The 57,671-nt window shown below is 69.7% G+C and carries 50 protein-coding genes and 2 pseudogenes (1 of these 52 running past the window's edge); 33 read left to right on the top strand and 19 right to left on the bottom strand.

Translation table 11 applies throughout. The features are described 5' to 3' along the window. The 3 genes from DMB66_RS21605 to DMB66_RS21595 all read left to right on the top strand — a co-directional run. Positions 1–390: the 3' portion of an NADP-dependent oxidoreductase gene (locus DMB66_RS21605; protein ID WP_125805925.1), read on the top strand. The gene continues 567 nt to the left of window position 1, outside the view; only the last 390 of its 957 coding nucleotides appear in the window; the start codon falls outside the window, past its left edge; it ends in the stop codon at positions 388–390. Between the two features lie 54 nt (positions 391–444). Next, positions 445–1,413: an aldo/keto reductase gene (locus tag DMB66_RS21600; RefSeq protein WP_125805924.1), complete on the top strand. Its 969-nt coding sequence runs from the start codon at positions 445–447 to the stop codon at positions 1,411–1,413. A 159-nt stretch (positions 1,414–1,572) separates the two neighbouring features. Next, on the top strand, positions 1,573–6,402 hold the full coding sequence (locus DMB66_RS21595; protein ID WP_125805923.1) for a diguanylate cyclase: 4,830 nt from the start codon (positions 1,573–1,575) through the stop codon (positions 6,400–6,402). Between the two features lie 97 nt (positions 6,403–6,499). Here the strand turns inward: DMB66_RS21595 and DMB66_RS21590 are convergent, their stop codons facing one another. Together DMB66_RS21590 and DMB66_RS21585 are read right to left on the bottom strand one after the other, a co-directional pair. Beyond that, on the bottom strand, positions 6,500–6,958 hold the full coding sequence (locus DMB66_RS21590) for a MarR family winged helix-turn-helix transcriptional regulator (RefSeq protein ID WP_125805922.1): 459 nt from the start codon (positions 6,956–6,958) through the stop codon (positions 6,500–6,502). Between the two features lie 130 nt (positions 6,959–7,088). After that, positions 7,089–7,550 (bottom strand): MarR family winged helix-turn-helix transcriptional regulator, encoded by a 462-nt coding sequence (locus tag DMB66_RS21585; RefSeq protein WP_125805921.1) that lies wholly within the window; start codon positions 7,548–7,550, stop codon positions 7,089–7,091. 74 nt (positions 7,551–7,624) lie between these two features. Between DMB66_RS21585 and DMB66_RS21580 the strand changes: the two genes are divergently transcribed. The 11 genes and pseudogenes from DMB66_RS21580 to DMB66_RS21535 all read left to right on the top strand — a co-directional run bounded on the left by DMB66_RS21580 (position 7,625) and on the right by DMB66_RS21535 (position 17,432). Next, complete coding sequence (locus DMB66_RS21580; protein ID WP_125805920.1) at positions 7,625–8,662, top strand: ABC transporter permease; 1,038 nt, start codon at positions 7,625–7,627, stop codon at positions 8,660–8,662. 162 nt (positions 8,663–8,824) lie between these two features. Next, entirely contained in the window at positions 8,825–10,348 is a 1,524-nt protein-coding gene (locus DMB66_RS21575; protein ID WP_125805919.1) for an aldehyde dehydrogenase family protein, read from the top strand. Positions 10,349–10,429: 81 nt separating this feature from the next. After that, a complete protein-coding gene (locus DMB66_RS65965; protein WP_199752557.1) occupies positions 10,430–10,783 on the top strand; it encodes an aldo/keto reductase in 354 nt (117 codons plus the stop codon). Further along, a complete protein-coding gene (locus DMB66_RS21565; RefSeq protein WP_125805918.1) occupies positions 10,671–11,003 on the top strand; it encodes a hypothetical protein in 333 nt (110 codons plus the stop codon). Before DMB66_RS65965 ends, DMB66_RS21565 begins: the two co-directional genes overlap by 113 nt. Positions 11,004–11,263: 260 nt before the next feature. After that, positions 11,264–11,392 (top strand): annotated as a pseudogene (locus tag DMB66_RS65960) (twin-arginine translocation signal domain-containing protein); the annotation flags it as partial. 72 nt (positions 11,393–11,464) lie between these two features. Continuing rightward, positions 11,465–11,917, top strand: a complete 453-nt coding sequence (locus DMB66_RS21560) for a (2Fe-2S)-binding protein (protein WP_233624751.1) — start codon at positions 11,465–11,467, stop codon at positions 11,915–11,917. Beyond that, positions 11,917–12,888: a xanthine dehydrogenase family protein subunit M gene (locus tag DMB66_RS21555; protein ID WP_125805917.1), complete on the top strand. Its 972-nt coding sequence runs from the start codon at positions 11,917–11,919 to the stop codon at positions 12,886–12,888. The genes DMB66_RS21560 and DMB66_RS21555 overlap by 1 nt, the downstream gene beginning before the upstream one ends. Before the next feature lies 1 nt (position 12,889). After that, positions 12,890–15,106, top strand: coding sequence for a xanthine dehydrogenase family protein molybdopterin-binding subunit (locus DMB66_RS21550; RefSeq protein ID WP_125805916.1), 2,217 nt, complete (start codon positions 12,890–12,892; stop codon positions 15,104–15,106). A gap of 84 nt (positions 15,107–15,190) precedes the next feature. Further along, a complete protein-coding gene (locus DMB66_RS21545) occupies positions 15,191–15,907 on the top strand; it encodes an alpha/beta fold hydrolase (protein WP_125805915.1) in 717 nt (238 codons plus the stop codon). 137 nt (positions 15,908–16,044) lie between these two features. After that, a complete protein-coding gene (locus tag DMB66_RS21540) occupies positions 16,045–16,608 on the top strand; it encodes a MarR family winged helix-turn-helix transcriptional regulator (RefSeq protein WP_125805914.1) in 564 nt (187 codons plus the stop codon). A 278-nt stretch (positions 16,609–16,886) separates the two neighbouring features. Next, on the top strand, positions 16,887–17,432 hold the full coding sequence (locus tag DMB66_RS21535) for a heme-binding protein (RefSeq protein WP_158647312.1): 546 nt from the start codon (positions 16,887–16,889) through the stop codon (positions 17,430–17,432). A gap of 85 nt (positions 17,433–17,517) precedes the next feature. Here the strand turns inward: DMB66_RS21535 and DMB66_RS65570 are convergent, their stop codons facing one another. Next, the gene (locus DMB66_RS65570; protein ID WP_125805912.1) at positions 17,518–18,792 is read right to left on the bottom strand and encodes a LuxR C-terminal-related transcriptional regulator; all 1,275 of its coding nucleotides are present in this window, start codon (positions 18,790–18,792) and stop codon (positions 17,518–17,520) included. A gap of 130 nt (positions 18,793–18,922) precedes the next feature. Here DMB66_RS65570 and DMB66_RS21525 point away from each other — a divergent pair, with 130 nt between their 5' ends. The 3 genes from DMB66_RS21525 (at position 18,923) to DMB66_RS21515 (ending at position 21,000) form a co-directional block, all read left to right on the top strand. Beyond that, a complete protein-coding gene (locus tag DMB66_RS21525; protein ID WP_125805911.1) occupies positions 18,923–19,825 on the top strand; it encodes an NADP-dependent oxidoreductase in 903 nt (300 codons plus the stop codon). A gap of 112 nt (positions 19,826–19,937) precedes the next feature. Continuing rightward, on the top strand, positions 19,938–20,312 hold the full coding sequence (locus DMB66_RS21520) for an antibiotic biosynthesis monooxygenase (RefSeq protein ID WP_199752550.1): 375 nt from the start codon (positions 19,938–19,940) through the stop codon (positions 20,310–20,312). Positions 20,313–20,427: 115 nt separating this feature from the next. Beyond that, entirely contained in the window at positions 20,428–21,000 is a 573-nt protein-coding gene (locus DMB66_RS21515) for a TetR/AcrR family transcriptional regulator (protein ID WP_125805910.1), read from the top strand. A 47-nt stretch (positions 21,001–21,047) separates the two neighbouring features. Here the strand turns inward: DMB66_RS21515 and DMB66_RS21510 are convergent, their stop codons facing one another. Continuing rightward, positions 21,048–21,914, bottom strand: coding sequence for an alpha/beta fold hydrolase (locus tag DMB66_RS21510; protein WP_125805909.1), 867 nt, complete (start codon positions 21,912–21,914; stop codon positions 21,048–21,050). A 94-nt stretch (positions 21,915–22,008) separates the two neighbouring features. Further along, positions 22,009–22,839 (bottom strand): enoyl-CoA hydratase/isomerase family protein, encoded by an 831-nt coding sequence (locus tag DMB66_RS21505; RefSeq protein WP_125805908.1) that lies wholly within the window; start codon positions 22,837–22,839, stop codon positions 22,009–22,011. A 503-nt stretch (positions 22,840–23,342) separates the two neighbouring features. On the opposite strand from DMB66_RS21505, the gene DMB66_RS21500 reads away from it, so the two are divergent. Next, positions 23,343–24,047, top strand: a complete 705-nt coding sequence (locus DMB66_RS21500; RefSeq protein ID WP_125805907.1) for an SDR family oxidoreductase — start codon at positions 23,343–23,345, stop codon at positions 24,045–24,047. Positions 24,048–24,102: 55 nt separating this feature from the next. Beyond that, positions 24,103–25,086: an enoyl-CoA hydratase/isomerase family protein gene (locus DMB66_RS21495; RefSeq protein WP_125805906.1), complete on the top strand. Its 984-nt coding sequence runs from the start codon at positions 24,103–24,105 to the stop codon at positions 25,084–25,086. A gap of 78 nt (positions 25,087–25,164) precedes the next feature. Here the strand turns inward: DMB66_RS21495 and DMB66_RS21490 are convergent, their stop codons facing one another. The 7 genes from DMB66_RS21490 to DMB66_RS21460 all read right to left on the bottom strand — a co-directional run bounded on the left by DMB66_RS21490 (position 25,165) and on the right by DMB66_RS21460 (position 31,164). Beyond that, positions 25,165–25,833 carry an SDR family NAD(P)-dependent oxidoreductase gene (locus DMB66_RS21490; protein WP_125805905.1) on the bottom strand — a complete coding sequence of 223 codons (669 nt, stop codon included), beginning with the start codon at positions 25,831–25,833 and terminating at the stop codon, positions 25,165–25,167. Between the two features lie 31 nt (positions 25,834–25,864). Then, positions 25,865–26,713, bottom strand: a complete 849-nt coding sequence (locus DMB66_RS21485) for an intradiol ring-cleavage dioxygenase (protein ID WP_125805904.1) — start codon at positions 26,711–26,713, stop codon at positions 25,865–25,867. 154 nt (positions 26,714–26,867) lie between these two features. Beyond that, entirely contained in the window at positions 26,868–27,812 is a 945-nt protein-coding gene (locus DMB66_RS21480; protein ID WP_233624749.1) for a sugar kinase, read from the bottom strand. Next, positions 27,809–28,432: a bifunctional 4-hydroxy-2-oxoglutarate aldolase/2-dehydro-3-deoxy-phosphogluconate aldolase gene (locus DMB66_RS21475; protein WP_125805903.1), complete on the bottom strand. Its 624-nt coding sequence runs from the start codon at positions 28,430–28,432 to the stop codon at positions 27,809–27,811. The genes DMB66_RS21480 and DMB66_RS21475 overlap by 4 nt, the downstream gene beginning before the upstream one ends. 19 nt (positions 28,433–28,451) lie before the next feature. Continuing rightward, complete coding sequence (gene dgoD, locus DMB66_RS21470) at positions 28,452–29,600, bottom strand: galactonate dehydratase (RefSeq protein ID WP_125805902.1); 1,149 nt, start codon at positions 29,598–29,600, stop codon at positions 28,452–28,454. Continuing rightward, positions 29,597–30,337, bottom strand: a complete 741-nt coding sequence (locus DMB66_RS21465) for a FadR/GntR family transcriptional regulator (protein ID WP_233624748.1) — start codon at positions 30,335–30,337, stop codon at positions 29,597–29,599. Before DMB66_RS21465 ends, dgoD begins: the two co-directional genes overlap by 4 nt. A 17-nt stretch (positions 30,338–30,354) precedes the next feature. Next, positions 30,355–31,164: an SDR family NAD(P)-dependent oxidoreductase gene (locus tag DMB66_RS21460; protein ID WP_233624747.1), complete on the bottom strand. Its 810-nt coding sequence runs from the start codon at positions 31,162–31,164 to the stop codon at positions 30,355–30,357. Between the two features lie 348 nt (positions 31,165–31,512). Between DMB66_RS21460 and DMB66_RS21455 the strand changes: the two genes are divergently transcribed. The 7 genes from DMB66_RS21455 to DMB66_RS21425 all read left to right on the top strand — a co-directional run bounded on the left by DMB66_RS21455 (position 31,513) and on the right by DMB66_RS21425 (position 42,054). Next, positions 31,513–33,558, top strand: coding sequence for a glycoside hydrolase family 2 protein (locus DMB66_RS21455; protein WP_125805900.1), 2,046 nt, complete (start codon positions 31,513–31,515; stop codon positions 33,556–33,558). Beyond that, positions 33,555–34,832, top strand: a complete 1,278-nt coding sequence (locus DMB66_RS21450; RefSeq protein WP_125805899.1) for a cellulase-like family protein — start codon at positions 33,555–33,557, stop codon at positions 34,830–34,832. The genes DMB66_RS21455 and DMB66_RS21450 overlap by 4 nt, the downstream gene beginning before the upstream one ends. 331 nt (positions 34,833–35,163) lie before the next feature. Next, positions 35,164–36,117, top strand: a complete 954-nt coding sequence (locus tag DMB66_RS21445) for a sugar ABC transporter permease (RefSeq protein ID WP_125805959.1) — start codon at positions 35,164–35,166, stop codon at positions 36,115–36,117. Then, positions 36,104–37,099 (top strand): carbohydrate ABC transporter permease, encoded by a 996-nt coding sequence (locus tag DMB66_RS21440; protein WP_125805898.1) that lies wholly within the window; start codon positions 36,104–36,106, stop codon positions 37,097–37,099. Before DMB66_RS21445 ends, DMB66_RS21440 begins: the two co-directional genes overlap by 14 nt. A gap of 104 nt (positions 37,100–37,203) precedes the next feature. Beyond that, positions 37,204–38,760 carry an ABC transporter substrate-binding protein gene (locus DMB66_RS21435; RefSeq protein WP_125805897.1) on the top strand — a complete coding sequence of 519 codons (1,557 nt, stop codon included), beginning with the start codon at positions 37,204–37,206 and terminating at the stop codon, positions 38,758–38,760. Positions 38,761–38,855: 95 nt separating this feature from the next. Beyond that, positions 38,856–39,560, top strand: a complete 705-nt coding sequence (locus tag DMB66_RS21430) for a YesL family protein (RefSeq protein ID WP_125805896.1) — start codon at positions 38,856–38,858, stop codon at positions 39,558–39,560. A 55-nt stretch (positions 39,561–39,615) separates the two neighbouring features. Continuing rightward, positions 39,616–42,054, top strand: a complete 2,439-nt coding sequence (locus DMB66_RS21425; protein ID WP_125805895.1) for a glycoside hydrolase family 2 TIM barrel-domain containing protein — start codon at positions 39,616–39,618, stop codon at positions 42,052–42,054. A 102-nt stretch (positions 42,055–42,156) separates the two neighbouring features. Here DMB66_RS21425 and DMB66_RS21420 read toward each other — a convergent pair whose 3' ends face one another. The 3 genes from DMB66_RS21420 to DMB66_RS21410 are packed head-to-tail and all read right to left on the bottom strand — an operon-like array spanning position 42,157 to position 44,617. Continuing rightward, the gene (locus tag DMB66_RS21420; RefSeq protein ID WP_125805894.1) at positions 42,157–43,149 is read right to left on the bottom strand and encodes an aldo/keto reductase; all 993 of its coding nucleotides are present in this window, start codon (positions 43,147–43,149) and stop codon (positions 42,157–42,159) included. Next, on the bottom strand, positions 43,146–43,286 hold the full coding sequence (locus tag DMB66_RS21415) for an SDR family NAD(P)-dependent oxidoreductase (RefSeq protein WP_305025697.1): 141 nt from the start codon (positions 43,284–43,286) through the stop codon (positions 43,146–43,148). Before DMB66_RS21415 ends, DMB66_RS21420 begins: the two co-directional genes overlap by 4 nt. Continuing rightward, positions 43,283–44,617 (bottom strand): L-fuconate dehydratase, encoded by a 1,335-nt coding sequence (locus tag DMB66_RS21410; RefSeq protein ID WP_125805893.1) that lies wholly within the window; start codon positions 44,615–44,617, stop codon positions 43,283–43,285. The genes DMB66_RS21415 and DMB66_RS21410 overlap by 4 nt, the downstream gene beginning before the upstream one ends. A gap of 509 nt (positions 44,618–45,126) precedes the next feature. On the opposite strand from DMB66_RS21410, the gene DMB66_RS21405 reads away from it, so the two are divergent. The 5 genes and pseudogenes from DMB66_RS21405 to DMB66_RS21390 all read left to right on the top strand — a co-directional run bounded on the left by DMB66_RS21405 (position 45,127) and on the right by DMB66_RS21390 (position 49,651). After that, positions 45,127–46,179: a sugar ABC transporter substrate-binding protein gene (locus DMB66_RS21405; RefSeq protein WP_125805892.1), complete on the top strand. Its 1,053-nt coding sequence runs from the start codon at positions 45,127–45,129 to the stop codon at positions 46,177–46,179. Positions 46,180–46,277: 98 nt separating this feature from the next. Further along, positions 46,278–46,652, top strand: a pseudogene (locus tag DMB66_RS63885) (ATP-binding cassette domain-containing protein); the annotation flags it as partial. A gap of 280 nt (positions 46,653–46,932) precedes the next feature. Continuing rightward, entirely contained in the window at positions 46,933–47,865 is a 933-nt protein-coding gene (locus DMB66_RS63880; protein ID WP_233624746.1) for an ATP-binding cassette domain-containing protein, read from the top strand. Positions 47,866–47,867: 2 nt separating this feature from the next. Further along, positions 47,868–48,911 (top strand): ABC transporter permease, encoded by a 1,044-nt coding sequence (locus DMB66_RS21395; RefSeq protein ID WP_125805891.1) that lies wholly within the window; start codon positions 47,868–47,870, stop codon positions 48,909–48,911. Between the two features lie 38 nt (positions 48,912–48,949). Then, positions 48,950–49,651: a FadR/GntR family transcriptional regulator gene (locus tag DMB66_RS21390; protein ID WP_125805890.1), complete on the top strand. Its 702-nt coding sequence runs from the start codon at positions 48,950–48,952 to the stop codon at positions 49,649–49,651. 55 nt (positions 49,652–49,706) lie between these two features. Here the strand turns inward: DMB66_RS21390 and DMB66_RS21385 are convergent, their stop codons facing one another. Both DMB66_RS21385 and DMB66_RS21380 read right to left on the bottom strand, forming a co-directional pair. Further along, positions 49,707–50,039 carry an L-rhamnose mutarotase gene (locus tag DMB66_RS21385; protein WP_125805889.1) on the bottom strand — a complete coding sequence of 111 codons (333 nt, stop codon included), beginning with the start codon at positions 50,037–50,039 and terminating at the stop codon, positions 49,707–49,709. 120 nt (positions 50,040–50,159) lie between these two features. Then, positions 50,160–53,093, bottom strand: coding sequence for a right-handed parallel beta-helix repeat-containing protein (locus DMB66_RS21380; RefSeq protein ID WP_125805888.1), 2,934 nt, complete (start codon positions 53,091–53,093; stop codon positions 50,160–50,162). Positions 53,094–53,339: 246 nt separating this feature from the next. On the opposite strand from DMB66_RS21380, the gene DMB66_RS21375 reads away from it, so the two are divergent. Continuing rightward, positions 53,340–54,107: a FadR/GntR family transcriptional regulator gene (locus DMB66_RS21375; RefSeq protein WP_125805887.1), complete on the top strand. Its 768-nt coding sequence runs from the start codon at positions 53,340–53,342 to the stop codon at positions 54,105–54,107. Positions 54,108–54,324: 217 nt separating this feature from the next. Beyond that, a complete protein-coding gene (locus DMB66_RS21370) occupies positions 54,325–56,889 on the top strand; it encodes an excinuclease ABC subunit UvrA (RefSeq protein ID WP_125805886.1) in 2,565 nt (854 codons plus the stop codon). Here DMB66_RS21370 and DMB66_RS21365 read toward each other — a convergent pair. Then, the gene (locus DMB66_RS21365) at positions 56,846–57,241 is read right to left on the bottom strand and encodes a helix-turn-helix domain-containing protein (RefSeq protein ID WP_125805885.1); all 396 of its coding nucleotides are present in this window, start codon (positions 57,239–57,241) and stop codon (positions 56,846–56,848) included. The genes DMB66_RS21370 and DMB66_RS21365 overlap by 44 nt on opposite strands. A gap of 123 nt (positions 57,242–57,364) precedes the next feature. After that, positions 57,365–57,671: nuclear transport factor 2 family protein (locus tag DMB66_RS61285; protein WP_158647311.1), on the bottom strand; the 307-nt coding region annotated here is incomplete at its 5' end.

Raw genomic sequence — 57,671 nt, 5'->3', positions numbered from 1 at the left:
CTCCGCGGGCTCGGCGCCGACCGTACGGTCGACTACACCGACCCGGCCGCCCTCGCCGCCCTCGCCGACCAGCCGGTCGACGTCGCCTTGAACCTCGTCGGCGGCGACACCGGGCGCCACGCGCTGGCCGCTGTCCGACCGGGCGGTATCCTGATCTCCCTCGTCGGTGCGGGCGACGACCTGCGAGGGGCAGCCGACCTTACCGGTGTCCGCCTCGCCACGACCTCCGTGCGCACCGAGCGAGCCTGGCTCGCCCAGATCACCCACCTCGCCGCGACGAAGGCCCTCGTACCGGAAGTGGCCCGGGTCTTCGACCTCGCCGACGCGGCCCAGGCTCACCGGCTCGTCGAAGCCGGCCACGTCCAGGGCAAGGTCGTCCTGCGGGCCTGAGCCCGCCGCCGCGTCGGATCCGTCGAGCGATCATCCGCAGGAAGGGGCATCGAGGTGGAATACACGAGGCTGGGCCGGACCGGCTTGAGGGTGAGCCGGATCGGGCTGGGCTGCATGAGCTACGGCAACGCCGGCGCCGGCATGCACCAATGGACGCTGGACGAGGAGGCCGCGGCGCCGTTCTTCCGGCAGGCCGTCGAACTGGGCGTCACGTTCTGGGACACCGCGAACGTCTATCAGAGCGGCACGTCGGAGGAGTTTGTCGGCCGGGCGATCAGCAGGTTCTCCCGCCGCGAGGACATCGTGCTCGCCACCAAGGTCAGCGGGAAGATGCACGATGGTCCCGGCGGCAGCGGCCTGTCCCGCAAGGCCATCCTCGAACAGGTGGACGCCTCGCTGCGGCGGCTGAGCACCGACTACATCGACGTGTACTACATCCATCGCTTCGACCCGAACACGCCCGTCGAGGAGACCATGGCAACCCTCGACGACCTGGTCCGGACCGGCAAGGTGCGCTACCTCGGCGCGTCGTCGATGTGGGCCTGGCAGTTCGCGAAGATGCAGCACGCCGCCGTGCTCAACGGGTGGACCGCGTTCTCGGCCATGCAGGACCAGTACAACGTGCTCAAGCGGGAAGAGGAGCGAGACATGATCCCGATGTGCCTCGACCAGGGTGTCGGCCTGACCCCGTACTCCCCGCTGGCCAAAGGCCGCGCGACCCGGCCCTGGGGTGAACAGACCGCACGCTCGTCGTCGGACACCGTCGCCAAGGCATTCGACCGGGACGCCGACAAGCCGGTCGTCGACACCATCCACAAGATCGCCCAAGCCCGCGAGGTCCCGATGGCTCAGGTGGCCCTGGCCTGGGTGCTGGCCAGGCCGGTCGTGTCCTGCCCGATCGTCGGCGCCACCAAGCCGAACCACCTGGCGGACGCCGTCGCAGCCCTGAAACTCCCACTCACCGACGCTGAGGTCACCGAACTGGAGGCGCCCTACACGCCACAGGACAACTACTGGTGGTGAGACGACGGGGCCGTGGCGGTCGCGGTCCAGGAGGAGAGGATCTGCAGGCCTTCCCACCTGCAGCGCCGGCGCACAGCCGAATCGCCGGAGCCGAAGTCCTCACCCCGCGCGCCGCACCGCCGAACTAAGAACTGAGGGTTCGCAGGCGAGAGGCGCTCGATGACATCCATCATTGGTCACTCCCTGGACCTGCCGGTGGCTGACGAGGGCCTCGTCTACCAGAGTGACCGGACCATCGTGCGCCGCGTGGCTCTCGGCGGCGCCGCCGGCACGGTGATCCACAAGGAGCCGATCGGCGCCGACTCCGACCAGCGGCGACGCCACGAGACCGCCATCCTGCGCCGCCTCGCCGGCGTACCCGGTGTGGCTCAGCTCGGCACCGCTGTCGCCGCGCCCGAGGTGATCGTGCTGGAGGATCTCGGCGGCAGCCCGCTGCGCGACCTCTCGCCGGTCGCCGGACCGGCCCTGGTCGACCTCGCGCTGCGCGTGGCCACCGTGGTGGCAGCCGTGCACCGGCGCGGCGTCGTGCACAAGGACATCAGCCCGGCCAACGTGGTGCTCACCGCCGACGGCAGGGCCGCGCTCATCGACTTCGAGCTGGCCACCACGTTCGCCGAGGAGCGGCCCAGCTTCATCCACCAGAGCCAGATCGCCGGCACTCTCGCCTACATCGCGCCCGAACAGACCGGCCGCACCGGCGGGTCCGTCGACCAGCGCGCGGACCTGTACTCGCTCGGCGCCACCCTCTACGAGCTGGCCACCGGACGGCCACCGTTCGGCGAAGACGACCCTCTGCAGCTCATCCACTGCCACCTCGCGGAGCTGCCCACCGCACCCGCCGCACTCAACCCGGAGGTGCCGGCGCAGCTGTCCGAGATCATCATGCGCCTGCTGGAAAAGGAGCCGGACCGGCGCTACCAGAGCGCCGAGGGTCTCGTGCACGACCTCGGCCGGCTGGCGACCGGCAACTTGGCACCGTTCACCCTCGGCGAACGAGACTTCCCACTGCGGCTGTCCCCGCCGTCGCGGCTGGTCGGCCGGGACGACGAGATCGCGGCGCTGCGCTCAGCGCTGGCCGGCACCGGGCGGACGCTGCTGGTCAGCGGCGCGCCCGGGGTCGGCAAGACCGCGCTGATCGACGAACTGCGGTCGCTGGTCACAGCTCGTGGTGGCTGGTTCGTGTCCGGCAAGTTCGACCAGAACCGGGCCGACCTCACCTCCGATGCCATCGCCCAGGCCATGCGCGGGGTCTGCCGGCTGCTGCTGGCAGAGCCCGAGGCCAGCCTGACCGAGCTGCGGTCGAGGATCGTCGCGTCGCTGGGCGGCAACGCGGGCATGGTGGCGTCGATGCTGCCCGAACTGGCCGTGCTGCTCGATGTCACACCGGAGGACATCGGCGGCGACCAGGCGCGTCTCATCCAGGGCGGCCTGCAACTGCTGCGCGCGGTGGTGTCGCCCGACCGGCCGCTGGTCATGGTCGTCGACGACCTCCAGTGGGCACCTGCCAATCCGATCGCCTTCCTCGACGCCGTGGTCTGCGACGACCAGCTGACCGGGCTGCTGGTCGTCGGGGCGTACCGGGACGCCGAGGTCGACGCCGCCCACCCGTGGTCGGTCATGCTGGCCCGCTGGGATCGGCTCGACTGCGCGCCGCTCCGGTTGCACCTGCACAACCTGCCCCCGGCCGACCTCAGCGAACTGCTCGCCGAGATGCTGAGACTGCCCGCCGCCGAGGCCGCTCGGCTCAGCGAGCAGGTCGTGGCCCGCACCGGCGGCAACCCGTACGACAGCGTGGAACTGGTCAACGCGCTTCGCCGCGACGGCGTGCTGACCGCCGGCGAGTCCGGCTGGAGCTGGGACGACGCGGCCCTGCGGGCCTTCGTCGGCGACGGCAACGTGCTCGACCTGCTCACCGACCGGATGCGGCAGCTGCCGGCCGGCACTCAGGCACTGCTGGCCGTCATGGCCTGCCTGGCCTGCGAGGTCGAGGTGAAGCTGCTGCGGCTCGCGGCCGGCTTGCCGGAGGCGGTTGCCGCTGAGCTTCTCGGTGCGGCTCTCGAGGATGGGCTGCTCGTGCTGGAGCGTGGAGCCGGCGAGGACACCGTCCGGTTCCGGCACGACCGGGTGCAGCAGGCCGCGTACGGCCGACTGGGCCCGGACCGGCGCCGGGAGCTGCAGCTGGCCTCGGCCCGGCGACTCGCCGACCACCCGGCGTTCGGCGTGGTCGCCGCCCAGCAGTACCTGGCGGCTGCCGGCGACGTCACCGAGACCGCCGAGCGGTGCCGTGTCGTCGGCCTGTTCCGGACCGCCGCAGCCGGTGTCCGCCTGGTCAACTACGTGGCTGCCGAGCAGTTCCTGGCTGCGGCCGTGGCCCTGGTCGACGCGGACGACCCGCTGCGGACGGCCGTAGAGACCGAGTGGCACGCCGCGCTGTGCGTGCTGGGCCGGCTGGCCGAGGCCGACGAGGTGTATCGGGCTATCGCCCGGCGAGATCCTGACCCGCTCGACCTTCTCCCGGCCGTCTGTATGCAGATCACCAGCCTCACCGTTCGCCGTCAGACCCGTGCGGCCCTCACCATCGGCCTCGACCTGCTGCCTCAGCTCGGCGTGCACGTGCCCCCGGCCGGTGACCTGCCGGCAGCCGTCGAGCGCGGCTTGGCGCCGCTACTCGCCTTCGCCGCCGTGACGGACCCGGACGTCGACCGCGGGCGCCCGGACATCGACGATCCTCGGATGGTGGCCGCCGCCACGCTGCTGAACAAGATGATGTCGCCGGCCTTCTTCGGTGCCAAGGCGATGATGGGCTGGCTGGTCACCGAGGCCCGCCGGCTGTGGGACGAACACGGCCCGCTCGCCGCCCTGGTCGGCCCGATCGCGCACGCCGGCTCGATCATGGCGGCCCGGGAGGACTACTTCACCGGATACGGCGCCATCCGCCGAGTGCTGGCCGCCGGGGAGGAGCGCGGCTACGAGCCGGAGACCGCACAGGCCCGATTCCTGTTCTCGATCACCGCCGGTCACTGGTTCGAACCCCTCGAGGACACCATCCAGCAGGCCCGGCAGGCACACGAAGGGCTGGTACGCGCCGGCGAGGTACTGTTCGCCTGCTCCACCTTCAACGCCACGACGCCGCCCGGGCTGGACACCGCGGCCACCCTGGACAGCTACGCCGCGGAGGTCCAAGCCGGGCTGAGGTTCGCGGCGCGGACCGGCAATGAGCATGTCAGGGCCATCTCTCTGCTGTTCCGGCAGCTGGTCGACGTGCTGCGCGACGACTCTGACGATCCGACGGCCGCCTTCGACAGTCCCGGATACCTGGCCACCGTCGAGGGCCACCCGATCGCCACCGTCTACCACCACATCAACCGGGCCCTGGCGGCGGCGATACTCGGCGAGCCGGAAGCCCTCGACCGGCACTCGGCCGCCGCGATGCCGATGCTGCATCTCATCCAGGCGTCCTACACGAGGTCCCGCGCGTACCTGCTGCGCGCCCTCGCCCTCGCCGACCAGGTCCGCGGCGGCCGTGCCGAAGCAGCGGTCGAGCTCGACGCCTGCCGGGAATGGCTGGCCCGGCGAGCCGCCGACAACCCGGCCACCTTCGGCCACCAGGTGCGCCTCATCGACGCTGAACGGGCCTGGGCGGCCGGCGCCCCGCATGAGGCCACGGCGGCCTTCGACACCGCGCTCGGCGAGGTCGCCAACCGCCGCCGCCCCGGGCATCAGGCCCTGATCGCCGAGCGGGCCGCCACCTTCCACCTGGCATCGGGCAGCAAGTACATCGGCAGGCACCTGCTCACCGAGGCCCTGCGCGGCTACCAGGGTTGGGGCGCCACCGCGAAGGTGCGCCAGCTCGAAGCGGCGTACCCGTTCCTGCGCGGCGCCGCCGACAACCCGGGCCGCCGGATCTCGACTGCCACCGCCCGCGTTTCGGCGGAATCCATCGACCTGCTCGCCGTGCTGAAGGCGTCCCAGGCGCTCAGCTCGGAAACCAACCTCGACCGGTTGCGCGAACGGGTCGGCGAGGTGCTGCGCACCCTCACCGGCGCCAGCATCGTGCGCGTGCTGCTGCGCGGCGATGCCGGGTGGTACCTGTCCGACGACGCAGGCGTGGGCATCCCGCTGGCCGAGGCCGGGGACCGCGGGCTGTTGCCGCTGACCGCTTTTCGGTACGCCGAGCGCACCCGGACCCCGCTGCTGGTGGAGGACGCCACTCAGGACGACCGATTCGCCCGCGACCCGTACGTGCGGGCGCTGGACTGCTGCTCGCTGCTGGCCGTGCCGATCCTCAGCCAGGGCGACCCCCGCGCCATGGTGTTGCTGGAGAACCGGCTCAGCCGCAACGCGTTCACCGTCGACCGGCTCGACGCGGTGTTGCTGATCGCCGGCCAGCTCTCGGTGTCGATGGACAACGCCCGGCTGTACGCGTCGCTCGAGCGCAAGGTGGCCGAGCGCACCGAGGAACTGGAGGTCGCCAACCGCCGGCTCCAGCAGCTGAGCATCACCGACCCGCTGACCGGCCTGGCCAACCGCCGCCAACTCGATGACAGGCTCGCCGCCGAATGGCAACGCGACCCGCACACCGGCGGTCAGGTAGCCATCGCCATGATCGACGTGGACCACTTCAAGCTGTACAACGACCACTACGGCCACCCCGCCGGCGACGCCTGCCTGCGCCAGGTCGCCGCAGCCGCAGCCGCGGCCGCGGCCGTCCGTGGCGACGACCTGGTGGCCCGCTACGGCGGCGAGGAATTCGCGATCGTCCTGCACTGCGACGATCTCGAGGCCGCGCACAAGGCCGCCGAACGGGTACGGGCCGCCGTCGAGGCCCTCGAAGAGCCGCACGAGAAGTCGTCCACCGGCCGCCTGACCGTCAGCATCGGCGTGGCCTGCGTGCTACCCGGCCCCGACAACAGTCCCGAGCAGCTGATCGAGGCCGCCGACGCCCAGCTCTACCAGGCCAAACGCGGTGGCCGCAACCGGGTGTCCTGACCACATTTCACCGGCCGCGGCGGTCGGTACCCTTCCGCCAGGTTCTCTGCGGCCATCGCCATGGGCGCTATGGGCCGGGTCGGGAGTAGGTGCCAGGTCACGTTTCCTGGGCTATGGCGGCGACCTTTTCGAGCAAGGCCCGGAGCCGGACGGTGTCGGTGCGTCCCAGTCGCGTGGTGATCTTCTTTTCGACCTCCTCGACCAGGATGTCGGCCTGGCGAAGAAGGTCGCGGCCGGCATCCGTGAGGTGGAGTTCCTGCACGTGGCGATGGCGGGGATGCGGCCTGCGTTCCAGCTGGCCCCGGCTCTCCAGGCGGTCCGCCAGCGAGGCCACGGCTTGCGGTGTGACATTCAGCCGGCGCGCCAGCTCCGCGCCGGCCAGGCCGGGTTCGGCATGGATGGAGATCAGCAGCGTGTAGTGCGCCACCGGCAGGCCCAGCGCCGACCGCAGCCGCTGCTCCTTCAGGGTCTGCACGGCGAGCTCGGCCCGCCGCAACGCCCAGGTCACCCGCTCCAGCGCCGCTGCGGATACCGGCCCCCCGTCAAGCTGCTCCATCCCGCGAGCGTACGACACGGTCGTCAAGCCTTTGCCGGGAGGCAAGCCTTTGGCGCACAGACCTCAAGTGGGCGGGCAGCCGGCGCGGAGCACGACGCACGCTGAGGTCGGCGAGCCTCTCCAGGGCTCGCTACGGCTGCGTATCGCGGACTGCGTCGACCACTTCGCCGAGCGTGGCGGTGAATCGTGCGGTGTCGTCGGGCCCCAGCCGGGTGGTGATGCGGTGTTCGATCGCGGCGATCACCGCGTCGGACGCGTGCAGTGCCTGGCGGCCGGCATCGGTGAGGTGCAGTTCCTGGACGTGCCGGTGTCGGGGGTGGCTGCGTCGTTCCAGTTGGCCCTTGTCGGCCAGCCGCGCCACCAGCGACGCCACCGACTGTGGTGTGACGGTGAGCCGGCGGGCCAGTTCGGCGCCGGTGATGCCGGGGTGGGTGTGGATCGAGATGAGCAGGGAGTAGTGCGCGGGTGCCATGCCCAGTGGCCGCAGCCGTTGTTCCTTGAGGGTTTGCAGCGTCTGCTCGGCCTGGCGTAGCGCCCAGATCACCCGGTTCATGGCACCGGTGCCGACCGGCTCGGTGTTCTCCTGCGTCATGCGACACAGCTTACAAGTTATTCACACGTATCAGCTACTTGATACATGCCAGGCGTGTGACTTATGGTCGCCGGGTGACTCAAACTCGCGAGAACCACGCGGCCGGGGACGGCCTCCTGGACGCCATCCCGGCCCCGAACGGGCCGAGCCCGCTGCGAGGCGTGCTCGTTCCCGCGATGGTGGGGCTGGTCATCGGCACGATCTTCGTGTCGATCTTCCTTGCCGCTTTCCACGCTCCTCGACCGCGCGACCTCCCGGTGGGGGTCGTCGGCACGCCGGCTCGGGTCGCTGCGATCTCGACCGGTCTCACCTCGCGTGCCGGGGGGTCGGTCAAGCTGGTCCCGTTCGGTTCGGCCGACGCGGCCCGGCGCGGGATCGAGGATCGGTCCGTCTATGGCGCTGTCGTCGTCGATGCCGACGGCAGGACGGTGGACCTGTTGTACGCGGGGGCCAACGGCCCGGCCGTGCAGGCCACCCTGGAGGGCATCTTCCAGGGTGTCGCCCAGGGGTCAGGGGCGACGCTGCGGCCCGTCGACGTGGTGCCGACCTCGTCCGGTGACACCCGCAGCCTGTCCATCTTCTATACCGGTTTCGGGCTGGTGCTGGCCGGATTCCTCTTCGGGCTGATCTCCTACCAGATGGCGCCCCGGCTGCGGTTGCGGTTGCGGCTGCTCAGCCTCACCGCGTTCGCCGCCACCGCGGGCACCGTCACGACGCTGGTCGCCGGGCCCACCGGCTTCAACGCGTTGCCCGGCGCGTTCGCCTCGCTCGCGGTCGTCGCGATCCTGCTCGCCGGGTCGGTCGCCGCGGCGACTGTGCTCATCATGCGGGTCGCCGGCGCCATCGGCACGATGGTCGCCACCGTGTTGTTGCTGATCCTCGGCAACGCGACCGGCGGCGGGACGCTGCCCGTCGCGTACCTTCCCGACTGGCTCCGGCCGCTGGCCGACGTCCTGCCGGTCGGGCTCGGAATCCGTGCCCTGCAGGGCATCTCGTACTTCGACAACGACGGATTCGCCGGCGGCGTGGCTCTGCTCGCCGTCTGGATCATCGGCAGCACCACGATCCTGTACGCGGTGGACCGCGTCGCCGTGAGGCGGATGGAACGGTGACGACCTCGCCGAACGCCGCGCCGTCAAGGTGCCGCTACCGCAATGAAGCATTTTAGCGACATCAAACACTTGATAGAACGCAGCCGCTTGCGTACTTTGGTGATGGCAGCTTGACGCCCGTCCGGGCACTACCGGTCGGCAGTAGAAGAATCAGGTGGGATCATGACGAACAGCACCCCAACGGTGACGCGCGACGGCGTTGTCGGCTTCGACGACAGCGAGGTCGTCACCATCGACCAGGCCACCGGCGCCGAGCTGGCCCGGTATCCGGTGGACGGCAGCGAGCAGGCGGCCGCTGCCGTCGCCGCCGCCCGGCAGGTTGCCGGCGCCTGGTGGGACCTCGGATTCGACGGCCGCGCGCAGCGGCTGCGCGCGTGGCAGCGCGAGATCGCCCGAGCTGGTGAGGACGTGGCCGCGCTCATCCACGCGGAGAACGGCAAGCCGGTCGACGACGCCCGCAGCGAGGTCCTCGGCACCATCGGGCACCTGCAGTACGCCCTCGACAACGCCGAGGGGGTCCTGGGCCGCCGGGACGTACCGGCCGTCCAGGCCGCACCCAACCAGCAAGCGTGGATCGAATACCAGCCGTACGGCGTCGTCGGCGTCATCGGCCCGTGGAACTTCCCGCTGATTACCCCCGGCGCCATCGTCATCAACGCCCTCGCCGCCGGCAACGCCGTCATCCTCAAGCCCAGCCACCTCACGCCGGGCGTCGGGCAGTGGCTCGTGCGGGCGTGGGAGGCCGCCGTTCCTGACTTCCCGGCCGTCCTGCAAAACCTCATCGGGTACGGCGCCACGGGCCAGGCGCTGATAGCCGCCGGCGTGGACAAGGTCGCTTTCACCGGCAGCGTCGCCACCGGCAAGACGGTGGCCGCCCAGGCCGCGCGGACCGTGACCCCGATGCTGCTCGAACTCGGCGGCAACGACGGTGCCATCGTGGCCGAGGACGCCGACCTGGACGAGGCCGCCGCGCACATCGTCTGGGGCGCCCTGCAGAACACCGGACACGGCTGCGTCAGCCTCGAGGTGGCCTACGTCGTCGAATCGGTGTACGACGCGTTCGTCGAGAAGGTCACCGGCCTGGCTCGCGGCGTCCGGGTCGGCAGCGACGCCGACGCGCAGCTCGGGCCGGTCCCGCTGACCAGCCAGATCCCGGTCATCCGGGAACACATCAGCGATGCCCTCGCCCGCGGTGCGACCGCCGCGGTCGGCGGCCTCGACACGGTGACCGGCGACCGGTACGTCAGGCCGACCATCCTCGTCGACGTGCCCGCCGACGCCCTCGCCGCGACCGAGGAGACCTTCGGCCCGACGCTCGCGGTGGTCAAGGTCGCCGACACCGAGGAGGCCATCGCGCTGATCAACGCCGGCCCGTACGGCCTCGGCAGTGCCGTGTTCAGCCGCGGCCACGGCGAGGCGATCGCCCGTCGCCTACGGGTGGGCATGACCAGCATCAACGACGCCCTCTCCTTCTTGATGAACCCCGCCCTGCCGTTCGGTGGCCGGGGCGACAGCGGATACGGGCGTAAGCACGGCGAAGAGGGACTCCGCGAGTTCGCATACCCGCACTCCTTCTCCGCCAAGACCGGCCCCGCACGATTCTCGGCCTCGACCTTCGACCGGCCCGCCGGCGCGACGGCGCGCGCCCTCGCCGCCACCCGCGACCGCATCCTCGGGAGCGACTGATGCTCAAGCTGTGCGGTTTCGCCGAGCACGACGGCCTTGCCCACAGCGACCCGCCGGGCCGGCACGCCCGCTGCGGCGATCATGTCGGCGGCCGGATCCCACCGTCGCGGACTCCGGATCGACATCTGCCGGCTCGCCCGCCTCGACCCGACCGTGCCGATTGAGGACACCGTCGGCGCCATCGCCGAACTGGTCGAGGAGGGGCACGTGCGCCACATCGGCTTGAGCGAGGTCGACGCGGACACCTTCGCCGGGCCGCGGCGCGGTCCTGGTCGGCGGCTGCTTGGAGAAGCTCTCCGAACCCTCTACCTACAGGAAAACGATGACCAGCGTCCGAGAGATCCACAGCATGTTCATCCAGCACCGCGAGACCGCAGAGGGCACGTATCGCGGCAAGATCCTCACCGTCGACGCATACGCGCTGAGCGCCGGTGAGAGCGTGTACTCCACGCCCATCGTGGTAGCTTCCGATGCCCCAGACGGCGAGAAGCTGGCAATCTTCGTCCTCCCATTCGGCGAACGTAGTCGTGCGTCATTCGCCCACCTGCGGACCGTGCAGCCTGGTCAGCGAATCCGAGTGTCCGGCGAATGCCGGATGTTCAGCGATGACGGCAACGTCCTGGTGTTCAAGGACTGCCGCCTGATCGCCCCCTGATTTCTGCTATCCGCACAAGTGCTCGTGCGTGAGCCGGAGCCGTTTCTTGACAGGCCCATTCCCGTGACCGCGGGATTGGTGCTGCGGCGGGTGGCCGGCGCATCGAGCTGCCGGCGTCCTCGCCGGCGGAGTCCGCGTTGTCGCGCGACTCCGCCGGTTGGTCGCCAACCTGTCGGCCCGCCGGGCGGCTGTGAAGACTCAGCGTTTGTACAGCATCAATGGTGTTTACCGAATCAAGTACTTGATACTACCGTGTGGGGATGGACCTCGATAGCGGTACGCCGGGAAGCCCGGCACGCGAAGAGATGACACGAACCCCGCACGGGGCGCTGTCCCGGCGCGGGTTCCTCGGCCGCGCGGCGGCCGCTTCGGCAGGCGTCGCCGTCCTCGGCCAGCCCGAGGCGACGCCGGTCGCCGCGGCGCGGGCCGATCAGGTCGGCGAGAACCTGGTCGACGTGGTCATGGTGGTCAACGAGAAGACCGAACGCCTGCGGATAGATCCGCGGGTGACACTGCTCGACGCGCTGCGCGAGCGCTTGGCGCTCACCGGCACCAAGAAGGGCTGCGATCATGGTCAGTGCGGCGCGTGCACGGTGCACGTGGACGGGAAGCCGACGCTGTCCTGCCTCACGCTCGCTGCCGCCGCCACCGGCCGCCCGGTGACCACGGTCGAGGGGCTCGCCCACGGCGAGCGCCTGCACCCCATGCAGCAGGCGTTCATCGACTGCGACGCGTTCCAGTGCGGCTTCTGCACGCCCGGCCAGATCATGTCCGCCGTCGCTCTCGTGGCCGACGGCGGGGCCACCTCGGACGACGCGATCCGTGAGCGCATGTCCGGCAACATCTGCCGGTGCGGGGCGTACCCCCACATCGTCGACGCGGTGAAGGCCGTGAGCGGCCGGCGGGCCGGCTGATGCGGCCGTTCACCTTCGCCCAGGCCGCCACCGTCAACGAGGCCGTCGCCGGCGGTGGCGCCGGCTCGGCATACCTGGCCGGCGGCACCACGCTGATCGACCTCATGAAGCTCGAGGTGCTCACCCCGGGCCGGGTCGTGGACATCAACCGGCTTCCCCTGCATGGCGTCCAGTTGGAAAAGAGCGGCCTGCGTATCGGCGCGCTGGAGCGGATGGCCACGGTCGCCACCGATCGCCGGGTCGTCGGCGAATATCCGGCCGTCGCCCAGGCGCTGCTGGCCAGCGCGTCGCCGCAGATTCGCACCATGGCCAGCATCGGCGGCAACCTTCTGCAGCGGACCCGGTGCGGCTACTACCGCGACACCGAGACACCCTGCAACCGGCGCGAGCCCGGCAGCGGTTGCCCGGCGATCGACGGCGAGAACCGGACCCACGCCGTGCTCGGCACCTCCGATCAATGCGTCGCCACCCATCCCAGTGATCTCGCGGTGGCGCTCGTGGCGTTCGACGCGAACGTCGAGGTGACCAGCCGGGACGGGTCGCGCACCGTGCCCCTCGCCGACCTCTACCGGCTACCCGGCGATACCCCGCAGGTCGAGACCGACCTGCGCCCCGGTGAGCTGATCACCGGCGTCACGCTGCCCCGGGTGGCGGCCGCCCGGCGGTCGGCGTACCTGAAAGTGCGTGACCGGCGGTCGTACGAGTTCGCGCTCGCCTCGGCGGCGGTAGGTGTGCACCTGCGCGGTGGGGTCATCCAGCAGGCCCGGGTCGCGGTCGGCGGCGTGGCCACCAGGCCGTGGCGGCTGCCGGCCGTGGAACGGGCTCTCATCGGTCGCCCGCTGCGCGAGGACGTCGTCACCGCGGCCGCGGCCCACGCGGCCGACGGCGCGCGGCCCCTGGCCCACAACCGGTTCAAGGTCGCACTGATCCGGCGCACGGTCGTCCGTGCCCTGCTGAGCCTGGGGGAGTGACATGACCATTTCACCGCTGGGCAGGCCGGTCGACCGCGTCGATGGCCGCCTCAAAGTCACCGGCGCCGCCAAGTACGCAGCCGACAACGCACCGGACCGGATGGTCCACGGCTATCTGCTGCTCAGCACGGTGGGCCGGGGGACCATCCGCGCGATGGATGTCGCCACCGCGCAGCGCGCGCCAGGGGTGCTCGCCGTCTACACCCCGTTTCACCCGCTGAAGCTTTTCGCCGCCGGCGGGTTCGGGGGACCGCCGTGGCTGCCGCTGCAGGACCGCGAGGTGCGCCACTACGGGCACATCATCGGCCTGGTGGTCGCCGAGACGTTCGAGACCGCCCGCGACGCCGCGGCGCTGGTGCGGGTCGACTACGACGCGCGCCCGGCGACCGTGTCGTTCATCGACGGCATTCCCCACGCGGTCCCGCCTCAGGGCGGCCCTGGCAGCGACGAGCCGCCGGTGCTCGACATCCTCGCCGACGGCGTGCCCTCGATCGACGCCGCCCTGGCGGCCGCGCAGGTCAGGGTGTCGGTCTCGGTCAGCCAGCCCATCGAGAACCACAACGCCATGGAGCCGCACGCCTCGGTGGCCGTGTGGCGAGACGAGCGGATGACCGTATACAGCGGCACCCAGGGCGCCGGCGGACATGCCCGCAGCATCGCCGGCGCGCTCGGCATCGACCCGGCCCGGGTCCATGTGATCAGTCCGCATGTCGGCGGCGGCTTCGGCAACAAGGCCGCCACCTGGACACACGACCTGGTCACCGCCGCCGCAGCCCGCGCGTTGGGACGGCCGGTCAAGACCGTGCTGACCCGCAAGCAGACCTTCACGGTCACCGGACATCGTTCGGCCGTGGCCCAGACCGTCGCCCTCGGCGCGCGCCGGGACGGCACGCTCGTGGCCCTGAAGCACGAGGGCTTCTCCAGCATCGGGATCACCGGCTTCACCCCCGAGAACGGGCCGTTCACCACCGGGCGGGTGCTCTACAAGACCGAGAACATGCACATTTCGCAGAAGGTCGTCCCGCTGGATCTGCCCGCGGCGACCTTCATGCGCGCACCGGGGGAGGCTTCGGGGTCCTTCGCCCTGGAGACCGCCATGGACGAGCTCGCGGTGGCGCTGCGGATGGACCCGGTGCGGTTGCGGCTGCGTAACAACGCCACAGTGCTGCCCGGCACGGAGCGGCCGTGGTCCAGCAAGCACCTGGATGAGTGCTACCAGCTGGGCGCGCAGCGCTTCGGCTGGCACCGGCGCAGCGCCACCCCGCGGGCCAAGCGGGACGGCGACTGGCTGCTCGGGATGGGCACGGCAACCGCCGTCTACCCGGCGAACCGCTCCGACCAGACCGTGGTACGGGTGCGCCTGAGGCCCGACGGCACCGCGTCGGTGGCGACCGCCACGGCCGACCTCGGCACCGGGATGTGGACGGTGCTCGCCATCATGGGCGCGGACAGCCTCGGCATCCCGCTGGGGCGCGTCAAGCCGGAACTCGGCGACTCGCTCCTGCCGCCGAGCGCCGGCGCGTTCGGCTCACAGTCCACCGCTACCGTGGCGTCGGCCACCCGGGTTGCCGCCGCTTCGGCGATCAAGGCGCTCATCGACGTGGCGGTCCAGGACGAACGTTCCCCGTTCCACGGCTTGGATCCGGCGGCCGTCCGCTACGACCACGGCGACCTGGTCGCCGCCGACCGGCGGTTGAGTTTCGGCAGGCTGCTCGGCCGGCTGAACAGCGCCGGTGTGGAGGCGAGTGAACGGGGCACCGGCGGGGATCCGGAGCGGTACGAGTTCCACAGCTTCGGCGCGCACTTCTGTGAGATGGCGGTGCACCGCAGGACCGGTGAGCCCAGAGTGCGGCGGCTGACCACGGTCGCCGACGCCGGCCAGATCGTGAACCTCAAGGCAGCGCGCAGCCAGATGGTCGGCGGCGCGATCTTCGGCATCGGGCAAGCGCTGTTCGAGGGCTCCTCTGTCGAGGTGCCCTCCGGACGGTGGGCCAACGCGAACCTGGCCGACTACCTGCTGGCCGTCAACGCCGACATCCCACCCATCGACATCCACTTCCTGAACCACCCCGACACCCCGTTCAACCCCGTCGGGGTGCGGGGGATCGGTGAGCTGGGAAACGTGGGCGTGGCCGCGGCCATCGGAAACGCGATCTACAACGCCACCGGCAAGCGGATCCGGGACCTGCCGATCACGCTGGACAAACTGCTGGACTAGCAGATCATGCATCGAATAGGTAGCTATCGGACATAGGTGCCTTCGCAGGTCATCGCGCGGAAGGTGGTTGAGGGGGGTGCTGTCGTGACCGACCAGACGCTGCCTCCGCTGCGCGCCACCTGTTCCTGGCGCAGCCCTCTCGGCCTCTGGCGCTTCGACACCTGGGGCGGCCACGGGCGCCCCATCCTGCTGATCCCGGCAATCTTGTTCCACCGGACCATGTGGTGGCCTGCTGCCGCCGACCTGCGCCAACATGCCACAGTGATCGCCGTCGACCTGCCCGGGCACGGCGGCACCGCGGCCCGCCGCCGGTACCACCCGGATGACCTGGTCGCCGAGCTCTCCCTGCTGCTGCACACCCTCGGCATACGCCAGGCCCCGATCGTCGTAGGCCACGCCTCAGCGGCACCCCTGGCCGTGTACTTCGCCGCCCGCTGCTCGGCCCATGCTGTGGTCGCCGTCGACCCACCCCGCCCGCACGAACCACTGCCGGAACCCGACCGGTACCTCACAGCGTTCGATCTCGACGCGATACCGAGCTACTACCGGGATTTGGCGACACCGGCGTTCGACCCGCACCTGCTCACCGCATACGCCGCCTGCATGCGCCTGGAAGAGCCGAGCACCAGCCCGGCCGTGGGTCGACCGGCTCACCTGGCACTGCACAGCCGACAACCACCGCCATCACCGACCACGACAACCGACGGCCCATGGCGCAACCACGTCTACGACACGCCGGGCCGGTTCGCCCACCTCACCGACGTGCCCCGATTCGTCGGCGACATCCGCCGCCTGCTGTAACCCGACCCGACATCAACGAAGGAGCACCGAAACGCAGATCCAGATGTACGCCGGTAGGTCTTCGTCGTTGTTTGGCTGCATGGTCGGCCGCTTCGCGAGGAAGGTCAGCTGTCCTGCCTCTCGCATAGAATCCGCTCATGGCCAAGAACCGCGCTGTGAAGCGGACCCCCAGCGTGCCCGCCGGCGAGCCCAGCTCCGGGGGGCACGCTGAGCCGGAACAGGGCAGCGAGGCTGTGGAACCGGTCCGGTGGCTGAATGAGGAGGAGCTCCAGGCCTGGATGGCCATGGCCGGCATGCTCGCCAAACTGCCCGCGGCGCTGGATCGGCAGCTTCAGCGCGATGCCGGGCTCACGCACTTCGAATACCGGGTGCTCGTCGGCTTGTCTCGGGCCCCCGAGCGCACTCTTCGCATGAGCGAGTTAGCCGACTTCACCGCGAGTCAGCTGCCGCGTCTGTCCCAGGTCGCGACCCGCATGGAGCGGCGCGGCTGGCTCACCCGCCACCCTGACCCCACCGACGGCCGTTCCACCCTGGCCGGCCTGACCGACGCAGGGCTGGCAAAGCTCAAGGTCAGCGCTCCGGGTCACGTCACGGCGGTCCGCCGCCTGGTCTTCGACAGCATCTCCGCCACGCAGGTGCGTCAGGTGGCCCAGATCGCGAGGCGCATTACGCAGGCGGCGGGCAGCGCCGAGTTCCGCTGAGCCCGAGGCCGTGACATCTCGGTGCGGGCATCGGGTGTTACTTCAGGTGTGAATTGAGTCGCTGAAAGTTTTAGTTGCGTCATGAAGTAACACTGGCCTAATGTACTTCATGCATGAAGTATTTGCCGGTTGGGCGCCGGGGTCCCGCCGTCGCCCGCGATCCGGACCAGGCATCAATGGTCACCGGCAACAACCTGTCCCGTCGATACGGGCAAGCCGCCCGGAAGTCGACTCCGAGATTCGTAAGAACGTTCCGTACAGAGACAAGGAACAATGCCATGACTGAGGAATCCGGCAACATGCTGGCCACGAGACGCGGAATGCTGGGAATGGCGGGGGCGGTGGCGGGCGGAGTGGCGTTCAGCCAGATGCTCGCCGACGGCGCCTCGGCCGCACCCTCCGCCGCCGGCGGTGGATCGGTCGCGACGCGAACGATCAGCCTGAGCCAGGCGCAGCGCCTCGCCGAGGCCGCCATCCGCTACGTGCGGGACCACCCGGCTCTGCCGCCGATGTATGTGTTGGTCGTCGACGCCTCCGGCGAGGCCAAGGCGTCCCTCCGCATGGACAACAACAGCTCGGCGGCGGCCGTGTTGGTGCCGCCGAAGGCACACACCGCGCGTACTTTCCGGACCGCCACCACCGACCTGGCCGCCAACATCAAGGACCCGGGCCGGATCGCCTCCTTCATCGCCAGTGGCGCCAGCCTGCTGCCCGGTGGTCGACCGATCTTCGAAAACGGCCAGTTCCTCGGCGCCCTCGCCGTCGGCGGAGGCACCCCGGAGCAGGACGACGAGGTCGCCCTCGCCGCGCTGAAGGCACTCTGACTCTCTGCCGCGAAGGCACGTCAGGGTTTCACCCTGAACACTTCACGAAAGGCGTCCGCCTCCTCGTGGCCGCGGCTGGATTAGGTTAGGCGCGCGAGGTGGCCGCACCCCACTCGTGGGCCAGTGCGGCCGCCTCGCCGCGTGAGCCGACACCCAGCTTCTCGAGGATCTTCGCCACGTGGAACTTCACTGTGGACTCGCTGATGTGCAGTTCGCGGGCGATCTCCCGGTTGCGCCGGCCGCGGGCCAGCTGACCCAGCACCTCCAGCTCCCGCGCGCCCAGCACGGTCAGCGGGTCCTCGCGTGGGGTGTCCGGCGGTCCGAGCGGGACCTCGACGGTCACCGTCGTGCCCCAGCCCGGCACCGCGTCCACCTCCAGCCGTCCGCCCAGTGCGCCCAGCCGTTCGTCGACCCGACGCGCGGCGAGGGCGTTGCGGGACAGCGTGCCAGGGCCGTCGTCCCGCACGGTGGCGCGCAGTTCGGCGGCGCCGAGCTTCCAGCCGACGTGGATCCGACGCACCTGCTGTTGGTCGTCCAGCATCACGTGCACGATGGCCCGGACCACCGCGCGGGCCGTGGCCGCGACGTCGGCGGGCAGCACCCGGTCCGCGCCTTCCTCCGCGCCGGGCGTGCCCAGTTCCAGCACCACGCCGCGGGGGCGCAGGATGCGGCTCAGTGACTCAGCGAGCTGGTCGAAAGCGTCGCCGACCCGTTCCTCGGCCATCGCGTGGTCGAGTTCGGCCCGTGAACGCAGCTCGAGCAGCGCGGTGACGGCGAGGTCGACGGCGCGAGTCCGGGCATCAGCGTCGCTGAGGGAGCGGTCGCGCAGGACGCGGAGCAGGGCGGTCAGCGCGGCCCCGTGCGCGTCGCCGAGGTCGGCGATGGCAACGGCGCGTGCCGCCGATGCCGCCCGGGACATCGCCAGCCATTCGGGCGCGGCCTCGTTCAGCAAGCCCTCCCGGTGAGCGGTCACCATGTCCCAGATCGCCAGGGCGGGCACCAGGTTCTCTTCCGGCACCGGGGTGTCCTCGGTTCGCACGAGGACCAGCAGCGCGCCCTGCTCGGTGGCGTCGCTGGCCAGAGCCAGCACGGGCACCTCGACGCCCGCCATCGTGGCCCGTCCCTGCCAGGTGCCCCGCGCGGGCACCAACGGCCGGATCGCGGCGAGGTCGGCGATGGTGACGGACGATCCCGGCGCGCCGGGCGACTCCCCGAGGGTCTTGAAAGGTGCGAACGGGCAGTTGGCAGCCAGCTGGGCGAGCGTTCGGTGGGGGATGGCCTCGGCGAAGGCAGCGGACAGCCGCAGCTGCGTCTCGGCCAGCGGCGCCCGGATCACCTCGACAGCTGTCATCAGGTCCATGGCTCCGAGCCTAGGCGGCCCAGCGCGGTTCCGGCTGTCCGTCCGGCCAGTTCGAACTAGTCGAATTGATAGTCAGGTTGAGCCGATCCGTCTCCAGGATTGTGCTGTCACCGAATCATGGGAGTCAGAGATGAAGGCAATCGTTTACGCACAGTACGGCGGTCCGGAGGTCCTGCGGTTGGAGGACGTCGAGGAGCCGCACGCCGGGCCTGGACAGGTGCGACTCAAAGTCATGGCCGCCGGCGTCAACCCGGTGGACTACAAGATCCGCAACGGCTGGATGCCGGACATGGCGCCCGCGTCCTGGCCGGCGATCCCCGGCCTGGAAGCGGCCGGCGTGATCGATGAGGTCGGGCCGGGCGTCACCGGTGTCGCGGTGGGCGATGAGGTGATGGCCCCGACCGTCACCGGTTCCTACGCCGAGTACGCCCTGGCCGACGATTTCGCATTCAAGCCGGCCGGTCTCAGCTGGGAGGCCGCCGCCGCGCTACCGGTGGCCCTGGAGACGGCGGACCGCGTGCTCGACGTCCTCGGGGTGACGGCCGGGGAGACACTGCTGGTGCACGGCGCAGCGGGAGCGGTGGGCGCGTTCGGCGTCCAGCTCGCGGTAGCCCGCGGCGTCACCGTCGTCGGCACCGCGTCGCCACGCAACCACGACTACCTGCGTTCGCTCGGCGCGATCCCGGTCACCTACGGCGACGGACTGGCCGACCGCGTCCGGGCCCTCGCGCCGCAGGGCATCGACGCGGTATTCGACGCCGCCGGGCAGTCCGCCCTGGAAGTGTCGATCGAGCTGCGCGGCGGCACCGAGCGGATCGTGACGATCACCGACGTGCGCGCCTTCGAGCTCGGCATCGTGTTCTCCGGCAGTAGCCGGCGGTTCGGGGCGCAGCTCGCCGATTACGCCCAGCTCGTCGCGGACAACGCGCTCGGCGTGCGCGTCGCCGCGAGCTTCGCGCTGGCCGACGCCGGCCGGGCACACGAGCTGAGCGAGACCGGCCACGCGGGCGGGAAGGTGGTTCTGGTCCCGTAGCGGCATAGGTCGGTGAGCCCTCTGTTCCATCCCAGCGACTCCTCAGCCATGCCATATCGTCCGCGGCACTTCGACGTCCCGGTAGCGACAAGGGCTGACACCCATTAGGAGAATGATGCTCGACCTCAAGAACCTCGACGACTCCACCTCCTTCCTCAGCCAGCACAACGTGACGACCGGCCCAGTCACCATCATCAACACATTCGTCGCCCCCGAAGGCAAGACCGACGAGGTCCTGGCCGCTTGGACGGCCGACGCGCAGTACATGAAGAGCACGGGAAACCTCCTCGCGGTGCAGCTGTATCGCGGCATCGGCGGCAGCCGGCTCTTCACCAACGTCGCGGTCTGGGCGTCCCCTGCGGCCCTGCAGGCCGCGTTCAACACGCCGGAGTTCGCCAAGCACGCGGAGCAGTACCCGGATGGCACCCTCGCCTACCCGCACCTGTACCAGAAGGTCGCCGTCGAGGGTATCTGCGAAGGCGAATGACGGGCCTCGGCCGGAGTGGGGGACTGCGCGTCCGGCGCTGTAAAATTATGTACGTCATACCATCGGGTATGCTAGGTGCGGGTTCGACCGTGCGGAACGATGTGAAGGAGTCCCGGTGGCGCGTTACGACAAGGAGCACAAGCAGGCGACGCGGCAGCGGATCCTTGACACGGCTGGCCATCGGTTCAAGACCGACGGTATCGACGGCTCCGGCGTGGCCACGTTGATGGCGGACGCGGGGTTGACCAACGGCGCGTTCTACGCCCATTTCTCGTCCAAGGACGACTTGGTCGCCAACGTCGTCGCTGACCAGTTGGGCGCCCAGGCGGAGAGTTTCAGGGAGCTGCCGCCCGGCCGTGCGGGCCTGGAGGATTTTCTGCGCGAATACCTGTCGCCTCAGCACCGGGACAACCCCGGCGACGGATGTCCCGCCGCTGCCCTGCTCGACGAGATCGGGCGCTGCCCGACCGGAGCCAAGGACGCCTATACGGACGGTGCCCGGGTCATCCTGGACGAGATCGCTGGCCGCCTGGCTCCGGCGGATCCGCAGTCCGCGTACGGGCAGGCACTCGCGCTGTACACAATGGCGGTCGGGACGCTGCAGCTGTCCCGTGCCCTGTCCGATCCGAAGTTGGCCGACGAGGTCCTCGAATACGGCGTCCAGAACGCCCTTGTGTTCCTTCGCTGAGCGACAACCGAGGCCTTTCACGGCGCGGCCCCCTCGACCGTGGGGTGCTACCGCTGGAGGAAGGCGAGGGCCTTGGCGACGAACTGGGCGTGAAACTGGAAGATGCCGCCGTGGCCGGCGTCGGGGTAGATGACCAGGTCGCTGTCGGGCAGGCGCCGGGCCAGTTCGAGTGAGTTCTGGGTGGGCACCATCCGGTCGCTCTCGCCGTTGGCGACGAGCACGGGCTGGCGGATGGCGGAGAGGTCGTGCGGGCGCTCCAGTCCCCAGCGGTGGATGGCGTCGAGCTGGGCGAAGTAGGACTTGAGGGCGATCGCCTTGTCCCGGTTGTCGGTGCGTTCCTTCAGGCGGGCCAGGAACTGTTTGCCGGCCCGGCGCCCGTCGGCGGTCCTGGTGAAGAAGAGGAACTGCTTCGGGTCCTGCAGCGTGAGCAGCGCGCGGACGGTGTCGAGATGCGAGAGTTTGGTGACGTTCTTGATGCCCTCGCCGCCGGCCGGCCCGGTGCCCGCGAGGATCAGCTTGCGGACGAGCTGAGGTTCGTCCTGGACGATGACCTGGGCGATCATGCCGCCCATGGAGAAGCCCAGCAGGTCGACCTGGGTCAGGCCGAGCGCCCGGATGAAGGTGACGGCGTCGGTCGCCATCGCCTGAATGGTTTTTGGTGTCGTGCCGGTGGTGGCGCCGACGCCCCGGTTGTCGAAGGCGATGACCCGGTGTTTGGTGGTGAGGCCGTCGACGACCCGGGGGTCCCAGTTGTCGAGGACCGCGGCCAGGTGGGTCACCAGAACCAGCGGGACGCCGGCCTTCGGGCCGAGCTCGCGGTAGGCGAATTCGACGCCTCCGGCGGACACGGTACGGGTGGGCGCGTACTTGTATGACGTGATCGCGCTGCTTTGTGCTTCTTGGTGGTGGCTCATGACTGTCTTCCCCTTTGGGTGAGGCTCATTCGGTTCAGTGCCGCGCGTCGCGGAGCCGGCTTTCTGGGCACTCACCGGCGTGCGGAGGAATCGATCAGAGGTTTTGGTTGATCACGCCGAGGTATTCGCCCAGCCGGTATTCGACATCCAGTCCCTCGTTGGCGGCCAGCGCGCCCAGCGCCAGCGCGCGCGGCAGGAGTCCCGGACCGGTCAGCGAGTCCACGAACGCGCCGTAGGAGGCGATCAGGTCGGCGTCCGGGGGCAGGGTGGCCCGGCCGACCATCGCCTTGGCGGTCGCCAACGCCTGTCGGTCGAAGGAGGCGAGGCGGGCGACCGTGGTGTCGACGAAGGCGTCGAGTTCGGCGTCCGGCAGGGTGCGGGTGACCCAGCCCCAGCGTTCGGCCAGGTCGGCGTCGTAGTCGGCGCTGCCGAGGATCGCCTCGAGCGCCCGGTCGCGGCCGATGGCGCGGGGGAGTCGCTCGGCACCACCGCCGCCGGGCACGATGCCGACACCGACCTCGGGCTGGCCGAAGATCGCCTTCTCGCGGCTGGCGTAGCGCAGGTCGCAGGCCAGGGCCAGTTCGTTGCCGGCGCCGCGGGTCCGGCCGCGGATGGCCGCGATGCTCACGTACGACGCCTTGCTCAGCCGCATGACCATGTCGGTCCAGACCGGCGCGTCGTCCTCGTGCTCGGGAACCGGCAGGTTGCCGGCCTCGGCGCCGTCGAAGTGGTTGAAGAAGAAGTCGGGGACCTCGCTGGAGAACACGACCACCTGGATGTCGGGGTCGTTGTCGAGATCGCGGACGATCTCGTGCAACGCCACCACGGTCTCGGAAACCACCAGGTTCATCGGCGGATTCGCGAACGTGATCTTGGCGGTGCGCGGGGTGGTGCGCTCGAGGCGGATCGTACTCGGCTGGCTCATCGGACGACTCATTTCGTGGTGTTCGCTTCGTGGGGGTCGCCGGGCAGGTGGTCTGCTCGGACATGGGGATCAGACCTCGTTGAAGCGATCATAAGAGTATGATCATACGACCATAATCTGAGAAGAGCTCGATGGCAAGATCTATCGTCTTTGAAATTACTTCCGTAATTCCAAGGGCCCTGATCCCGGTGGCCAGGCCGGCCCTAGCGCCGCTCTTCGGCGCCGAGCAGCGTGAGGGCGTTGTGGATGCCCTGCTCAAGGGCGACGTCGGCGAGCTGCCGGCAGGCCGCCGCCCCACTCAAGTTGAGAGTACGGCCATAATTTAATTTCCCCCAGCGTCTTGCCTTGGGTCGCCTTCCCATCATATGGTCGTACGAGTGTAATTCGATCACGCGCTCGTCCTCGACGCCGCCGCCTACCGCATGCCTGCGAAATACGTCCGCACAGCGACGTACTCGTCATATCAGCGCCCGTCCGGGCGCTCTGAACTCCGGAGAAGTGACATGACTCAGCTCGTCGACCAGACCGTCCTCGTGACCGGCGCCAACCGCGGCATCGGCCGGGAGTTCGTCCGTCAACTCCTCGACCGCGGGGTCGCGAAGGTCTATGCCGCCGCCCGCGACCCGCAGACGATCGCCGCCGGCGACCCGCGCGTGGTCCCGCTGCAGCTCGACGTCACCGACGCCGCCTCGGTGGCCCGCGCCGCGCAGATCGCGCAGGACGTGAGCGTCGTGGTGAACAACGCCGGCATCGCCCGCGGCGCTTCGGTCCTCGACGCCGACACCGCCACCCTGCGCGGCGAACTGGAGACGAACCTGTTCGGCACGCTCGCCGTGGCCTCGGCCTTCGCCGACCGCCTCGCGCAGCGTGCCGGCATCGTGATCAACATGGCCTCGGTGGCGTCCTGGCTCCCCACGGCCGGCACCTACGGGGTTTCCAAAGCGGCGGTGTGGAGCGCCACCGAGTCCATGCGCCTGGAACTCGGACCCCGCGGCGTGCAGGTAGTCGGCGTCCACGTCGGGTTCGTCGACACCGACATGGTCGCCACCATCGACGCCGCCAAGTCGGACCCCGCCGACGTCGTCTGCCAGGTCCTCGACGGTGTCGAGAACGGCGACCTGGAGATCCTGGCCGACGACTTCACCCGCGCGGTCCGCGCCGGCCTGCACCAGCCGATCCAAACCCGCCTCGCCCAGCTCCAGCCCTGACGGCCAGCACGAGTGCCCACAACCGTCAACCACAGCCCACTCACCGGAGGTTCACATGGACACGTCGGCACCGCAGCCCGCAGGACACATTGCCGTTGAGGGCCACGCCGGGGTGCTTGTCGCTCGTATCGACGGAGGCCCGCATGCGTTGTTCGATGCCGCGATCGCCAAACAGTTGAAGGAACTGGTTGATCGGGCAGACCGCGATCCGGACATCCACGCGGTCGTCTTCACCGGCACGCACCCTGATCGCTTCTTGAGTCATTCTGATGTCCGCTGGCTGCAAAAAGGCGGCACTGGATTCCCGCCCATCAATACACGCCTCGCTCGGCTCGTCGCCCGCACGGCCAGACTCATCAATAGACTGCCCGGTGTTCGAACGCTCGCGGGGATGACCCGGCTCAAGACCCTGTTGGAGCTCGACAGCTTCCACGCGACCTTCCTGAAGATGAATGCCAGCGGCACCATCTTCATCGCGGCACTCAACGGTTCGGCATTCGCCGTCGGCGCGGAGCTGGCATGGGCGTGTGACCTGCGCATCATGGCGGACGGGGACTTCGTCCTCGGCCTGTCGGAAGTCCTGCTCGCACTCACACCGGGTGGCGGAGGCTCTCAGCGATTGCCTCGTCTCATCGGCACCCAGCAAGCGTTGATCGCCGTTCTCGAAGGCCGGCCGTTCACGCCGGCAGAGGCCCTCGCCCTGGGCGCGGTCGACGAAGTGGTGCCGCAGGACCAGGTGCTCGCGCGTTCGATAGAGCGCGCAGAATATCTGAGCCTAAGAGCAAAGAAGTCGCTCGGAGCAATTAAGCGATCCATCTACTTCGGCAGCTCCCTGTCGCTCGAACAGGGTTTGCAGTTTGAGCACGCCGAGTTTCTGGTCAGGGATCAATCACAGGAAGCTCAGCGGCGGATGCTTGAATATATCGCCACCACAGACGCCATCGGCGAGCTCCCTCTGTTGGACCGGGAGACGTACGCACGGGCGCTCAGCGCCGGTCGCATCGGAGGCGTCGCCCACCGTCAGACAGGAACACGCTGACTGAGCGGCGGATTCGGGCATCGTTCGGCGGGCAGGGCCGCGACCGGCTGACCGCACTGGGGGGATCACCCGCTTCGGTCAGGCGTCGGGCATCTCCTCGGCGAAGGCGCGGAAGTCACCGGGGTGGTTGTGCAGGTGCCAGAGCCGATCCGCGAGGACGTCCGGATCGTGGGTGGGATGACCCGGCGTGATCGCGCCTGGAATGATGAGCTGCCTGGCCCGGATCCCCTCGGGTGCGAGGGTGTCATGCAGCATCCGGGCGTAGGCGGCCTCGCCGGCGAACGCGATCGACGTGCCCGCGACCTGCGGGTTCGGGCGGGCGCCGGAGCCGCCGTTGACAAACAGGATCGAGCCGCGGCCCAGGGTGCGCATGCCCGGCAACACCTGCTGGACCGCCGTGACCGGGCCGTAGATGGAGAACTCGACCGCGCCGGACAGATCGTCCACTGTGGTCTCTAGAACCGGTCGCAGGAATTCGCGCTGAGGCAGCGGGCTGTACTGGAGCACCTCGATCGGGCCGAGTTCGTGCGCTGCGCGGTCGAGGGCGGTGGTCAGTGAATTCGCGTCGCGGACGTCGGCCGCATACCCCCGAGCGGTGTGACCGGCGGCGGTCAGGCCGGCGGCGAGCTCGTCGACGTGTTCCTGGTTGCGGGAGATGAGGCCGATGGCGAAGCCCTCGGCACCGAACCTGCGGGCGACGGCGGCACCCAGGCCGCGGCCGGCACCGACGATGACGATGGTGGTCATGATGATCCTCCGGTCGAGAGCCACCACCGGACTATTCGCCGGACGGGTCGATCGAGATGGTCAGGGTGGCTTTGTAGCCGGCGGCGACGCCGCCGCTGACGGTCGCGAGTTCGGTGACGGCTGAGTCTTCGCCGAAGACGCCGTCGGTGCCGAGGCTGATTCGGCTCATGTTCGAGACGCTCCTGCGATAGCCGTCGGAGGCGTACACGGTGTCGGAGGCGTCCTCCGGGAGCGCGATCTGGGAGGTCTTGACGATCGGGCCGTCGCCGGTGGTGGCGTTGGCCAGTGAGGAGTAGACCTCGAAGTGGATGTGCGGCCAGCGGCCGGCATAGCAGCCGGGGAAGATACTGGTGAAGGTGGCTGTGCCGGTGGAGTCGGTTTCCTGGATGCCGCGTAGGTAGTTCTGGTCGGTGATGCCCTCGGAATACAGCGAGTAGTTGCCGTCGCGGTCACAGTGCCATGCGTAGATGGCCGCTCCGGTGATGGCGGCGCCGGTGAGGTCCTTGACGACCAGCGAGAATTCCAGGGGGACGCCGGCGGCTGTGCCGTCGGCGTCGCCGACGGAGGTGCGGATGTCCTGGCGGACGATGCCGTCGAGGGTGCGCACGTCGGGGCCGTTGGAGCCGTCGGCCGGGAACGGGCCTGCGGTCTCGGATGCGACCTCGGTCAATGAGCCGGAGGCGGCGGTGCTCGGCTGCGTAGTGCCGGCAGCCGTGGGCGCGGAGTCCGTGGTGCAGGCGCCCAGTGCGGCCAGCGCGCCGACCCCGCCCAATCCGGCCAACAGGCGCCGACGCGACATTGTCCGCATGTCGAACTGCAGTCCCTTGTCGTGTACGCGGCGGACGTACGCGGCGTTGTCCTGATCCTGGGTGTCTCGCATTCGAGTGTGTTGCCTTCCCGTATGGATGAAGCTACGGCGCCGGCCAACGCCACGGCCCCGACAACGCCCACGAGCGGTCCTGGCCACGCCGGCCCGGCTGCTGACCCCGTTCGCGGCGCAGGCGCTCACCCGCTGACGGCGCTCGTCGTACCGTTCATCGTAGTGACTCCTGCGCGGCGTGCCTGACCTGGTCGAGTTCCGCTCTGGTCGGCAGCCCCTCCCAGTCCCCGTGCGCGGCGACCGCGGCCGCGCCGAGCGTCGCGCCGCGGCGAAGCCGCTGCCCGACCGGTAGCCCGTCGAGGAGCGCGGAGAGGTAGCCGGCGGTGAAGGCGTCGCCGGCACCGACGGTGTCCACCACCGCGACCGGCCAGGCCGGCTCGTCGCACCGCCCGGCGCCGGTGTACGCCGAGGCACCCCGCGCGCCCCGCTTGACCACGACCTCGCGTACGCCGAGGTCGAGCAGTTCCTGCGCCCGGCTGGCCTCGTCCGGCCCATCGGCGACCAGCGGAAGCTCGTCCTCGGAGGCGACGAGCACCTGGGCCGCGGCGGCCAGGGGGCGCAGCACGGCGCGGGCCTGCGCCCGTCCCCACAGCTTCGGGCGGTGGTTCACATCGAGGCAGACGGTCGCGCCCGTGGCCCGTACCGCGTCGACCGCGTACCGGACCGCGGCCGCCGAATCGTCGCCGAGGGCCGGGGTGATGCCGGTGACGTGCAGGATCCGGGCGCCCAGCGCCACGGCCGGGACGACGTCGGCCGGGCCGAGCCGGCTTCCGGCGCAGCCCGCGCGCCGGTAGTGCACCCTGGTCGCGCCGCCCGGCGCGCGGTCGAACAGCAGCATGCCGGTGAGTTCATTGGGCGCCACCACGGCCATGCTCACGTCGACGCCCTCGGCGCGTAGGGTCCGCAGCACCAACTCGCCGAGCTCGTCGTCGCCGACCCGGCCGGCCCACCGGGTGCGGTGACCCAGCCGGGCGAGGCCGATCGCCACGTTGGACTCGGCGCCGGCCACGGAGAGCCGGAGGTCGCCGCCGAGCCGGAGCGGGCCGCCGCCGCGCAGGGCGGCCATCGTCTCGCCGACGGTCAGCAGGTCCACCGTCACCGCCGGGCACCGGCCCGCATCGCTCGGGCGCGCTGTCGCAGGGCAGCGAGGCTGCCGGCGTCGGCGGAGCCACCGGTCAACGGCGAGCCGACGCCGACCGCGACGGCGCCGGCCGCGAGATAGTCCGGCACGGCGTCGGCGGTCACGCCGCCGACCGGCACGAACGGCACGTCGGGGAAGGGGGCGCGCAGCGCCCGCAGGTAGGACGGGCCACCCAGCTGGGCGACCGGGAAGAGCTTCACCGCGGTCGCACCGAGCTCGACTGCGGCTATCACCTCCGTCGGCGTCAGCGCGCCGACGAGCACGGGAACGCCGAGCCGGACGCCTTCTCGGGCGCCTTCGCTGATGCCTGGAGTGACCAGGTACGAGGCGCCGGCCTCGAGCGCGGCCTGGGCGTCCGCGGCGGTCAGCACGGTGCCCGCGCCCAGACCCGTCGCGCCCCGGCTGCCGGTGGCAGCCCGCCGGATCACCGACAGCGCGCCGACGGTGGTGAGCGAGACCTCGACCAGGTCGATGCCCTCGTCGGCCAGCGCGTCCACGATGGCCGACGCGGTGTCGGGGTCGCCGGAGCGGACGATGGCCAGGAGCCGTTGGCGGTTCAGCTGTTCCAGCAGGCTCACATTGTTCTCCCTAGAGAAGTCACCACTCGGCGAAGCTGCCGTCGTTGTGCCGCCACACCGGCGAACGCCAGGCGTGACCGAGCTCGTCGGCCCGGCGGACCGCCTTCTCGTCGACCTCGATGCCCAGGCCGGGACGGGTCGTCCGGGCCACGTGGCCGTCGACGAACGTGAAGACCGACGGGTCGACGAGATAGTCGAGCAGGTCGTTGCCGCCGTTGTGGTAATGGATGCCGAGGCTCTGCTCCTGGATCAGGAAATTCGGCGTGGAGAAGGCGATCTGCAGGCTCGCCGCCAGCGCGATCGGGCCCAACGGGCAGTGCGGCGCCACGCTGACCCCGTATACCTCGGCCATCGCCGCGATCCGCCGGACCTCGGAGATGCCGCCGGCGTGGCTGAGGTCGGGCTGCACCACCGCGAGCCCGCTGTCGAGGACCGACCGGAAGTCCCAGCGCGAGTACATCCGCTCGCCGATCGCGATCGGCACCGACGAGGCGGACACCACGTGGTGCAACTGGTGTTGCTCCTCGGGCAGCAGCGGCTCCTCGACGAAGATCGGGCACAGCGGCTCCAGCAGCGGCAGCAGCCGGCGGGCGTTGGCGAGGCTGACCCGGCCGTGGAAGTCGACCGCGACGTCGCGGTCCGGGCCGAGCACCGCGCGCGCGGTGGCCACCCGCTGGACGACGGCGTCGATCTCGGCCGGGGTGGCGATCGGGCCGAGCCGGCCGGAGGCGTTCATCTTCACCGCGGTGAAGCCGGCCTCGACCTGCTCCCGTACGGCCTGCTCCAGCTCGGCGGGTTCGTCGCCGCCGACCCAGGAATAGACCCTGGTCCGGTCCCGCACCGGTCCGCCCAGCAACGCGTGCACCGGCGCACCGCGAACCTTGCCGGCGATGTCCCACAGCGCCTGGTCGATGCCGGCGACGGCGCTGGACAGCACCGGGCCACCCCGGTAGAAGCCGCCCTTGGTGAGCACCTGCCAGTGGTCCTCGATCCGCAGCGGATCGGCCCCGATGAGCAGCTCGGCGAGCTCCTCGACGGCGGTGCGCACGGTGGCGGCGCGGCCTTCGACCACGGGCTCACCCCATCCGACGACTCCCTCGTCGGTGCCGATCCGGCAGAACAACCAGCGCGGCGGGACGAGGAACGTCTCGACCGAAATGATCTTCACTGCTGCTCCCCGGCGGGCGCCGCGGCACCCACGGCCCGGGCCTTCTCGACGTCGACCAGCGACTTCGCGAGCAGCGCGCTGGCGGCGGCACCGGCCGACTCCGGATCGCGGGAGCGGACCGCGTCCAGCACCGCCGCGTGCGCGGGGGTCGGGTCGTCGTCCCGCACCGCGCCGTGCACCAGGCGGTCCCGGGCGGCCAGGCCGGTCTCGAGCACGACCTCCATGCGGACCAGCAGCTCGTTGTGGGTCGCAGCGAGCAGGGCCCGGTGGAACGCGACGTCGGCATCGACGGCATCCCCGTCGCCGCGCGCCGCGGCGGCCATCCGGTCGATGGCCAGCTCCAGCGCGGCGAGGTCCTCATCGGTGCGCCGGAGCGCGGCGAGGCGGGCGCTGGCCGGCTCGATGATGCCGCGCATCTCGGCCAGGTCGTCGAGGAACCGGCTGTCGTCGCGCCCCTCGAACTGCCACCGCACGACGTCGGGATCGAGCAGCCGCCACTCGGTCCGTGCCTGCACGAAGGTGCCTCGCTTCGGCCGCGCGTCGACCAGCCCTTTGGCCTTGAGCACCCGCAGGGCCTCGCGCAGCACGGTCCGGCTGACGTCGAGCTCCTGCTCCAGCCCGAGCACGTCGAGGGTCTCCCCGCCGGCGATCTCCCCGGACAGGATGCGCCGGCCGAGCAGCTCGACCACCTCGCCGTGCAGGCCGCGTCCCTGGTAGCCGCCGGCAGTCCTTTTCACGATCATGCCTTCCCCGTTCAAGCCGAGTCCTTCATAACGCTCCAACCGCCGTCCACGACGAGGCTCGCGCCCGTGACGAAGGATGCCTCGCCGGAGGCGAGGAACGCGATGCACGCCGCGGCCTCGGCCGGATCACCGAAGCGTTTGAGCACTGTGGCAGCAACGCTCTTGTGCCGGTCGGCCGCCGGCACCCGATCCCATGCCCGGCTCAGCACCGGCCCGGGCAGCACGCTGTTCACCCGCACCGCCGGACCGTATTCGACCGCGAGCTGACGGGCGAGGGCGACCAGTCCGCCCTTGGCCGCCGCGTAGGCCGGGTGGCCGGGCACCCCCATGGTGGCGTGCACCGAGGAGACCAGGACGACGGCGCCGCCACCGGTCGCCGTCGACTCCCGCAGACCGGGCAGGCAGGCCCGGAAGCCCAGGAAGGCCGCGCTGAGGTTGACCGCGAGCTGCCTGTCCCAGGAGGCGGAACCGAGCTCCCCGGCCGGCGCGACGTCGACCGTGAAGGCGTTGCTCACCAGCACGTCGACCGGGCCGAACCGCCCGGCGTGCGCGACGACCTCGGCCCAGCGCCGCTCGTCGGAGGCGTCGGCGAGCAGGGCGTCGGCACGGCCACCGGCCGCCCGGATGCCGGCCGCGACCTGCTCCACGCCGGCGTCGACATCGGTCAGGACGACCGCCGCGCCCTCGCCGGCGAGCCGGCGGGCCGAGGCCGCGCCGATCCCGGAGGCGGCACCGGTCACCACGGCGACCCGGCCGCCGAACCTGGCGGGTGGCTGCCCGGCGATCCGGTCCCCGGTGTTGGTGTCCGCACTCACTGTCACTCACTTTCCGCTGCCGGCGCCGGGGAGACCGGGAGTCGCCGCCACTCTAGATAAAAACATTTTGTATGACTAGTTCTTGACAGGCAAGTTGTTACGCCTCAGGCTCCCTGCCAGGCAACAAGGCCGAAACAAAGCTGCGCCGGCACCGTGGGGCGAGCGTGGGTGAGGAGACCAGATGGGACAACTGCGCGCTCTCCGGCGCGGCCGGCGGGCTCTGCTGCCGGCCGGCTGTGGTTCTGGCTCCGACCAGCCCGGGTGCTCCAGCGTTTCTGGCGCGGCGGACTCACTGAGGGAAGCCGCAAGGGCTGATCCGCCGCATCCCCTTTCCCCGTTTCGGGAGGACGTCCCATGAACCTTCCTGTCCATGTCACCCGCCGTGCCGTGCTGGCGGCCACCGCCGCGACCGCGGTGACCGCCGCCCTGCCCTCGGCCGCGCCCGCCGCGCCCGCACCCGCGTACACCCCCGTTCCGTCGGTGCCCCAGGTGCCGCCGCACGGTGACCGGGAGCCCGCCGGCACCCGCATCGAGCGGATCGGCGGCACCGGGGTGGTCTTCCAGTACGGCCGCGTGGTCCCGGCCTTCGACGGCTGGACCCGCCGCGAACCGACCCGCGACTACTACAGTCTGGACGGCCGGTGGCAGTTCCGGTTCGATCCGGCCGACAAGGGCCTCGCCGCCGGCTGGCACCGGCCCGGCACCGGCACGAGCGGGTGGGCCGCCATCGAGGTCCCCTCCTCGTGGGACCTGCGCGACACCCCGGACTTCCCCGGCTACGACGGCACGAACTTCGGTCAGGGCACTGCCTTCCAGGACGGCTACGCCTGGTACCGCACCAGCGTGACCATCCCGGCGAGCTGCGCGGGGAAGCAGGTCCGGCTGAACTTCCTCGCGGTCAACTACAAGGCCGAGGTCTGGGTGAACGGCCGTGCCGTCGGTGTGCACGAGGGCGGTCACACGCCGTTCTCGCTTGCCGTCGGCGACGCGCTGACGCCGGGCAGGTCCGCGGTCATCGTGGTGCGGGTGCACCGCCGGCCCTCGTTCACCGACTACCGCACCGGCGACGGCCCGATCACCGACCCGCTGGCGGTGCCGTACAAGCCGATCGACTACTGGCCGTACGCCGGCATCACCCGCTCGGTGTGGCTGGAGGCTGTGCCCCAGGTCAGCGTCCCGAAAGTGCTCGTGTCGGCCCGGGCCGGGCGGCTCGACGTCCGCGTTGTGATCGACAACCGCGGCGGCCGCTTCACCGGCCGGGTCGTCGTCTCGCCCGGCAAGGCGACCGGCGCCCGCGACATCACCGTGCCGGTGACCGTCGCCGCCGGCACCGTCGCGGTGGCTCGCGTTGAGATCGCGGTGCCGCACGCCCGGGTCTGGAGCCCCGAGCATCCCACCGTGCTGACCGCGACGATCCAACTGCGGGCCGGCTCCGGCGCGCTGGTCGACCAGCTGCGCGCCGACTACGGCGTACGCTCGGTCGCCGTCACCGGCTCGACGCTGACGGTCAACGGGGCGGCGGTGTTCCTCAAGGGGCTCAACTGGCACGAGGAGACGGCCCGCCACGGCCGGTCGATGACCAGGCAGGAGTACGACCGCGAGCTGGGGCTGGCCCGCACGGCGGGGGCGAACCTGCTGCGCAACTCGGTCTACAACCGGCATCCGTACGTCTACGAGTGGGCGGACCGCAACGGTGTCTTCGTGATGGACGACATCGACAACATGTGGCTGAACACGGCTCAGGAGAAGCTCCAGACCGAGAGCTACGGGCTGTCCCGGGCACTGGCCACGATGATGGCCTGGAACCAGCACAACAACCCTTCGGTGATCCTCTGGTGCCTGCAGAACGAGTCGGAGATCGACGGCGCGGGAGCCCCGGTCTACCGTGCCTGGCTGCAGGACATGAAGGACGCGGTCAAGGCGGTTGACCTGCAGAACCGGCCGGTGACCTGGGCGTCGAGCTCGAGCTGGGACGCGGCGTTCGACATCGCCGACGTGATCGGCTTCAACGAGTACTTCGGCTACTTCTACGGCAAGGACGCCGACCTCGGCCCGACCCTCGACGCGGTGCACACCAACCACCCGGCCAAGCCCATCGTGATCACCGAGAACGGCACCTGGTCCTACCTGGGCAAGCGGGGACCGGACACCGAGCAGGGCACCGAGGACTGGCAGGCGGCCAGCTTCCGGTCGCACTGGCAGCAGGTGACCGCTCGCCCGGGCTTTGTGGCCGGTTACACCTTCTGGGTTCTGAAGGACTACAAGCAGCGGCTCGGATACAACGAGGAGTACAACGGCCTGTCCACGATGGGGCTGGTCGGCTTCGACTCCCGCACCCGCCGCCTGGTCTACGACGCCTTCGCCGACGCGAAGCTGCCCTCCGAAAGGCTCATCAGGTGACACCCACCCATCCCGTCGGAGTTCCGGCGCATCTGCCGCCGCGGCTGACCATCACTCTCTGGGACTTCACGTGGTACACCGCGACCACCGAGGGCGAGCCGTTCCACGACCTCGACGCGGCCTTCGCCGAGGCGGTCGAGCGTGGCTACAACACCGTACGGATCTGCGCGATGCCGTACCTGCTCTTCGGCGACCACGACATCGACACCTCGGCGCTGCGCTTCACCACCATGGGCGGTCCGGTCGGCCGGCGCACCCGCTGGTACGACGTGGCCGGCGGCGCTGTCCTCGATGGCCGGCGCCGGCTGCGGGAGCTGTTCGAGGCGGCCCGCCGGCACGGCTGCCACGTGATCCTGTCGTCCTGGGAGTACCAGCAGAGCCCGGCCTTCCTGGCCGGACCGCAGTGGTACGACGCGTTGATGGCGATCCCGCCGGAGCGGCGGCACGTCACCATCGCGCGGGCGATGGCCGACCTGGTGCAGTTCCTCAAGGATGCCGACCTGGCCGACCGGATCGCGTACGCGGAGCTGCACAACGAGGTCGACCTGAGCCGGCTGAACCAGGTGCCGGGCGGGGAGACCGATCCGTACTGGCCGCAGCGGCAGGCGGTCGCCGACGGCGTCGAGCTGATGCGGGAGCGGCATCCGGACATCATGGCCACCACGTGCTACGGCATCCCGCCGTATCTCGACATCGCGGCGGTGCCGGACAACGGGCAGGTCGCCCACTTCCACGTCTACGTCTACGGAGTGCTCGCCGCGTTGGAACGCTGGGCGGGAGTGCGGACACCGCCGCCGGAATACCCCCGGCCGCAGCTGCGCACGCTGCTGCGGGACGACGCCCCGCCGTTCGAGGAGTACGCCAAGCAGGCGGATCCGTGGCGGCTGGAGGCCACGGGTGTCTCGGCGAGCATGTTCTACACCTACGACTGGGTCGACACCGCCCGCTGGGACCGGTGGCTGTACGAGAACTACGGCGACTACCGGGTCGCCATGACGTACGCGCTGGACGACCGGCTGTCGGTCCTCGCCCGGTGGGCACAGCGGCACAGCGTGCCGGCGGTGATCGGGGAGGGGTGGATCGGCTACACCCCGCTGCACGCCGAGTTCGAGGATGGACCGGTCGGCCAGGGCATCGCCGAACAGGCCCTGGAACGCTGCATGGCACACGGCTTCTGGGGGGTCGTCCTCGGCTCGAACTCCGCGCCGCACCACCCGGGCTGGCGCAACATCGAGTGGCAACGTCTATGGAACGGCCGGTTCCGGTCCGGCTGAACAACTCGCTCGCAGCCGCCGTGGCGCCCCGGTGAAGCATCGATGATCAGCAAATTATGTTTACGTAAACATCGAGACAAACCCGCAATCTGCGATCACTTGAACGGGCGCCGCTGATCGTTAGATTGTGTCGATCAACACAGTGCGCCGGCGATGAGGTGCGATGCCCGCCGGGAAGCGAATCGGCTCGACCAGATCCGGGGGACGGGTCCGGGCCCGCTCCCGGTGACGTCCCGCTCGTGACCGCCGGCCAATGAGGACCGGACGCTCCGTCCGCCTGGGAACACCCGGCGGCAGTGGCGCACCCAGGAGAGAGGTGGCTGCCGTGGTGATGCAGTTGGACGTGCGGCGGGCGCGGGCGACGGAGAGTCGCAAGTCTCGGTGGAGACGGATCAGCCACAGCAGGACGCTGATCCTCATGTGCCTGCCGGCGATCATCTTCTTCATCGTGTTCGCCTACGGCCCGATGCCGGGCGCGTGGATCGCGTTCACCAACTTCAACTACCGCGACGGGATCTTCGGCAGCCCGTTCGTCGGGCTCCAGAACTTCGAGTTCCTCGTGAAGTCGGGACAGCTCTGGAACCTGACGCGCAACACGATCCTCTACAACCTGGCCTTCATCATCCTGGGGAACATCCTCCAGGTGGCGCTGGCCATCATGCTCAACGAGATCCGCTCGAAGTACTTCAAGAAGATCAGCCAGGCGGTGATGTTCCTGCCGTACTTCATCTCGGTGGTGCTCGTCGGCGTCATCGCGTTCAACCTGCTGAACTACGACACCGGCGCGATCAACGCGCTGATCGAGAAGACCGGCGGCGACCCGGTCAAGATCTACTCGGTTGCCGGGCTGTGGCCGTTCATCATCATCCTGTTCCACCTCTGGCAGAGCACCGGTTACGGCTCCATCGTCTACTTCGCCGCCATCCTGAGCATCGACAACTCCCTGTTCGAGGCGGCCGCGATCGACGGCGCCTCGGCCTGGCAGCGGACCCGCTACATCATCCTGCCGAGTCTCAAGCCCACCTTCATCATCCTCCTGCTGTTCTCGCTCGGCGGGATCATGAAGGGCAACTTCGGGCTGTTCTGGAACCTCATCGGGAACAACGCATCGCTCTACGGCACCACCGACATCATCGAGACCTCCGTCTACCGAATGATCATCAGCCAGAACAACTTCACGACGTCGACGGCGGTTGGGCTCTACCAGTCCCTGTTCGGCTTCGCCCTGGTCATGCTGTGCAACTGGATCGTGCGAAGGATCAACGAGGACTATGCACTCTTCTGACGGGCGCCCGGCAGCGCCGAGCGTGGACGAGGTCATCGGGAAGACCGAACGGAAGGATGCCGTGCCGGCGAGCGGCGTCGTCGCGAAGCCACGGAAGGTGCGGCCCGACAGGAGCGACTATGCGCTCCGGGGCATCTCGTACACCGTGGTCACGGTCTTCACGATCTTCTGCATCTTGCCCTTCGTGCTGATCCTCTCGGCCTCGTTCTCCGAAGAGTCACAGATCAGGGAGCACGGCTTCAGCCTGCTGCCGCGCGGCTTCTCGCTCACCGCGTACGAATTCATCCTCAAGTCGCCGCGGCAGGTCATCGGCTCGTATGTCGTCACCATCTTGATGACGGTGTTCGGCACCGCGATCGGCCTGATCATCATCGCGATGACCGGCTACGCGCTGCAGCGCAAGGATTTCCCCTTCCGGAACGGGATCTCCTTCTTCATCTACTTCACCACGCTCTTCTCCGCGGGACTCGCGCCCACGTACCTGTGGATCGCGCGCGACCTCGGGCTGCGCGGGAACTACCTCGCGGTGTTCCTGCAGCTGCTCATGACGCCGTGGCTCATCATCCTCATGAAGAGCTTCGTGCGATCGATACCCAACGAGATCACTGAGTCGGGGAAGGTCGATGGTGCGGGAGACTTCCGGATCTTCTGGCGGCTCGTGCTGCCGATGCTGAAGCCCGCGCTCGCCACCACCGGCTTGTTCCTGGCGCTCGGGTACTGGAACGAGTGGTACCTCTCGTCGCTCTACCTGGGCAGCACCGTCGAGTTCAAACCGCTCCAGTACTACCTGTACAACGTCATCAACACGGCGAACGCGCTGAAGAGTTCGATGGCGGGCAACTACGTCTCGGTCACCGAACTGCCGAGCAACACGCTGAAGATGGCGAGCGCCGTGGTCGCGACCGGGCCGATCGTCCTGCTCTACCCGTTCGTGCAGCGGTATTTCGTCAGCGGTATCACGGTGGGGGCCGTGAAGGGCTAGGCATCCGACGACGTCTGCTGCCGGCCGCTCCCAAGCACCTTCCTCATCGCGCGGGACCCCCGTGCCTGCGTCACATCCCCTGCATCAAGTTGAAGGAGTCTCCAATGAACAAGACATTGGTCAAAGTCGGGGCGGCACTCGCCGTCCTGACCCTGGGTTTGGGAGCCCTCACCGGCTGCACCGACGACGAAGAATCGGGCAAGCCCACGAAGGTCACGATGCTGGTGCTCGGCAACAAGCCCAGCAACGGCCGGCTCGAGGCGATGCTCAAGGTGCTGAACCCGCGCCTCACCGAGCAGGCGAACGCCACGCTCGACCTGCACTACATCGAATGGGCCGACTGGCAGACGCAGTACAACGTCCAGCTGCTGTCCGGCGACACCAGCATCGACCTCATCACCGCGGGTACGGACTGGCTGTTCACCTGGGAGAACGCCCAGAAGGGCGCCTTCCTGCCGCTGTCGGAGGACATGCTGAAGAGGAGTGCCCCGAAGACCTGGGCGCAGGTCGACAAGTCCGGCGACTGGGACCTCACGAAGCTGGACGACGGCAAGATCCAGTTCATCCCCGAGGACAACTACACCCAGTGGACGAACCACGGCTTCTTCTACCGGGGCGACTGGGCGAAGGCGGCGGGGATCCCCGACGGGACCGTCACCAAGTTCGAGCAGTTCACGCAGTACTTCGCCTGGGTCAAGAAGAACAAGCCCAAGGCGTACCCGTGGGACATCGCGAAGTCGAACGAGTCCGCCCTCACCGGCTACCTGCAGGGGCACAGCGACTGGTTCACGCTCCAGGAGGTCTCGACGGGCAGCTCCTACCCGTTCCAGATCGACAACTCCGGCGCCACTCCGAAGGTCACCTCCTGGTACTACAACAGCGACGAGTTCGTGGCCGCGGCCCAAGAGGCGAAGCAGTGGAACGACCTCGGCGTCTGGCGCGAGGACGCGCTGAACTACGACGGTGACACGAAAGAGCAGTTCTACGCGGGACTGTCCGGAGTGGACCAGCACCACACGCAGACTTTCGTGACGCAGATCGTCGACAACATGACGAAGAAGCAGCCCGGCTCCGACCCGAAGCTCTTCTCCTTCGGCCAGGAGAACGGCAACATCTACCGCGACATCAAGACGCACGGCGCGATGGCGGTCTCGGCGAACTCGGAGCACCCGGACAAGGCGCTCGCGGTCTACGACCTGATCCGCAATGACAAGACGGACTACTACCTGTTGAACTACGGCATCGAGGGCACCGACTACGTCCTGACGCCGGACGGCAAGATTGACCGCCCGGCGGGCTGGGACGCCTCGAAGGACGCCCTGGACTCCAACTTCTGGGGTGGCCGCATGGACGAGTTCGAGCCGGACAAGGTCACGGACGCGCCGAACAAGGCCGCTCTCTACAAGTCCCTCGACGGTGTGGCGAAGGTCTACCCCTTCTCGACGCTGCGCGTGAAGAAGGACCAGATCGACCCCACCCTCACGGCGGTCGCCGGGGTGCTGTCGGAGTACATCCCGCAGCTTCAGTACGGCAAGACGGCCGACCCGGCCGCCACGATCGCCGAGATGCGGCAGAAGCTGAAGGACGCGGGCTTCGAGGACGCCGTGAAGTCCATTCAGGCCGATGTCGACGAGTGGAGCAAGACCCACAAGGCCAAGTAATCGCGTACGGTCCGTCCTCCGGACGAGAACACCGCCGTGCGGGGCCGCCTCCAGCGGGCCCGCACGGCGCCTTCCCGGCACGAAAGGTGACGAGCATGAGCAGCATGAGTGGCAGTCCCGGAATGTTCGCGGCGGATTCCCCGCTCCTGCGCTTCCTCACCCGGGTCGCGGACCTGATGATCCTCAACCTGCTGTTCCTCGCGACGTCGCTCCCGATCGTCACGCTCGGCGCCTCGCTCACCGCGCTGAGCGGCACGGCGATGCGGATCGCCCGCGGCGAGAGCGAGTCGGTGTCGGGCGACTATCTGCGCGCGCTGCGTCGCGACCTGCGGCAGGGCACGATCCTCGGTCTGGTCGTCGCCGGGTTGGGCCTGGTGCTCGCCGCCTGGTGGGTCGTAACCGACGATCTCAACGTCCCCGGCCTGGTCCAGCTGGCCCTGTACACGGTCCTCGGCATTCTGGCTTTCCGCCTGACGCTCGTCGCGCTCTATGCGTTCCCCTACCTCGCCACGTTCGACGACGACCTTCGCACCGTGCTCCGGAACGCGCGGCTGATGTCCGTCCGGCACCCGTTCGCGTCGCTGGCGCTGCTTGCCGTGACCGGCCTGCCGGTCGTCGTCACGGTCTTCTATCCGAAGGTCGCGGTGTACGGGCTGATCTGGTTCCTCATCGGCTTCGCGGGCGTCGCGCTGCTGGGCGGGATCGTGCTCACCGCCGTCTTCGCCACCTACGCACCCAAGCTCGCCCTCGTGCCGTCGGACGAGCCCGACGACGTCAACGACGACCCAGCCCCGTCCTGACCGCATCCCGTTCCCTGCTCGGCCTCCCGCCGCCCGAGACCGAAGGTTCCTACCTGTGCGCACCTCCCCGATCCGTCGGTGGTCCTTCCTGCTCGCCGACGAGCCCGAGGCCTGGGCCAAGGGCTTCGACGACTCCGCGTGGCGCCCCGTCGTCGTGCCACACGACTGGAGCGTCGAGCACGCCTTCGACCCGTCCTGTTCGAGCGGCACCGGCTACCTCCCCGGCGGGGTGGGCTGGTACCGCGGCCACGTCTCGCTCGCGGAACTCAGCCGCGCCCCGGGGGCGGCGGAGCGGCAGCGGCTCCGGCTGGTCTTTCACGGTGTGTACAAGAACGCCGACGTGTGGGTGAACGGCTACCACCTCGGCTCTCGGCCCTCCGGCTACGCGCGCTTCTCGTTCGACCTCAGCGAACTGCTCGCCTACGCACCCGACGACGACCTCGTCGTCGCGGTCCGCGTCGACCGGACGGAGGTGTCCGACTCGCGCTGGTACAACGGTTCCGGCCTCACGCGACGCGTGGACCTGGAGGTCCACGACGCCGTGCACCTCGCCGAGCACGGCACCACCGTCGAGACGGTGGCGCTGGCGGCGGTCGAGGCGACCCTGCGGGTCCGGCAGGTCGTCGTGAACGACGGCGACGAGGACACGACCGTCACGCTGGACCACGAACTGCGTTCGCTGACCTCGGACCGGGTCCACCGGTTCGCGTGCGAGGTGCGGGTGCCGGCCGGGGCTACCCGCGAGGTTGAGGCGGTCGAGCGCGTCATCGGCGCCGAGCCGTGGTCCGCCGAGCACCCGCACCTGTACCGGCTGACGACCACGCTGCGGCACCCGACTCCGCGCGGCTCCGTTGAGGACGCGTACGAACTGGTTGTCGGCCTGCGGACCATCCGCTTCGACCCCGACCACGGCTTCTTCATCAACGACGAGCCACGGCCGCTGAAGGGAGTGTGCCTGCACGAGGACGCAGGCGTCCTCGGCACGGCCGTGCCGGCGGCCGTCTGGGCGCGGCGCCTGCTCAGCCTGAAGGCGATGGGTTGCAACGCGATCCGGATGGCGCACAACCCGCACGCCCCCGAGCTCTACACGCTGTGCGACGCCCTCGGCTTCTACGTCATCGACGAGGCGTTCGACGAGTGGGAGAACCCGAAGAACAAATGGTGGCAGGGACATAATGTCTACCCGCCGCGGCACGAGGGCCCGGCGAAGGACTTTTCCACCTGGCACGCCGTCGACCTCACCGCGATGGTCGAGGCCCACCGGCACCACCCGGCTGTCGTCGCGTGGAGCATCGGCAACGAGGTCGACTACCCCAACGACCCGTACGCGAGCCCGCTGTTCGCGGAGATGACCGGCAACAACGACGCCGCCAAGCCCGCGGCCGAGCGGGTCTATGACCCGGCCCGGCCCGACGTGCGCCGCTTGACGACGATCGCGGCCCGCCTGATCGATTTGGTCAGGGCCGCGGACCCCACCCGGCCCGTCACGTTCGCCGCCGCGTTTCCCGAGCTGTCGAGCCTGACAGGGCTCCTCGACCGCCTCGATCTGATCGGTTACAACTACAAGGAGCACCTGTACGAATCCGACCACGCCCGTTTCCCGGACCAGCCGTTCGTCGGCTCCGAGAACTCACACTCCTATGAGGCGTGGCGGCACGTCGTGGAGAAGGACTACGTCGCGGGCCAGTTCCTCTGGACCGGGATCGACTACCTCGGCGAGGCGCACGGCTGGCCCGTCCACGGCTCCCCGGCGGGTCTGCTCACCACCGCCGGCTTCGAGAAGCCCGCCTACCACCTGCGCCGGTCCTGGTGGTCCGACGAGCCGACGGTATACCTCGTCACGCGCCCGCACACCGCCGACACCGGGAAGCAACTCTGGACCCACCCCGTCTCGCGGACCTGGAACCACGAGCCCGGACAGCAGGTCGAGGTGATCTGCTGCGGCAACGCCGACGAACTGATCCTGACCTGCGGCGACGAGGAGGTCCCGCTGACCTTCGACGACGCGGCCGGGTGGTGGAGCGCGGTCGTGCCGTACCGGGCCGCGCCGCTGGCCGTCGTCGGGCGAACGGGCGACGTCGTCGTGCGCGACGCGCTCGGACCGCGCGGCGAGGCCGCGCGGCTCGACGCCCAGGTGTGGAGCCTCCCGAGCGACGTCGCGGCGCTCTGCACCGCGGTCGGGCTCGCGAGCGACGACGTGATCCAGGTCGAGGTCGCCTTGCGCGACGAGCACGGGAACATCGCCACCGACGACCGGCCCGTCTCCGTCGAGGTGTCCGGCGGCGACCTCCTCGGTCTGGACAACGGTGACCTCGGCGACCCGACGCCGTACTCCGAGCCGAGCCGTCGCACGCAGGACGCCCGCGCAGTCGTCTACGTGCGCCCCGGCCGCGCGACGGTCATCACGCTGAGCGCGCCCGGCGTCCCGGACGTCCGGCTCGACCTTACGGTCGGCGGGGAGCGCCATCGGCTCAGCACCGCCGACCGAGAGTAGGCACCGCGCGCAGCAGCCGGAGCGGGCGGTCGCCGACGCGCACCATGCGCTCGCGGCCACCATGCCCGCGCAGGAGCCGGAAGGGGTGGGTGATGAAAGGGGCTATGCGCGTGGTGGTCCCGGGACGCCCGGCGCCAGCAGTTCCTCGGCGCGAAGTTCGTCCCAGAGGGCGTCCGGGATCGGGCGCCGCAGCTGCTCCACGGTGTCGCGCACCTGGTCGGGGGAGGAGGCGCCGCTCAGGACGCTCGCGACCGCGGGGTGACCGAAGGGGAAGCGCAGGGCGGCGGCGCGCAGCGGCACCCCGTGGCGTTCGGTGACCGCCAGCAGGCGCAGCGCGCGGTCGAGCAGCGGTTGTGGCGCCGGGGCGTAGTCATAGGTCGCACCGGGTCGCGGGTGGGCGAGCAGGCCGGAGTTGAAGACGCCGCCGATGACGACGCTGCGGCCGCGGTCGCTGGCCGCGGGCAGCAGTTCGGCGAGGGCATCCTGCTCCAGCAGGGTGTAGCGGCCGGCGAGGAGCACGACGTCGATGTCGGTCTCGCGCAGGAAGCGAGCGGGCAGCGCGGACTGGTTCATGCCGACGCCGATCGCCCCGACCACGCCCTCGGCGCGCAGCCGCTCCAGTGCCGGGTACGCCTCGCGCAGAGCCTGCTCGGCGTGGTCGTCGGGGTCGTGCAGCAGCGCCACGTCGATCCGGTCGACGCCGAGGCGGCCCAGGCTCGCCTCCAGCGAGCGCAACACCCCGTCGGCGGTGAAATCCCAGACACGGCGGTGGGTGGCCGGCACGGCGAAACCATGGGCGAGGTCGTCGCCGGCGTCACCCCCCGGATTCGGCACGAGCAACCGGCCCACCTTGGTGGACAAGGTGTACGTGTCCCGGCGCAGGCCGCGCAGCGCCATGCCCAGCCGCCGCTCCGACAGGCCGAGCCCGTAGTGCGGAGCGGTGTCGAAGGTGCGGATTCCGGCGTCCCAGGCCGCCTGCACGGTGGCGAGGGCGACCTCGTCGGTGACCGGGCGGTAGAGGTTGCCGAGGCCCGCGCAGCCGAGCGCGAGCGGCGTGACCCTGACCGCGCTGCGGCCCAGCGTCGTGGTCCTCACGACCGCCCCGCTGGGCGCAGCCGCAGCCCGTGCGCGGCCACCGTCGCGCCCTGGGCGGCCAGCGCGCGGGCCGTGGCGGGTCCGATGCCGGCGGCGCCGCCGGTGACAACTGCCTCGAGCCCGGTCAGGCCGGTCATCTGGCGTCCTCTCCGGCGCGGTCGGCAACCCAGAACGTTCCGTCCGGGTAACGGTATTCGGCGAGGGACTCCTGCCGCATGGTCGCGGAGAAACCGGGGGTGAGCGGCGCGGTGTAGTGGCCCTCACGGATCACCACGGGCGCGATGAAGTGCTGGTGCAGGTGGTCGACGTACTCGATGACCCGGTTCTCGGTGGTGCCGGACAGCGCCAGGTAGTCGAACATCGACAGGTGCTGCACCAGTTCGCACAGCCCCACCCCGCCGGCGTGCGGACATACCGGCACCCCGAATTTCGCCGCGAGCAGCAGAATCGCGATGTTCTCGTTGACGCCGCCGACCCGGGCCGCGTCGATCTGCAGGACGTCGATGGCGCCGGCCTGGAGGAGCTGCTTGAACATGACGCGGTTCTGCACATGCTCGCCCGTGGCGACTTTCACCGGGGCGACGGCCTGTCGGATGGCGGCGTGTCCGAGGATGTCGTCAGGGCTGGTGGGCTCCTCGATCCAGTACGGGTCGAACTCGGCGAGCGCGGTGGTCCAGTCGATCGCCTCGTCCACGTTCCACCGCTGGTTGGCGTCGATGGCGATGCGGATCCCGTCGCCGACGGCCGCCCGGGCCGTCCGCAGCCGGCGGATGTCGTCGTCCAGGTCGGCGCCGACCTTGAGCTTGATCTGGGTGAAGCCGTCGGCGACGGCCTGCTTGGCCAGCCGGGTGAGTTTGTCGTCGGAGTAGCCGAGCCAGCCGGGCGAGGTGGTGTAGGCGGGGTAGCCGCTCTCCAGCAGGGTCGCCTCGCGGTTCGCGAGTCCCTGCCGGCCCTCGCGGAGGAGGGTGAGGGCCTCCGCCGGGCTCAGCACGTCGCCGATGTACCGGAAGTCGACCTGGGAGACCAGCCACTCGGGGTCGGCGTGGCCGAGCAGCTGCCACAGCGGCTTGCCGGCCCGTTTGGCGGCCAGGTCCCACACGGCGTTGACGACGGCGCCGATCGCCATGTGCATCACGCCCTTCTCGGGGCCGAGCCAGCGCAACTGGCTGTCCCCGATCAGAGCGCGGCTGAGCGAGCCCGGGTCGGCGCACAGCTCCTGAACGGAACGGCCGAGAACATGGAGTCGCAGCGCCCCGATCGCGGCGACCTGGACGTCGTTGCCGCGTCCGATGGTGAACGTGAAGCCGTGGCCGTCCAGCCCGTCACCGGCATCCGTGCGCAGCACCACGTAGGCGGCGGAATAGTCCGGGTCCGGGTTCATCGCATCGGACCCGTCCAGCTCCCGGGAGGTCGGGAAGCGGACGTCGAAGGTGTCGACCGCGATGATCCGGGGGGATGTTGCAGTCAAGAAATCGCCTTTCACGCTTGGCCGAAGGTGGCGGGCCGCTCATCGCCGGGGGAGCCGGCGCGTAACGGTTTCACTGGGTAGCTCCCTTGCCATGCCGAATTTCAGTCATCGGATGTATGCGCCACCGTGACTGTAGACGGAGAAAAGGCCGCCTGACAACGATGCCCTCAGAGTTGGCCGGTCGAGCACCGTCGAACCCCGCGCCAGGTAGCCTTGGGAACGAGAGAAATGCAGGTCAAGGCCTCGCGTACGGGCAACAGGAGGCTGCGGACGGCGCCGCGGAGGGCGCCCGTACGAGGTCATGAGATCGACGGGGAAATGACTCTTGCCAATGCTGGCAACATCGTCGTAACGTTCTCCAGACCAGATACATCGGAGGAATAATCCGGTCCGAATGCGCCTGAACCGGACTGCGGCATGCCCGCCCGGCGGCATCATCCTTCTGCGGGCGAGCACGTCACCCTCGTCCGCCGCCCGGCGGCTCCTCATCCTGAAGAGAGAACACGGCCATGAAGCTCGCTCGCACCAGATCCACCGCCGCCACCATCACCACCGTCATCGCGGTGCTGTCATTGACCACCGCGTGCAACCGCGACAGTTCCGACCCGGCCGGCTCCGGCAGCGCTGCCAAGCCGGCCATCGGCATCGACCTGCCCCGTTCCGATTCCGACTTCTGGAACTCCTACGCCCAGTACGTGAAGAAGGACATCGAGTCCAGCGGCGTCAACGCCCTGCCGCTGAGCAACTCGCAGAACGACGTCACCAAGTTGGTCGCCAACGTCCAGGTGTTCGAGAACACCGGGGCCAAGGCCGTCGTCATGGCCCCCCAGGACACCGGCGCCATCGCCTCCACCCTCGACAACCTCGCGGCCAAGAAGATCCCCGTGGTCAGCGTCGACACCAGGCCCGACAAGGGCGACGTCTACATGGTGGTCCGCGCCGACAACCGGGCGTACGGCTCCAAGGCCTGTGAATTCCTCGGCGAGCAGCTGGGCGGCAAGGGCAAGGTCGCCGAGTTCCAGGGTGCCCTGGACTCCATCAACGGGCGCGACCGCTCCGAGGCCTTCGCCGCCTGCATGAAGGAGAAGTTCCCGAAGATCCAGTTCTTCGAGCTGCCCACCGACTGGAAGGGCGACGTGGCCTCCGCCAAGCTGCAGAGCCTGCTCGCCCAGCACCCCGACCTGAACGGCATCTACATGCAGGCCGGCGGTGTCTTCCTGCAACCGACCCTGGCGTTGCTGGAGCAGAAGAAGCTGCTCAAGCCGGCGGGCCAGCCGGGCCACATCACGATCATCTCCAACGACGGCATCCCGCAGGAGTTCGACGCCATCCGCAAGGGCCAGATCGACGCCACGATCTCCCAGCCCGCCGACCTCTACGCCAAGTACGCCCTCTCCTACGCCCAGGCCGCGGTCGAGGGCAAGACCTTCAACCCGGGCCCGACCGACCACGACTCCACCATCATCAAGATCCCGAACGGCCTGGAGGACCAGCTGCCCGCGCCGCTGGTGACCAAGGACAACGTGGACGACAAGGCCCTGTGGGGCAACAACGTCGGCTGACGGCCGGCAGCTCCCGTCTGTCACGTCGAGGGGGCGGGCACGCCCCGCCCTCGAGACCCCTCGACCCCGGCATCCCACCACGAAGGACGGCAACCACCATGGCGGACACCGCGACCGCCCCGGCGATCGGCCCCGGGAATCCGGCCCTGGTGGCCGAGGCGACCGGCATCAGCAAACGGTTCGGCGCGACCATCGCGCTGCGCGACGCCCGCATCAGCATCGCCGCGGGCGAGTCGCACGCCCTGGTGGGACGCAACGGCGCCGGCAAGTCGACGCTCGTGTCCATTCTCACCGGCCTCCAGCCGCCCGACACCGGTTCCCTGCGCTTCTCGGGAGAGCCGGCGCCGGCCGTCGGCGACATCGACGCCTGGCGCTCCCGCGTCGCCTGCGTCTACCAGCGCTCCACGATCATCGGTGAGCTGACCGTCGCCGAGAATCTCTTCCTGAACCGGCAGAGCGCTGCCGCGTTCCGGCCCATCCGCTGGAAGCAACTACGCCGGCGCGCCTCGGAGTTCCTCGGCGAGTACGGCGTGGCGGTCCGACCCCGCCGCGCGCGCGAAGGACCTGACCGTCGAGCAGCGGCAGTTCATCGAGATAGCCCGGGCGCTGTCCTTCGGCGCCCGCTTCATCATTCTCGACGAGCCGACCGCGAAGCTCGACGCCCGCGGCATCGGCCGGCTCTTCGACAAGCTCCGCGACCTCCAGGCCCAGCAGGGCATCGCCTTCCTCTTCATCTCCCACCACCTGCAAGAGGTGTACGACCTCTGCACCACGGTCACGGTCTACCGCGATGCCGCCCACATCCTGACCGCACCCGTGGCCGAACTCGGTCACCAGGCGCTGGTGGAGGCCCTGACCGGCGAGTCCGCCACCCCGGCAGCCGCCGCTGTCAGCGGCGCCGCGGCCGAGCGGACCAGCGCGCCGGAACTCCTGGCGATCGAGGACCTGACCCTTCCCGGTGCCTGCGGGCACCTGTCCCTGTCGGTCCGCTCAGGTGAGGTGGTCGGGCTCGCCGGAGCGACGGCCAGCGGCAACGTGCGAGTAGGCGAGGCCGTCGCCGGCCTGCACCACGCCGAGCACGGCAGGATCGCCGTCAACGGCCGGACCCTGCGCACCGGCAGCGTTCCGGCCGCCCTCGCCGCCGGGGTCGGCTTCATCCCCGAGGACCGCCACCTGCAAGGACTGGTCAACAACCGCAGCGTGGCGGAGAACGCGACGCTGACCGTCACCGACCAACTCGGCCCGTTCGGCACGGTACTGCCCGCCCGCACCCGGGCCTTCGCCGAGCGCATGATCCGAGATCTCGACATCAAGACCCCCGGCGCCGCCACCCCGGTCGCCGCCCTCTCCGGCGGCAACCAGCAGAAGGTCGTCGTCGCCCGCGCCCTGGCCACCGACCCGCATGTGCTGGTCGCCATCAGGCCCACCAACGGCGTCGACATCAAGTCCAAGGAGTTCCTGCTCGGCAGGATCCGGCAGGTCGCCGACGACGGCAAGGCCGCACTGATCGTCTCCGACGAACTCGACGACCTCCGCGGGTGCGACCGGGTCGTCGTCATGTTCCACGGCCGGACGGTCGCCGAGTTCGACCGCGGCTGGCAGGACGAACACGTCGTCGCCGCCATGGAGGGCGTCGGCACCTCCGCCGCATCCACCGCACCCGGCACCGACGAGCACGGAAGGTAGTCATGTCCGCCACCACAGACCTCACCGAGCCCGCAGCTAGCGCGGCGGATCCGACCGCCGCGGCCACCGACCGCCGCCGGATCGACCTCGGCCGCTTCCGTGAGCTGTCTCTGATCCCGGCCATCCTCGTCCTGATGCTGATCGGGTTCATCGTCTCGCCGGCCTTCCTCACCGCCGACAACCTCATCGGCGTCCTGCAGCAGTCCACCGAGCTGAGCCTGCTCGTGCTGGCCACCGCGCTGATCCTGATCTCCGGGCGGATGGACCTGTCCCTGGAATCCACCATCGGTGTGGCGCCCGTCATCGCCGTCTGGCTCGTGCTGCCCGCCAGCGGTGCGCGGTTCACCGGTCTCGGGCTGTTCCCCGAATGGATGGCGGTCCCGCTGTGCCTCCTGGCCGGCGCGGCGATCGGCGCCTTCAACGGATTCCTCATCCTCAAGCTGCGCCTCAACGGGTTCATCGTCACCCTCGGCGCCCTGACCATGCTGCGCGGACTCCAACTGGCCATCTCCGAGGGCCAGTCCATCGTGGAGCTGCCACCGTCGTTCGCCTACCTGGGAAAGACCGCGTGGCTCGGCGTCCCGGCCGCCATCTGGATCTGCGTGGTGCTGTTCGCGGTGGGTGCCAGCGCACTGGCATGGCTCCGGCACGGCCGGGCGCTGTACGCCATCGGCGGCAACGCGGAGGCCGCTCGCACCGCCGGCATCCGCGTCGACCGGATCGTGTGGATCGTTCTGATCATCGGCAGCCTGCTCGCCGCGTTCGCCGGCATCCTCTACACCGGCCACTACGGCTCCATCTCCGCCACCCAGGGCAGCGGCTGGATCTTTCAGGTCTTCGCCGCGACCGTCATCGGTGGCGTCAGCCTCAACGGCGGCAAGGGCTCGGTGTTCGGAGCCCTGACGGGTGTGCTGACGCTCCAGCTCGTCGTCAACGTCATGACCCTGGCAGGCGTCCCGCCCCTGTGGAATCAGTTCCTCAACGGCGCCATCATCATCGTCGCGCTGATCATCTCCCGCTTCGCCTCGGGCGAGAAGCAGGAATAGCCGCAGGTCCCGGCACACCGCACAGAGAGAGGCAACTCGTGGCACTGACGGACGAGGCGATGGACAAGATCAAGTCGATGATCCTGGCCGGGGAGCTTCCGCCCGGCGCCCGGCTGCCCAAGGAGGACGTTCTCGCCGGCCAGCTCGGCCTGTCCCGCGGCACGCTCCGCGAGGCGGTTCGGGCGTTGACCGCCATGAAAATCCTGGTCACCCGGCAGGGCGACGGCACCTACGTCTCCAGCCTGGAGCCCCACCTCCTGCTCGAAACCCTGTCCTTCGCCGCCGATGTCTCGCAGGGGCGCACCGCCCAGCAGCTGCTACAGGTGCGCAGAATGCTCGAACCGCAGGCGACCGGATTGGCCGCGGCGCTGCTGCGACCGCACGACCTTCAGGAACTCCGCGACATCCTCGACCGGGGCCGCTCCGCCGCCACTGTCGAAGAGTTCGTCGCCCATGACACCGCCTTCCACTTGCGCATCGTTGAAGCCGTCGGCAACCCGGTGCTCTCCATGCTGCTGCAGGTTCTCTCCACCCGGACCCAGCGGGTGCGCATCGTCCGAGGCACCCGAACCCGTCACGCCCTGGACAGCGCGAAACAGGACCACGAGGAGATCCTCCATGCGCTGCAGACGCGTGATGCGCCGCTGGCCGTCTCCGCCGCGACCGTGCACATCGCCGCCGTCGAGCAATGGCTGGCGATCAGCCTCATCGACGACCCCCTCGATGCGATCGACGAATGACCGAGCCGCCACAGACTCGCGTCCAACCGGTGCCGGGTGGGTGCGGTGCCGCCCGTCATGGCTGCTCCCGCAGGCGGTAGACCTCCGTGGCCTCGACCCACCGTTCGCCGGGGCCGGCGGTGGGCAAGGGCTGCTGGCACGGGTCGGTCAGCTTCCACCAGGCGCGGGTGCTCTCGTCGGCGGACAACGCCGCCATGTCGGCGTCGAAGTCATCGCCGACGTACTCGTAGTAGGAGAAGAGCACGCCGTCCCGGAGAAAGATCGAATAGTTGGTGATGTTGCTGTCCCGCAGCCGCTGTTCGACGCCTGGCCAGACGTCGGCGTGCAGCGCGAGATACTCCTCCGCCTTCTCCGGCCGGAGCTGGATAATCGATGCGACCCGCTTCATCCGCTTTCCCCCATCGTTTCGTTCAGCGCCGTCGTGCGCTTCTCGCGGGAACAATCTTGCCCGCCGCGTCGGTCCGGGTGAACGCCCCGCACCGAACCGCACGACGGGCCCGCGCTCGTGCTATGCGACGCTGAAGTTGCCGAAGGTGTACTGCCCCTGCACGCCGGCGGCATGGGAGGTGGCGATCAGCCCGGCGTCCTGCGCCGCGGCGATGCCGGGAAGACTCACCGTCGAGCCGACCTTGACCCAGGTGGTTCCGTCGGTGGAATAGTAGCCACTGACCTGATTTCCGGAGCGGACCAGACGCACCCAGGCCGGCGCCCGGATTCCGCCGACGGTGCTGAACGAGTCGAGATAGCCGTTGGCATCGGCATCCCATTGGAAGGCGACTCCGTTGCCGGGCGTCACGACCATGACGGCGTAGCCGGCCGAGGTCCGCGCCCCGGTGAGGTCGTTGCGGATGGCCACACCCGCCTTGGCCCACGGATCGGTGTTGTCCAGGTGGGTGACCCGCGCGGTCACGGTGGCGGCGTTGCCGACCGCGTCGTCCCGGTAGATGGTGCCGTACTCATCGAACGAGCCGCCGGCGTCCTGCCACATGTCGGTGCCCGAGGTGATGATGGCGTACTCGGACGCGGCCTCGGCGAACCGGCTGGGCACCGATCCGTATCCCCGCAGCGTGGACAGCGGATTGAGGGCAGTCAGCAGGAGCGACCGGGTGACGGCGTACCGGATCCCGTTCGCACGGAAGCTCAGCGCCGCCTCGAGGGACGCCCGGCTGACCGGGGTGGTGAACGACGCGGGTGCGGTGACCGTCCACGACTGGGTCGCCGTGGCCCCCGGGCTCAGGGATCCCAGGGGCTTCCCGATCCGTACGGCCCGCCAGCCCTGGGCGACCGTCAGCGAGGCGGTCAGGTTGGCGACGCCGCGATCGCTGACGTCCTGCACCGTGGCGGTGACCGTGGCGGAGCCGCCGGCGCTCACGGTGGCCGGGTAGGCGGTGAGGACCGCGCTGACCGGCGGACGATGCGGGTCCGGGCTCCGGTATCCCCCGGTCGGGCCCGCATGGAAGATCACCCGGCTGGCGTCGTGGGGCGGATTCGCCGCGCTGATGGTGACGTTGCCCCCGGCGACGTTGCCGCGGCTGCCGTTCACGATGCCGGTGATGGCGGGATTGGTCGCGAAGTTGTCGACCACGATGAGGTCGCCCGTGCGGTTGCCGTTCTGGTTGTTGGCATGCGCCCACTGCCCGGCGGTGTTGACGAAGACGTTGCGGCCGACGCCGATGAACCGAGAACCCTCGTCGAAGTACAGACCGAGTTGCCCGCTGGTCTCGCAGAAATTCTCGTCGATGCGGCTGCCCGGCATCGCCGAGAGCGTGTAGATGCAGCTGGCGTCGGTCAGGGTTCGCACGACGTTCCGCAGATGGTTGCCGGCGACCCGGACCTCGCTGAGGGTCGTCGGGGCGTCGTAGACCGGCTGGAAATCGTAGAGACCACGGTTGCGGTACTCGGGACTGCCACCCGGGTCGTTGGCGCCCCAGCCGAAGCCGATCCCGATCCCGGTGTACGGCATGTCCGCGATGGAGTTGTGCTCGATGGCCAGCCGAGTGACATAGCTGGCGAAGATCGCGTCCTGGTCGAGGTACTCCAGGGCCGTGGCGTGGATGCGGTTGTCGCTGAGCCGGATGTCGCTGTTGATCATGCGCGGGTCGGACGGGTGGTGGGCATCCGGGCGGACGCCGCCGACCACGATGCCGCCGCCGGCGCTCGCGGTGAACGTGTTGCCCACGACCGAGATGTCGTGGGCGCCAAGTCCCACCCCGGTGGCGTGGGCGTTGGCGTCGTTGCCGATGCCCAGGCCGACGGAGCCGAGATTCACGAAGGTGTTGTCGAGGAAGCTGATCCGCTCGGCTGCGGATACCTGCACCGCCGCGGCGGCCTGCGCCCAGTTGTTGCGGGATCCCTCGAATCCTCGGCAGCCGACCGCGCAGGAGGTGAACGCGTCGGCGGGACGGTCCGGCTGCACGCCGGTGATGAACGTTCCGGTCTGCTGGTTGGCGTATCCGTCCTGGGAGCTGGGCCGCAGCCAGGTGGTGCCGGTGAAGGTCAGCCCCTCGAAGCGGAGGTCGGTGGCCGGCTCGGCGTAGCTGCCACCGACCTCGATCAGCGATTCCAGTCGCGGCAGCTCGACTCGTGCGCGCCGCAGGTCCTGGCCTGGAAGTGGCTTGTAGTACAGCGTCCCCGCGCTCTCGTCCAGGTACCACTCGCCGGGTTCATCCACGAAGCTCTTGGCGTTGAGCAGGGAGAACACCGGAGTCCGAAAGGGAGACTGGAGGGTGTCGTAGCCGTAGGTGTTGTTGTTCCACGCGGGCTGCTGCATGACAACGGTCGAGCCGGTGATGCTCCGCACCGGCGCGAAGCGGTTGGTGAACGTCAGCATGGCCTGGAATTCGATGCGTTCCTGGTGCGGCAGTGCGGCCAGATAGGCGAGTTTCGGATTGTTGACGGTGAAGCCGGCCGGGTTCAGCGTGATGTCGCTGCGCGCCAAGCCGAGCCGCGCTCGCTGGGCCAGGACCCCGTCGACGTACAGCTGCCGGCTGTCGAATCCGGTACCGACGTCGGCCTTGTGGATTCCCGTCGCGGCGTCGTCGAGCTGCCAACCGGTGACGGCTCGGGCACCGCTCAGGACGGGCTTGGCTCCGCGCGCGGCTTTCCAGGTCACGGTGTGCCCACGGCGGCCGGAGTCGACGGCACCGAACCGCAACGGCGAGTTCAGCCGGTAGCTGCCGTCCAGCAGTTGGACGGTGACGTCCCGGTTGCCTTTGGCCGCCGCGGCCCGCGCCCGCCTCTGTGCCTCCTGAACGGTTGCCAGCGGCCGGCCACTCGTGCCCGGGCCCCGGTCGTCGGCATGCCTCGCTCCGGAGGGTGCGACGACGATGGTGTGAGTCGATCGACCCGCCTCCGCCGGGGACGTCAGCGACCCGGCGAGCAGCGCGGCAGCGATCAATACCGCGGCGGGCCTTCGGTGATACGGCGTGGCGGAACGAGACACGACGGTTCCCTTCTTCGGTGGATGTGACCTACGGGGCGACGCGGACATCGAGCACGCGGCCTGGTGCCGAACGGCGCGCCGCGATCAGTACCTCGGCGACGAAGGTCGGGATGTCGTCCGGGTACTGCCCGCGGCCCTCGGTGCAAGAAGTGAGAGGAAAGTAACTCGTATGACGTATGACGTCAACGTATCCGCGTAGACTCAGCGCGGCAGCAGCGCCGCCAGCAGTGGGCGATCGGAGGAGACATGACCGGGATCCGGCAAGCAGCCGCCGGCGCTCCAGCGCCGGAGTGGGCACGACGACCGGCGAATCTCGCCAAGGCCGTGACCGCGGAGCTGGTGCAGCGCATCGTCCGCGGCGTGTACCAGCCCGGTACTCCGCTGCCGCCGGAGCCCGCGCTCGGCGAGACCTTCTCGGTGAGCCGGACGGTCGTCCGGGACGCGGTGAAGATCCTTCAGGAGAAGGGGCTGGTGCGGGTCCGGCAGGGCACCGGCACGCTGGTGACACCGCCGACGACGTGGGACATGCTCGACGAACTCGTCCTGGCCGCGACCATCGCCGAGGACGAGAGCCTGGCGATCCTCGACGACCTCGTCACCACCCGGCGGCTGCTGGAGTCCGACATGGCCCACCTCGCCGCCCGGCTGGCAGACCAGGACACCATCGACCGGCTCCGCGAGCTCGTCGACCGGATGGACCAGCTCGCCGACGACCCGACCACCTACGCCGAGCACGACCGCGCCTTTCACGACACGATCATGCAAGCCTCGGAGAACCGCATCGCCCGGGCCGTCGTACGCTCGCTGGAAAGCCAGGTCGTCAACACCGCCCGATACATGGGCAACCCCGCGCGTGCCATGTGCGTGGAGTCCAACCGCGGCCACCGCCGCATCTACGAACGCATCGCCGCCCACGACCCGAGCGGCGCCGCCGAGGCAACGTTCACGCACATCACCGAGGCCTGGCTCGTGCGCCGCAGCGGGCCCGGCACGCCCGCGCGCCTGCGACGCTGAGGCCGTCGCGGCGAGGCCGGACACCTGGATCCCGCTCAGGGTCGTCTTATGATCTCGACCACATCCTGTTTTGGTTACCTTGAGGTACCTGGTTCCGCGTCGTGACCATTGCTGTCCAGCGGCGAGAACAGCTCTCCCTCCAGCACGAACCGGGCTCCGCCGCGGTCGTGAACTGTTCGGCTTCCCGTGCCAGGGCCCGACCCACCCAGGAGTGACAATGACGGACCTGCGGCAGGAGTCACCGTTGGCGATCCAGGTGCGCGGTGCGCGGGTGCACAACCTGTCGAGCATCGACGTGGATGTGCCGCTGCGGCAGTTGGTGGCGGTGGCGGGGGTGTCCGGGTCGGGGAAGTCGTCGCTGGCGATGGGCGTGTTGTATGCGGAGGGTTCGCGCCGCTACATCGAGGCGCTCTCGACCTACACCCGCCGTCGCATGTCCCACGCCACGCGCGCCGCGGTGGACAGCGTCCGGCACATTCCCGCGGCGCTGGCCTTGCGCCAGCGTCCGGGAGTGCCGGGGGTACGGAGCACGTTCGGCACCTCGACGGAGTTGCTCAACGTGCTGCGGGTGATGTTCTCCCGGCTCGGGGCGCACGTCTGCCCGAACGGGCACCGGCTCGAGCCGACCATCGACGTCGCCGCCAACCTGGACCTGACGTGCCCGGTGTGCGGGGCCGTGTTCTACCCGCCGGGCGCGGAATCGCTGGCGTTCAACTCCGACGGAGCATGCCCGACCTGCACCGGGACCGGCCTCTTCCGGGAGGTCGACGAGGCCGCGCTGGTGCCCGACCCGTCCCGGACGATCGCCGACGGCGCGGTGGCGCCGTGGTCGATGTTCGGATTGACGGTCATGCCCCAGGTCGTCGCCGAGCTAGGAGTACGCACCGATGTGCCCTACGCGCAGCTCACCGACGCGGAGCGGAACGTCGTCATGCACGGCCCGGAGGAGAAGCGGCACATCTCGGTGCCCTCGAAGAGCGGGAAGCTGTTCGAGCTGAACTTCACCTACCGCAACGCCCGGCTGGCCGTACGAGAAGCGCTGAACAACGCCTCCAGCGAGCGCGGCCTCAGCCGGGTGAACAGGTTCATCAGCAGCCAGGTGTGCCCGTCGTGCCACGGGACCAGGCTCAGCGAGCAAGCCCGCGGCACGCAGGTCGCGGGAATCAACCTCGCCGAGGCGACCGCGAAGACCCTCGATGAAGGGATCGCGTGGGCCCTGACGGTCGAGGACACGCTGCCGGCCGAGATGCGCCCGATGGCCGCCATGATCGTCTCGCAGCTGACCGGGATGGCGCGGCGCCTGGTCGAGCTGGGACTGGGATACCTCGGTCTCGACCGGGCCAGCTCCACGCTTTCCACCGGCGAGCGGCAGCGCGTCCAGCTCGCCCGCGCGGTGCGTAACCAGACCACCGGCGTGCTGTACGTCCTCGACGAGCCGTCCATCGGCCTGCACCCGGCGAACATCGACGGCCTGATCGGCGTGATCCGGGACCTCCTCCGCGACGGCAACTCCGTCGTCCTGGTCGACCACGACGTACAGGTGCTCCGCGAGGCCGACTGGCTCATCGAGATCGGCCCCGGCTCCGGCAGCGAAGGCGGCACCGTGCTCGCCACCGGCACGGTCGAGGACCTGGGCGAAGACTCCGCCTCGCTCATCGGCGGCTTCCTCGCCGGCCGGGAACCGATCGTCGTACGCGACCAGGCCGACCCCGCCGCACTGTTCGACCACGGCCGCATCCGCCTGAGCACCCACCCCCTGCACACGGTGCACGCCCTGGACGTCGAGATACCGAAGGGCCGGCTCACCGCGGTGACCGGCATGTCCGGCTCCGGCAAGACCACGCTGGTCCTGGACAGCCTGATCCCGGCCCTACGCGCGAAGACCTCAGCGACGGCGATGCCGGATCACGTGGTCACGCTCCAGGCGCCCGGCATCAAAAGGGTGAACGCGGTCGACGCGACTCCGATCGGCACCAACGTGCGCTCCACCGTGGCGACCTACAGCGGCATCCTCGATGACCTGCGCCGGGCGTACGCCGCGACCGATCCGGCCCGCGAGCGCGGATTGACCGCGTCCGACTTCTCCTACAACACCGGCTCGTTGCGCTGCCCGCGGTGCCAGGGCACCGGTCAGATCTCCCTCGACGTGCAGTTTCTCCCCGACGTCGACATCCCCTGCCCCGACTGCGGCGGCACCCGATACGCGCCCGGGGCCGACGACATCCGCCGCACCGCGCACGACGGCGCCGCGCTCTCGCTGCCCGGGTTGCTCGCACTCACGGTACGGCAGGCCGCCGCGGCAGTGCCGGACCTCGCACCCGTATGCAAGAAGCTCCAAACCCTCGTCGACCTGGGACTGGGCTACCTCACCCTGGGCGAGGACACCCCCGCGCTCTCCGGCGGTGAGGCGCAACGGCTCAAGCTCGCGACCGAGCTGAACCGGGACCAGTCCGACACCCTCTTCGTCCTGGACGAGCCCAGCGTCGGCCTGCACCCGCTCGACATCCGCGTCCTGCTCGGTGTGATCGACCGCCTCGGAGCCAAAGGCGCGACCGTGATCGTCATCGAGCACGACCTCGACATGATCGCGAACGTCGACTACATCATCGACATGGGCCCCGGCGGCGGCACCGCGGGGGGAAGAGTCACCGCCTTCGGCACACCACAACAAATCGCGGATGATCCCGCCAGCATCACCGGCCGGTTCCTCCGCGAGCACCTGGACCTGGCGGGTGTGTTCAGTCGACCGAGGCGGTGTGTGGAGTCAACGGCGGGGCGCTGAAATGGTCACGGGCCACGAGGACCTCGGCGATGTGCTCCTCGGCCCAGTGGGCCAACGCCTGGAGGGGCCCGTGCAGGGTTTGCCCCAACGCGGTCAACTCGTACTCGACGCGGGGCGGCATCTCGGCGTAGACGTGCCGCTCGACCAGGCCGTCGCGTTCCAGCACCCGCAACGTCTCGGTGAGGACCTTGCCGCTGATCCCGTCGACCGCCTCGCGAAGGTCACCGAAGCGGTGCCTACCGTCGCCCAGCACAATCACGATCATCGCGGTCCACTTGTTGGCGATGTGGGTGAGCGACAGGCGCGACGGGCAGGTCCTCATCAGCACGTTCCACTCCGGCTGCTGTGCCATGAGGCCGGCCCTTTCGGCTGCACCGAGACTGAGGATCTCTGATCGAAACTATAGGCGGCCCAGCGGCGAGAACGGCGCCGGAGGGAGACATCTGACGCGCGACCCGTACACCGGGATCCGCGCTCAGCCGGCGCCCCAGAAGGCGTCCTCATCCGCCTGCGCGGAGGAGAACAGCCACACCTCCGCGATCTTCTCACCCTCGATCCTGAGCACGTCGACACCGTCCATCGACATCTCGGCACCGTTGCTGCGCTTGCCGCTGAAGTGGATGGGAAACGCACACACGTCGCCATTGACCATGGGAGCACCGGTCGCCGCGAGCCTGAGGGTGCCCTCGCTGAGCGTCATGGTGGCACCCAGCAACTCGCCCACCGCGGGAGCGCYGCGGTAGGTGCCCGAGAGCTGGCTGCTGCCGGGCTGGTGCCACACG

The organism is Actinoplanes sp. ATCC 53533 (assembly GCF_003947245.1).
The sequence above is the reverse complement of the archived record's forward strand: the minus strand, read 5'-3'. Positions and strand labels throughout refer to the sequence as shown.

Coding starts and splice junctions, on each gene's coding strand:
- DMB66_RS21405 (WP_125805892.1), top strand. CDS start 45,127: ATGAAGCTCGCTCGCACCAGATCCACCGCCGCCACCATCACCACCGTC.
- DMB66_RS21535 (WP_158647312.1), top strand. CDS start 16,887: ATGACTGAGGAATCCGGCAACATGCTGGCCACGAGACGCGGAATGCTG.
- DMB66_RS21485 (WP_125805904.1), bottom strand. CDS start 26,713: ATGCGAGACACCCAGGATCAGGACAACGCCGCGTACGTCCGCCGCGTA.
- DMB66_RS21590 (WP_125805922.1), bottom strand. CDS start 6,958: ATGGAGCAGCTTGACGGGGGGCCGGTATCCGCAGCGGCGCTGGAGCGG.
- DMB66_RS21555 (WP_125805917.1), top strand. CDS start 11,917: ATGCGGCCGTTCACCTTCGCCCAGGCCGCCACCGTCAACGAGGCCGTC.
- DMB66_RS21540 (WP_125805914.1), top strand. CDS start 16,045: ATGGCCAAGAACCGCGCTGTGAAGCGGACCCCCAGCGTGCCCGCCGGC.
- DMB66_RS21490 (WP_125805905.1), bottom strand. CDS start 25,833: ATGACCACCATCGTCATCGTCGGTGCCGGCCGCGGCCTGGGTGCCGCC.
- DMB66_RS21505 (WP_125805908.1), bottom strand. CDS start 22,839: ATGAGCCAGCCGAGTACGATCCGCCTCGAGCGCACCACCCCGCGCACC.
- DMB66_RS21525 (WP_125805911.1), top strand. CDS start 18,923: ATGAAGGCAATCGTTTACGCACAGTACGGCGGTCCGGAGGTCCTGCGG.
- DMB66_RS21495 (WP_125805906.1), top strand. CDS start 24,103: ATGGACACGTCGGCACCGCAGCCCGCAGGACACATTGCCGTTGAGGGC.
- DMB66_RS21435 (WP_125805897.1), top strand. CDS start 37,204: ATGAACAAGACATTGGTCAAAGTCGGGGCGGCACTCGCCGTCCTGACC.
- DMB66_RS21550 (WP_125805916.1), top strand. CDS start 12,890: ATGACCATTTCACCGCTGGGCAGGCCGGTCGACCGCGTCGATGGCCGC.
- DMB66_RS21520 (WP_199752550.1), top strand. CDS start 19,938: ATGATGCTCGACCTCAAGAACCTCGACGACTCCACCTCCTTCCTCAGC.
- DMB66_RS21510 (WP_125805909.1), bottom strand. CDS start 21,914: ATGAGCCACCACCAAGAAGCACAAAGCAGCGCGATCACGTCATACAAG.
- DMB66_RS21575 (WP_125805919.1), top strand. CDS start 8,825: ATGACGAACAGCACCCCAACGGTGACGCGCGACGGCGTTGTCGGCTTC.
- DMB66_RS21385 (WP_125805889.1), bottom strand. CDS start 50,039: ATGAAGCGGGTCGCATCGATTATCCAGCTCCGGCCGGAGAAGGCGGAG.
- DMB66_RS21565 (WP_125805918.1), top strand. CDS start 10,671: ATGACCAGCGTCCGAGAGATCCACAGCATGTTCATCCAGCACCGCGAG.
- DMB66_RS21500 (WP_125805907.1), top strand. CDS start 23,343: ATGACTCAGCTCGTCGACCAGACCGTCCTCGTGACCGGCGCCAACCGC.
- DMB66_RS21440 (WP_125805898.1), top strand. CDS start 36,104: ATGCACTCTTCTGACGGGCGCCCGGCAGCGCCGAGCGTGGACGAGGTC.
- DMB66_RS21585 (WP_125805921.1), bottom strand. CDS start 7,550: ATGACGCAGGAGAACACCGAGCCGGTCGGCACCGGTGCCATGAACCGG.
- DMB66_RS65570 (WP_125805912.1), bottom strand. CDS start 18,792: ATGGACCTGATGACAGCTGTCGAGGTGATCCGGGCGCCGCTGGCCGAG.
- DMB66_RS21560 (WP_233624751.1), top strand. CDS start 11,465: ATGGTGGTCAACGAGAAGACCGAACGCCTGCGGATAGATCCGCGGGTG.
- DMB66_RS21370 (WP_125805886.1), top strand. CDS start 54,325: ATGACGGACCTGCGGCAGGAGTCACCGTTGGCGATCCAGGTGCGCGGT.
- DMB66_RS65965 (WP_199752557.1), top strand. CDS start 10,430: ATGTCGGCGGCCGGATCCCACCGTCGCGGACTCCGGATCGACATCTGC.
- DMB66_RS21395 (WP_125805891.1), top strand. CDS start 47,868: ATGTCCGCCACCACAGACCTCACCGAGCCCGCAGCTAGCGCGGCGGAT.
- DMB66_RS21445 (WP_125805959.1), top strand. CDS start 35,164: ATGCAGTTGGACGTGCGGCGGGCGCGGGCGACGGAGAGTCGCAAGTCT.
- DMB66_RS21455 (WP_125805900.1), top strand. CDS start 31,513: ATGAACCTTCCTGTCCATGTCACCCGCCGTGCCGTGCTGGCGGCCACC.
- DMB66_RS21595 (WP_125805923.1), top strand. CDS start 1,573: ATGACATCCATCATTGGTCACTCCCTGGACCTGCCGGTGGCTGACGAG.
- DMB66_RS21415 (WP_305025697.1), bottom strand. CDS start 43,286: ATGACCGGCCTGACCGGGCTCGAGGCAGTTGTCACCGGCGGCGCCGCC.
- DMB66_RS21430 (WP_125805896.1), top strand. CDS start 38,856: ATGAGCAGCATGAGTGGCAGTCCCGGAATGTTCGCGGCGGATTCCCCG.
- DMB66_RS21365 (WP_125805885.1), bottom strand. CDS start 57,241: ATGGCACAGCAGCCGGAGTGGAACGTGCTGATGAGGACCTGCCCGTCG.
- DMB66_RS21375 (WP_125805887.1), top strand. CDS start 53,340: ATGACCGGGATCCGGCAAGCAGCCGCCGGCGCTCCAGCGCCGGAGTGG.